This window comes from Candidatus Villigracilis affinis (assembly GCF_016705895.1).
Lineage (GTDB): Bacteria > Chloroflexota > Anaerolineae > Anaerolineales > Villigracilaceae > Villigracilis > Villigracilis affinis.
The window spans coordinates 57,672-114,231 of sequence record NZ_JADJKT010000008.1 but is presented as its reverse complement, the minus strand read 5'-3'; the positions used below and the strand labels follow the sequence as shown (position 1 = coordinate 114,231).

Here is a 56,560-nt window from a genome sequence, read left to right as displayed (position 1 = left end):
AATGAAATCGACCTGCTCGTCGCTTTCGGGTGAGCGGGGATGATTGTTGTGGTTGGGTCGGGTCTTGAATAAGCTGTCCACTTGTGCAACGGCCTGCTCGTTTGTGATGCCGTGCCGTACAAGATAACAGCCAACGACCAACCCGGTGCGCCCGACCCCGCCCCAGCAATGGATATAAACACAGCGGCCATTGTTGATGGCTTCGTCGATATCGTTGAGAATATCCGTCATCGTATTCGCAGATGGGATTCCGTAATCGCGAATGGGATGGCGTTGATATGAAATGATGGTTCCATAGATCCGCGCCTCTTCCCGCAAAATGGGTTCGTAGTGGACAAGTTCGTGTGATTGGGTGAGATCGATGAAGGTGTTCACGCCCGCTTCAAGAAAGGCGTCTATGCGGAGGCGTGCTGTTTCGGGGTTGTAACTGCCTGGGTATTCACCCGCTAGGAGGCGGCCTTCTTCGACCCAATAGCATTCAGAGATGGGAAGTTTTTTCATTTGATACACTCATTTATTTGATGCACAGGTGCTTTCCAATATGGATTGTCGCAGTTCAACCAGTTCGGGATATTCATAGAAAAACAATATTTTTTTGTCCTTGATCGAATTTTCTTTTGGCTTGGAACTGAACACAAAGTAGGTGAAGGATTCAGCAATATCTTCTGCGGGGTGGGTGGTGGAGTAATCATCCAGGAATTGATCTGGGTGGGTCAGGTAAAAATTGTACAGGCCGTTGTAGTATGGCATGAGGTCGTCTGCGTATTGGAGCCCGTCTATTTTCTCCCACTCCGGGTTGATATCCTCCCAAAAGCGGAGATAAAAGGCATTGATGTAAGAGTTTGGCAGGCTGCATCCAGTCCCAGTGAAATAATGGGGGCAGGTTGCTGTTTTGCTTTCGATCAGGGAGGTGTTGAATGGGTCGTTATAGATTTCTTCGTCAACGCTCACTTGTGAAGCGTTGAGGGTCAGCAGGTGTGCGTATTCATGGATCAATGTGAAGAGAAGCGCATCCTTGTTTTCGAGGTCGGCAATGTCGACTTCGATCACCCATTGGGATGGGTCCGCTGCGATTTGGTCCACTGCGGCCAGTGTGTTTTCGGTGCCGTCGGTGAAGATGTTGTATTGTGTAACCATTTGACGGTCTTTGGCGGGAATCAGATTTGCGAAGATCTGCCAGGCTTCCAGCTGCAACGCCTTATCTTTTTGCTCGTCAGCCAAATCGGCTGGTATCTGGTCAAAAACTGGATTTTCGATCTCATCCCCATCCACTGAATATTTGACCAGATAATACGAGGTTGGTTCAATGTAGTTTGGATCATCCTCCATGTTGTACACGTCGCCTTTTGAGCTTTCGATGACCTCAGCCATTGTGTTGGCGCAAGAGACATTGACTGTCTCTAAAGGCTGGGTTCTCGAAATATATTTTCCCAACATAATTCCCAGTAAAACGAATGAAAAAACAACAATTAAAACAACGATCACTGCCATCTCTGAGTTCTTTTTCATATCTACCTTTAGTTTTTGTATACGATGAGCGGCGGTGTTGTCTTTGAAGATGAATGTCGGAATAGCCTGTTGAAAATAGTTTACTCCAACTCGATTGAATCTGGCGAACGGAGGATAGGTGATGGGGTGATACGCTGTGTGGGTTCGGTAGAGAGGAATGTTTCGGGCGTGGTTTGTGGGTCTGGAAATAAAGTCTGACAGGCGATGGACGACAGGATTAATAACAAAACAGCCACGAATGAATTTTTCATGGTTTTCTCACTTATGGATTTTGATTTCAACTGTGAATTTCCCGTACCTTCGATGGGAAGCTTTTTGTTTTCAGCTCAATATCAATTTTTCGAGATCACTTCCCAACTGTCCCTCAGGAAGTTGCCGAGGGTTTTGTCTGGTTCGCCTTGAGCGGGGAGTACGTCACCATCAGGTTCGACGTACATCCAGGTTTTGCCTGCGCCTGTGGGGATTGCATCGTCTACGGTTTCGATGGAGACTGGGTTGGATGCGGAATACGGCACGGGCAAATCCCAGCGCAGGGTGAGGCGGAGGGAACTGGCGGTATCCTGCAGCTCAAGCATTTCGTCAAGCAGGCTGCCATCGTCTGCGCTGAGGGAGATGTTTTGCACATCAAGATAGGCAATTTTCTGCAGGATGTCTTTGGCTTCCTTGACGTTTTCTTTATTGAGGGTGAGGTGTACAGTGAGGAAAAGATCTTGGGGGACGATGATTTCGATGGCTTTCCATGATTTTGGTTCATTGGGTTGGAGGATGAGCATGACGTGGTCGAGGCCTGTCTGCAGGAGCAGTTCGAGGTAATCTTTTTCGGCGAGTTTAAGGCCGTCTGTGAGCAGGCCGCAGACTTGTCCGTTCTTTTCGGCGTGGGCGATGAGTTGGGGGAGGTCTTCGCGCAGGGTGGGCTCGCCGCCTGTGAAGATGATGTGTGGAATGCCTGCCTGCCAGGCTTTGTCGAGAATGGTTTGCCATTCTTCGGTTGTGAGTTCGCGGTCGACGCGTTTGGTGGGGGCGTACTTGGCGTGTGTGGATTCGGGCAGACGATAGGTGAGGGCGCAATCCAACCTGAGGGTGGATTCTGTTGAATGAGGCTGAACCCGCTCAAAGTTAAGAAAGGATGCGGGGTCTAGGTCGGGTGTCGAGATCAGGGTCTGGATCTGATCTGCAAAGTTGTTAAAATCCGTCAGTGCGGTTTTTCGATTCACCTGATAACGGGCAGCGATTTGTTTTGCGGCTTCATCGGGGGAAGTCCCCTTGATGAAGTGATAGGCATATTCAGCAGCGGTGGGATTGAGTTGCAGCACCGTGGCTGCGTTGAGGATAAGCAGGCCCGAGCCGTCTTTTTGCAGGCGCAGGTGCAGGCGATAGGGTTTCTCGTCTTGCGTGGCTTGCATATGATGGGTTCCCGCGGGCAAGGGTTCGGTTTTGGTGAAGAACTTTTGAATGAAGTTCATGTCAACTCCTGTTCTGTGAACTTATTTTCCGATTTTGAGAATGCCCATATCGGCAAGGAAAAGATACGTGTAGCCGATGAGCATAATCATCCAGCCGAGCATTTCAATGCGTCCCCAAACGCTTTCGAGTGAAAGCGAGAAATTATCCCGGATGGTTTGGACGATGTTTTCGAGATTGTCCAGTTTGGTTTTGACGTTTTCCTTCCAATCCTTGAGGTAGAACTCGCCTTGGATGGCTTCGTAAAGTTTGGCGGTGTACCAATCACCGATGAGGAGCAGGTTTTGTTCGGCGCGTTCGAAATCGAGCATGACTTCGAGCTTGTGTTCTGCGATCTGGCGGATGACGCCGCGGGTGGGACGCAGTCCACGCTTTTTTTCAAAGAATGTTTCGCTGATCTTGTCGAGCATGTTTTCAATGGATTGGTCGAGCATGCGATAGCGCAGCAGTTGATAATTGCCTATTTTCAACAGGGCGATATCGGATTGATAATCTTCGTTGGGGGCGATGATGATGGCGCCTTCCCAGTCGATGAGGGTGAGTTCCACGGCGGAGTAGTGCGTGCGGGAGATCAGGATCTCGTCGATCTCGCTTTTGTCGAACACTTCGCGTTGTGAGCGGATGAATTTGGTCAGTGCGAGGGCATTCTTGTCGATCCATTTATCGGGCGTGGGTTTGGCGTCATTGACGAGCAGAATTGTGTATTCTTCGTAGAGTCCGTTTTGACGATATTGGGTCGGGATGAATTTGCTTTCGAGCGCACTCTGAATTTTGGCGCGTTCCTGCAAAACAGAAACGGCAAACGGATCTTTTAATTCAAAGTGACATTCAACCATTTGCACGCGCCAATCGTAGCGCTGACGAAAGACTTGCACAGCATGTCCTTCGATGAGGACGGTTTCCTCGCCGAGAGTCACAAGGTCAATGTCAATGGGTTCGAAATAAGGCGCATCTTTTAGCCCCTTGAATCGTTCGGGGGCAGGAGCTTTGCCGTCGTCGGCGTCGGGGAAGGCGATCAGGTAGCAGATTTCCATAGGTAATAAGAGTAAGCGATAAGAAGTGAGAATTGAAAGGGGTGATTAGGAACGGATAAAGTGGGGCATTTCAAATGGAATCTCAAGGGAGAGTTCCACAAAGCCAGCGTAAGTACCATCTTTATACCACGGGGATTGGAAGATCATCTTCTTGATCCCGTTCTTTTCGATGGTGTAGACGTTCTTTTCGCGGGCCGACATCAATCGCTCAAGTTTACTTCGAGATGGGTCGTTGTGACAATCTAACACGTTCGACCCGACGAGTTTATAACCACCGTCCTTTTCAAAGGTTTTGGCGGCTTTGTCGTTCATTTCGAGAATGATGCCTTCTTCATCACAGACGGTGATGGCGGCGGGAAATTCTTTGATCCAGACGTGTTCGTTCATGGAACTCCGGAGAAGACAGTAGACAGTGATTAGTAGGCAGCGAGGACGGGGAGGTTGACTCCGAATTGTTCGCGGTGATTCTCGAATTGAAGCGGACATCCGCCGCCGCATTCGGCGACGAGGGAGCAGGTTTCACATTTGAATGGCAGATTCTGTCTTTCGCGTAATTGCACTGAGAGTTTGTGATTCCAGATCGAATCCCATGAGTCGGTGAGCATATTGCCGAGCGGATGATAATAGGATTGGCAGGGCAGCACGTTTCCATTGGATTCAATGCACATGCTATACAGCGCGGCAGTGCAGCCCTTGACGCCAAGGTTTTGAGCAGTGGGGTCGAATTGGCAGTACTGTGTTGGCGTGTACCAGATGAGTTTTTGTCCATGCTCGGCGGTTTTTTGAATGGCAATATCTAAAATGGGCTGCAATTCACTTTCGAGCAAGCCCGTGCCAACGGTCAAGCCCTGACCCGAGTAGATGAGCGCATTGAGTCCAATGGTAGGGACTCCCAGATCCGCGAGAAAATCCAGTGTGGCAGGAATCGTGTGGACGTTGCTGCGGAGCATGGTGGTGTTGGTCATTACGTAAAGATCGGAGGCGAGTACATTATTTAGGCCTGCGATGGTTTGCCTGAATGCGCCTTTTGCGCGCATCATTTCATCGTGAATTTCGGGCACGCTGGATTCAACGGTGATCTGCACATGGTCCAGGCCTGCGTTGACCAGCTTCTTGACATAATCCATGTCCATGAGGCGGCGCGCGTTCGTGTTCAAACCTGTGATCTGGCCGTTGCTTTCTGCGTGGTGGATCAGCTCTGGAAGATCGTTTCGCAGGGATGCTTCGCCGCCCGTGAAGACGATGTGCGGCACACCCAAGTCCCAAAGCTGGTCGATGATCTTGAACCATTGCTGGGTGGTGAGTTCGGGGAAGTTGCGTTCGCGGGCGTTGTAGCAGTGGGCGCAATCATTGTTGCAGCGATACGTGACGGCCAGGTCCATACGATAGGGTGCGGTAGGACGCGCGCTGAAGGGCATGGTCGTATCGAGGTCAAGTTCGTGGACGGGACAAGCCCCATCAGGGCGAATCATTTCTTCAAATTGAAAGAGGAAGTCGGAGAGGTCATTTCTGGCTTTTCTCTTTGAAACGGAATATCGCGAGGTAAGCGCCAGAATTCTATCTTCTTCTGTTTTGCCTTCCAGAATCATCCATGCCATGAACGTTGCGGTTGGATTTAAGTGCATCACGCTGCTGGCGTTGACGATGAGAGTCCCCGTTCCGTCGGGGTCGATGCGCAAATGGATGCGCGATCTTTCCATCTCATTTTCGTGGACGTAGTGATAGAGCCCCGATGATGGAATGCTGACGTTGGACGATGGTTGAAAGATGTTTTTTATGCTATTGAGTAAAGTCATATTTACCTCTAAGTACTAAAAATAGGCGCAAAAAAACTATCGTCCGCCGCCCGCACAGGCACAGGCACAGCCTGCACATGCACACGCGCATGCACAGGAACGTCCGCCGCCGCCGCGCCCGCCTCTGCCGCCGCTTGATGAGCTTTTCGGCAGTGGGTTGGTTGCGCCAGTGACGCGTTCAGTAAAGGTTTGGACATTGCCTAATACTTTCTGTGAGAAGGTTTGTACGCCCGTAACCATGGATGCCGCAAAGTCTGCTCCGGGCAGTGCCTGTCCGCTTGATGAAGGTCGAGGGGCAGATGATGATACGGGAGCAGAACCAGTTGATGGGCGATAGGTTGGGTCATAACGTCCCCACCACATCGGTACATAGACAGGCCCGTGATAGACGCGGCGCGCGCGGTCGTCATAATCTTTATCGAGCATGGTCCATTCAAGAGTTTCGTCGAGTTTCTGACTCTTGACCTCGGGTGTGTCTGCTCCTTCCACTTGCGCCCAGGCTTTTTCCATGATCGAGCGGTAGTAATCCACGGTTTCTTTTCGGCTGAATCCGCGTATTTTTTCTGAAACGGTTTTCACCAGTGACACGGTCATATCCTGCAGGGCGCGCTGGCGTTTTGTTTTTTCAGTTTCTGCGAAAGCCTTGAGAAAATAATCTTCATATGGATGCAAATTGGCAGGCTTTTCAGCGGTGAAAGAAAGATTGAGCGGGTCGCGGGTTTCCACCTGGGCCGCACCTTTTTTGATCACGCCGAACAGGATCATGGTCATAACCTTGTCGAGCGGCTGTTCCATCAGGATGGCGGCTTCCACAGCGGTGAGTCCACGTTTGATGCCGTGGCCTTCGATGGCGACGCGCGGCGGAAGATATTGCATCTTGCGGCGCCGACCTGCAATGGCTGAGATCGCAGGCGCACCAACAAATATGAAGAGGAAGAATCCGCCGCAAAGCAGGCTGAAGATGGTGTCTTCGCTGATCAGTGGCTCTGGCGGCGGAACATAAATGGCTTCCGCAGGAACGTATGTGCGTGGGAACGAAGCGCCGAATGAATAATAATCAGCGGCGCTGGCGGCAGGAGCGTACCATGTGTACGTGACACGGTTTTCAGAATCGTAGGCTGCCTGTGGCGTATCGGGAAATCCGCTCGGTGCTCCATGCCAGCGAGGTTCTTCGGAATTCATATTCGGCGGCAGGTGATAGGTCATCGTGAAATCGGTCGTGCCTGAAACGAATTCCGAGCCGAACCAGGTCGGCGCAAAGATCGCGCTCGTGTAGGTGTCGTCGCTTGAATCGATGTAGAGCACGTTTGAGATATTCGGGACAAAAACATGCACAATGCCCTTTTGCCCAGGCTGAATGGTCTGCGCGCCCATCACGACCGCAAAGCCCGACCCCGAGCCTTGATAATCGGAAGTCGAAGCATTGACGCGTACATCGTTCACTTCGGCGAGCACTGTGGACGTGCTGAAATTGTTGTTGGGCATGCCCACATCCACGAAGTCGATCGGGTGTGAGCCAGCCAGGTTGTTAAAATACCAGGTGTAGTCTATGCTCATGGTGCCATCTGAATTCCAGTAGACATGCACCACTTCCTTGTTGACTTCAAAGTAATACGGCGCGTCCTGCGCGGAAACGTTTGAGAACATGCCAAGAGCAAGGATCAAAATGAATGAAATGATCAGGAATCTTTTCTTCATCTCGTTTCTCCAGTTGTCAATCGCAATATGGGAAATGTAAATTGAATTACCACTTCGGTTCTTCCGTCAATTGATAGGTCGTGCCGCAAAATGGGCATTCCACAGTCGGTGCGCCTGCGATCATTTTGACATTGTCCGCTTTCAACGCGCCGCCGCAGTTGTTGCATTTCATTTGCTCGACTTTGGTTTGGGATGGCAGATCGATCTTGTAGGTGATGTTGTCCCCGCTTCCCGCCGCACCCTTTTGCCTGCTTGCAAAAACAATGAGCCCGATGCCCCCCGCAAGAAAGAATGCTCCCGTGCAGGCGAATCCGATTCCAAAAGTAAGCCATGTTCTGCTCCCCTGTGCAGATGTGGATCCGATTACATTTAGCAAGCCATAACCAAAAAGGCAAAGGCCGATCAATAACAATAGCCCCGCTCCAATATACAGAAAGGTTTTGTTCGCCATAAAGTCACATCTCCTAGGTTGATCTACGAAAAGTTTAGCATTTTCGTCTCAATTCGGCATGTGACTTTCGTCTGGAAATTTTCCTGTTTTAGTCCAATTAGTTTTTAATGCAATATCACAATCCCATTTCCGTCTATTTTGAGTTGTTTTGCGCAGTTTCTGCACGAGAGGGATGAGTCGGTTCTTGAAAAGATGTCGGCCTGTCCACATTGTGGACAGCGCAATACATCTTTCAGGGATTTTTTTCCTGCAGAGATCAACGTGCCTGGTTTGTGTGCGAAAACGCGATTGAACACACGCCACCACGGGGTGATCTCCACGTTTTCAAAGCCTGCATTTTGAAGCAGCGACGTGAGTATTTCGGCGCTGACGACGACAATGCCCCTGCCTGATTCTTCTGTGCCGCGTGAAGTGAGCAGGATTCCGCCCGGGCGCAGGACGCGCGCCAATTCCTTTACGGCGGCTTGTTTCTCGCCGATCAACTCCAGTGCTTCAACGCAGGCTACAACATCAAAGGTTTCGTCGGGAAAGGGAAGTGGGAATGCATCGTATTGCATCAGTTCGACGCGCTCAAGGTGGGTCGAGAGTTTTTTTGCGGCTTGCTTCAACATGCCATGTGAAATATCGACGGCGATCATATGCCCTGCAAACTCGGGCTGATTTGTCAAAGCAAAGGGCAGGCGGCCCGTGCCGGTTGCTACATCAAGAATAAAAGGATCGGGAATATTTGAAAGTTTTGCGAGCAATGGCTTTGCCAGCATTTCTTCATCGTGCAATTGGCCGTCCTTTTTATCGTGGTCGTATTTTTCCGCCCAGCGATCGTACAGCCACGCCTGCAAGCGCGGACCAATGTGGATGCCTTCGTAGCGATAGATTTCCCTGTCAAGCAAAAATAAGATGACGATCACAACTGCGATAATGACGATCCATGTAATCATGTGGCCTCCTGATTGACCGCGTTATTGTCTGTGCGCCGAATGGCAGGCGTGAAATAGCCGAGGATAAAAATGATCGCGCCCGCGATACCTGCCAATAATAGAGTCATCGATAAATGAATTCCGTTTTGTGTGCCCGTGAGTTTGGCCATACCAAGTTCGGCGAGCCAGCCCGAGCCTGCCATGCCGATCAGGTAGGGGATCTGTGTGAGCAATTGCCGCGCGGAGAAAACACGTCCCTGCAGGTTTGCATCCACAGTGGATTGCCAGATGGCGGTGTTGCTGCCTTCGACGAATGGCTCGAAGAAGGAGAAGAAGAAACTGGCGATGGCCCAAACGAGCACGCTTCCAGCCAGACCAAATAAGCTGATTCCGATCAAGCAGGCGCCTACACCCCCGAGCAGGATTCCATTTACCCGTTGTTTGGGTCCGCCCCAAACGCTGAGCAGGCCGCCGCCGATCAATCCGCCGATGGCGCCGATGGATAAGATCGTGGCGAGGGATCTCTCATCGTTTGCGGTGTGACTGAGGATCGTTGGAGCCAGCAAGGTTGCGCCGATGGCGATAAAGAAATTTGCCGCAATGAATAATATTGTCAACGCGCGCAGGTTTGGGTTGGAGAAGATGTAACGGAAGCCGAAGGAAACCTCGCGGGTGAATCCTGCCTGGGTTGTGGGAGCAGTTTCGAGGTCGGCGCGAGGCGGGAATTTTATCCACAATAAAGTGCTGAATGCGATCAGAAAAGTAAGCAGGTCGATCGTCATGATTCCGCTCATGCCGATGGCGGGGAGCAGGGCGGCGGCGATCATCGGCGCGAAGATGCTGGAGGATGCCTGGGCGAGGCCGATCATGCCTTGCGTGCGGGCGTAATCTTCCCTGGGGACGAGTACGGTTGTGGCGGCAATGTAGGCGGGGTATTGAAATGCGGTGAAAAAGCCAGCGAACAAGCTGAGCGAATAAATATGCCACAGGGCCAGGTTGTCTGTGCGGTATAAAAGAAGGACAATGAGTGTGGCGGCGGCACTTCCAAAGTCACTCAGGATCAGGGTGGTCTTATGCTGCCATTTGTCGACGAAGGTGCCTGCGATGGGCATGAAGAGAATGGACGGCAGGAACGCCAATGTGCTGACAATTGCCAGCGAAGACGCCTGACCTGTCTTTTGCCAGACCCAAATGGTGAATGCGAACCAGGTCATGGCGCTGCCAAGCAGTGATACCATTTGTCCAAGCCAGATCGTGGTAAATGCGCGCATTCCTGTGAGGCGGGGCGTTTTCATATGATTCCAATCTTACAGGAAAAGAAACAGTTTTAGAATGAGTTTGCTCATCAGATTTGTAAGGACAACCATTCCTGTTCGCGTTTATTATTGGCGTATTCGTTATAAGGGATTTGCCCCAAGGTATAAAACTTTTTATGAAAGGTGAAACCATGAAGCGAGAGATTGAACTTCATTTTGAATACGAAAACATGAAAAAGCAAGAGGCTGATCTGTTGCGGCACGAATTGGAATTGCGCAGGAGAACCCTGCTGGACCGGGCTGCGCTGGCTCAAGCCCCGGGGTATAGCCTTGAAGAACATGAATGGCTGGAACGGTCTTTTCCCGTCCTCTCCATCCTCGCGCCTGTAATGTCTACTAATGAAGGGAAGATCGAGTTCCCAGGCGACCCGATGTGTTTATATTCTGCGCTGAGTTATGCAGTGGATCAGGCGGTCAAGACGCGCAAAATGGGGATTTGTGAGGAAGCACCGTATAACGACCTGTGTCCGCAATGGGGGGCGCTGCCGTCGGCGGATTATCGCGCCACGGTGGATGTGAACGGGATCCGCGAATATCAGGGTGCGTTGTTGAATACCGACCAGACGGTTTTCGATCCGCGTGTGTGGAACGAAGCGGTGAAAAAATACTTTGTGAACAAGGTCCTGCTGGTGATGCGCCCGAAGGTGGTATTGATCAGCTCGGTCTCCCCCGCGCATCGGTATGCCATTGATATCGCGCGCGTGGTGCGCAAACATCTGCCAGACAGCCTGATCGTTCTGGGCGGCCGTCATGTGGATGAGACACTTCATTTTGACCCGACCCAAAGACGAATCGTGCTGGAGCCAAGCAGTGCCATTGTCAAAATTCAGGATGGGGCAATCGAGCCTGTTTTCGATTTCCTGGTCAGCGGAGATGGATATTACGCGCTGGATCTTTTGATGAAAGCAATTTCCCTTTCGATGGACCTGAACTCGAAGAGCACGAAAGTGCGCTCTGTGATCAAAACACTCTCCGATATTGCACCTTTGTTTGACCCAATCCCAGGCCACTCCGTTATCGTCGCTTTGGATGGGAAAAAGTCAGCGCATGCGTGGGTGATCAATTCAGGCGTTAAACTGGATCTTTCAGTATTGCCTTCGCCCTATCAGGCGTTTGCCATTCGTGCCCTGTTTCCCATTTTTCAACGCAATGAGCGGGTGCTGCGAACCGCGCATTTCATGGTGACCAATGCCTGTACGTATCACTGTTATTTTTGTTCCGAAGGTGTGACCGTTGTAGGTACATTCCGCTCCTATAATTCGGATGGGATTCAGCGGGCGCTGGAAAAAGTGATCGAATATATTTCGTACGGGGCGGAGGCTCTGTTTTTCGATGATTCGATCTTTTGGGGCGGGAATTTCGGTAATGTGATCCATTTTTGCAGGGAGCTGATCCATCTGCGCGAATTGGCGAAGAAATCGTCGACAAAAATGATCAACCTCTTTGGGCGTGAGGTGGAAGCGCAAAAGGTCGTGGACCTGATGTGGGGGGCGCAGTTCACGGTGGATCTGCTGGCTTCGAGGAGAATCCCCGAAGAAGCCATGCTTGCCTTGCATGAAATGAAGAAGGCAGGGTGTTGTTACATTTACATGGGAATCGAGAGCATGTCGGCGCCTGTGATCGATAAAGTCCACAAGAATATCAACCGCAAACAGGCGTGGGATGATCGCGTGCGTACGGCGCTGGGCATGGCACGCTCCGCGGGGATTACGGTAGGGTCTTCTGTGCTTTTCGGTTTGGATGGGGAAACGATGGAGACCATCGAGGAGACCATCTCCAAAGTGGAGGAACTGCTGATGGAGGATATCCTCTCGATCGCCAGCCCGAATATCCTGACCTATCATCCCAATACGGCTATTACCGCCCTGCATGAGATGAAGGACAAAATAGATTATCACTCGATCGGAATCGAGAATCGCCCGCCGTATGTTTATTTTGAAGAGGCGTTCCCAGCCGTGGTGTCGCGGAACCTTTCTGAAGAGCAGATCTGGTTCATTCACGAGCAGGCAACTCGCAGGTGGGGCGTGAAGCGGAATCTCAATCCGATGCCTGAAGTGATCCTGCGCGAAGGGGACTAGGTCAGCTTTGCGGTTTCAGGCGGGCGGTTAAGTCGCGCAGTTGTGAGAACGTGATCGGCTTAATGAGCACAAGGTCGGCATGTCCACGGGTGGCTTCACCCATCTGTGCGTCGGCGGTGGTGACTACCACACGGGTTTTGGCAAGCCGATCATCGGCGCGGATCTGTGTCAGAAGAATGTCTCCGGAGATGTGCGGGATGTGCATATCCAGCGTGATGACAGTTGGCACAATTTCCTTTAGCCGTTCCTGAGCGAGAAGTCCATCGCGAATGATCTCGATCGTAAATCCAGCCGCAGTCAACGCCTGACCAAAAATTTCGGACAGGTCCTCGTCGTCTTCAATGATCAATGCAAGATGATCGCTCATGAGTTACTCCTTTTCGGTTTCTGTGATTGATTCAATTTCCAATGGCATGATCAGAGGCAGTGTAATGGTAAAGATGCTGCCTCCGCCAACTTTGCTATCGACGGTGATCTTCCCCTTCATTAATTCGACCAGTTGTTTGACGATCGAAAGTCCCAGCCCCACACCGCCGTGCTGACGGGTGGCTGCGGCTTTCACCTGGCGGAAGGACTCGAAGATGTAATCCTTCGCTTCTTCTGGAATACCCTCGCCTGTATCCACGGTCTGGATCTGCCAGTTCTGTTCGTCCAATCGTGATAACTTGACACGGATGCTGCCCTTGTCTGTGAATTTGACCGCATTGTTCGAAAGATTGACCATGATCTGTTGCAGGCGCTGTGGATCGCCCATGAGAACAGGCGGTAAGGATGGATCGATTTCAGTGATGAATTCGAGACCCTTGTCTGCCGTGATCTTGTCCATCACGCTGCGAAGGTTATCCAGCAGATCCACGGGATTGCAGGAAACCATTTGTATTTTCAGTTTACCCGCTTCGATCTGGACCTCATCCAACAGGTCGCTGACGATGTGAAGCAGGCGGCTGGAATTGGCCATGATGCGCTCGGAGATGTTCTTTTGCTTCTCCGTCACAGAGCCGTAGACGCCTTCCTTCAATATTTCGGCGTATCCCAGGATGGCATTCAATGGCGTACGTAATTCGTGTGAAACAATACCGATGAAGGTGTTTTTCATCTTCTCGAGTTCCACTTCATGGGTGACATCCCGGAACACAGCCACTGTACCAATGCCTTTGCCTTCGGTATCGCGCACCTGGGCAAAACTTGTGGAAAGGGTCTTGTTGCCCCAGTCAATGCGGATGCCGCTCCCGGCGGCCTGCGGATTTTCGAGCATGCCCAGCAAGGTTCCGCGGGTGGCTGGCGAAAGCAGGTCGCTTTGAATGAAGTCAGTAATCGTTCGGTTGATGATCCCCTGTGCAGGGACATCGGCCAGTTTTCCGAGGGCGGGATTTGCCAGGATCGCTGTATTGAATTCATCGAACACGATCACACCGTCTGCGATTGAATCGAGAATGGCGCGGTTGCGTCCAGCCAGAATGAGTTCACGCGAAAGGGTCGTGGCAAGTTCTTTGGTCTTTTCTTCAACCACTTTATCGAGATTGAGATTGATGGAACGCAATTCCAGAAGGGCTTGTTCGAGATTTCGCGATGAAAGCCAGGCGATCAATGCGACCAGAAAATAGCCTGCAATGGCGGGGGAGTTCGGTTCTTCTTTTATCGATATGGCAAGGACTGAGATGATTGCGCTGCTTACGATCCCAAAGATAAAACTGGAAGCTGGTGTCAGCAGTACACTTGCCATGATGATGGGGATGGTGAAAATGAAGAGACTGCGCCCATTGGATACGTCATGTGCACTGTCACTAAAGATCATGATGCCAGTGATCAGGGTCAGAAATAATGTCGCGGCAATCCTTCCGGGCAGGATTCTGTTCAGGAAAAATATAACAGCCATGCCCAACAGTAATGCGATGCCCCCGTAAACCACCAAATATGCGCCTTCTTGTGCGCTTTGGCCCAGGATCGAAAAGATCATGACAACGATCAGAATGAAGGTAATGACTCCCAACCCGAGCAGCAGAATATTCAACAGCTTTTTTCTGCGGGCATCATCGGGGTCTGTCGTTGAAATGGAAATTAATCTATCGATCATTTTCATGCCTTTTCTAAAAATGGCTTGATCTACAATGCCAATGCAGTCATGATACTGGACTGGATGATCAACTCTGGATAATATAACGTCTTTGCAATCCACATCCATGGATAGGGCGGTTTGGCATTCTCCGAAAGCCACATGGATGCCATTTCAATGCGCCCCTCGGGGACAGGGTTTCCGTTCCTGCGCCAGATCTTGAGCGCCTGCAAGCAAAAGGCGGTTTCCTCAGCAGTAGGAAAGCCGAAGTAGCCCCATGCGCCATTTGCACTTTGATTCTTCAGGATCCAGTCAATGGCGCCTTGGCAGAGTTGAAGATCGTATTCGAGACATTCGATGACCACGTGCGATGTAATGTAGTATGGCGAAACATGCCATTTATCGAACCAGTAGCCGCCTTCGTTGCGGGTTTCGCGCAGGAAGTTGAGGATCTTCTGGATGCTGGGGTGGTCACGGTCGAAGCCTGCAAGTTTGAGCGCGCCAAGGATGTGAATATTCACGCCAACAGACGGGCTGGCTTCATGCTGTACACAGCGGAAATATTTTTCCTCTTCGTAGCTGAGGATCGATTCGATATCCGCTTCACGGCCGAAGCGCAGCAGCACCCGCTGTGTAACGCTCGTATCGTCGCTGTCATACATGGCGCAGTCGGAGGCAAAACCAATTCCCGTTTTAGGCACCCAGCGCTGCGAAAGGTAATCCATGTGCGATTCGATCAGGGCTGTTTCCTCGGGTTTGAAATTGTCCAAAAGCGAGAGATTCCACAAGACCCAGCAGCGTTCGAAAATATCGAACGGGGCGAAATTCGGCACGCCGCCATCTTTCGAAATGCTCTTGAGGTAGTTGAGCGCTTTTTCATCACCCGGCTTGAGATAACGCGCAAAGTAGGCGGTGGAGGATGGGCTGCAGCCCACGGAGCCGTTCGGCTCCTGCAAGTGGTCGATATCGAGCAGGTTGGTCGAATCAGTGCCGGCCATTTCGGCAGAAAAAACCGCGGTGATGTGACGGTTGATCTTTAATCCCGCCAGCTTGGCCATTTTGATCTCCCGTAATTTTTTCAGGCGGCCCAGAATGCGATCCCCCTGTTGTTTGATGATTCCCAGTTTTTCGGCTTCAGCAACGAGGGTTGGAGCGATCAATTCAAATCCGACGGTGGGTCCGCTGGGTGCGGAAGAAAGCCCTTGCGTGGCATTGTCGGTGATTTGCTCCAGCGCCAGCAGCCCGTTTTCGATCTGCTTTTTATCGCGCGCACGCCTGCCTTGGTGTGTAAGGGCGATCATCGCCGAAAGTGTGGAGACGACCCTGTCGTGATAGTAGTAGACATTTCTTGCTCCCCAGCTTCCATCGTGTAATTGATTTTCGCCGATCCATTCCAGGGCGTGGGAGCTCATGTCGTGGTCAATATCGCCGAGCCGCGCAACCCAGGCTGTATCGTAGGCGGTGTTCGACATCGTCCCCAAAGACATATCTCTGAGCAATTCAATCATTGTGCGCATCGTTGGACTCCGTTAAGTTATTTCCTGATCTCTGTATTTGCATACCAGATTCCGCCGCGCATCTCACCGACCCCGTAGGTTGCCTCGCGGTTGACTTCGTAGAACTTGCGCATCGCTTCGAAATCTTTTTGCGGCATGGTGAAATAGTCGGGGTCCTGCACGGGACGCAGATAAAGATAATCGTACAGGATGTTTCGCAGCTGGCGTTCATTCATATAAAGGGATGGAGATGCGGTGAAATATAAACTTTCCTCGCCCCAGCCCAGCATGGGATAATCGAACACGTTGAACTTTTCGAAGCCGATGAAGATATCGGCCTTTTCGATATATTCGCCGTAATAGGTTTCGATCATTTCCTCCCGTGTCGGGATCCTGCCTGTCTTTTGAAAGAATCTCACCGAAAGCTCTGCAATGCTTGAAGTAGCATCTTCAGCGCAGACGCCGTAGAACAACCTGCGCTGTTTGTGATGCGCGGTCTGTTGAGTCGCTTTGTCAAAGATCCCGCTGACATAGGCATAGGGAGTCGGCTCGAATTGTTTGCGATATTCGCCATAAAAATGGACTCGGATATCGTACTCTTCATAAAATTCGTGGAAGGCGGGGTGCTCAGCCAGCAGGGTCATGCCTGTGCCGATCTCGCGCATGTATTCTTCGCCGCGGTTGAATATCTCTCCGCCAAAAACGGGGGCGATGATCGTGTCGAGGCCGTAATCGAAGACCAGTTTATAGGTTGCGATATAGGCCTGCGCGGTGATATCCACATAGGCTTGTGCGGGGTTTTCATGGTCGCTGCGCCCGTGCTCGAGCAGGAACCAGCGGCGCGTGCCATTGAATGGGAACACAATGGACTTCGGGCCTTTGGCGCGCACGGCTTTTGCCACTTCTTCGGCGGGGAGGTTCAGGAATTCTTCGAGGGATGGGATGTTTGGATTCATGTTTTCTCGTATTTTCCATCTGCTTTTGGTTTCAACAGCTGGAGATTATCTCAATGACCTGATCAATGTGCGAATGATAAGACTTGTACTGGATACGACGATGTAATTATTCTCCTCCAGTTTGAAACCCAAACTTTTCTTTACATCGTACGCGCCGCTTCCCCAGCGCATGGCGGCGACATGTTTTTGGAAGGCGTCTTCCAGGCTTGCGTAGGTCAGCATCAGATACACGTAGGGGATGTGATCTGCCAGCCCCAGCGCAGTGGTCAGTTGGGTCTGGTTATCTTCAAACAGCGCGCCGCAGCCGACCAATATTCCGTTCTGTCTGGCTTCGAGCCAGGTGCCTTGCGCCATTTCAAGATTTTCGAGCAGGTTTTTCATCCACGGGTTGGGCGAATTTTTGTAGTGCCGTTCCACGTTATGGATGAGTTTGAGCGCGGCGTTCACATCTGTGACTTTGGAATGTTTCTCGATCGTGATGCCAAGTTTTTCCGCTTCGCGCAATGTGCGCTTGTAATGCTGGCGGTCTTTTTTATCACCGTCTTCCAGATAGGCTTCGAGGCTGTCCCAGCGGTTTTGCATGATCGTGCCCGGGTCGGAGAGTTGAACGGGCGTAAATTCACCCTGCCAGTTCGCGCTTTCCTCTTGGTCAAGAAAATCGAACACCAGCGCAAGATAATGACTTTGCCTGTTGATATTCAACGCGGCTTCGCTGAGCGCGTTGAGCGTTTCGTCATGCAGGGGGCCATTGGGCAGGATCAATCCACTGGCGTTGGAGAGGGGTGAGCGGCAGATGAGCAAGGGGCGTCGGCGCAGAGTCGACTCGGTGATGGTGCGGCCAATTCCGGGGGCGAGAGGAAGCGGTTCACTGCTTATCCTCCACAATGCGGCGCGGCCGACCAATTCATCCTTATGATAAGCCAGCAGGTAGGTCGGTCGGCAATCGTTCATGATGCGTTCGCCGAACCGATACCAGCGGTGACTTTGAAACGGCCGCCCCGCTGAAAGGTTATCCCATATCTGTTCACTTATCTCGTTGATACTTTGCGCTGTCTGAATGGTAAGGTTCGGTGTGATGCTGGTCACTCTGCAATTTTACTGCCTGTTTAGATAACTTCGTCATTTTGCATGCGAAATCTGCGCTAACAAATATGTAAAGTTGTGAAAATATTCCCGCCAATGCGGCGATGAAATCGGGAAGTTTTGCACTCGCCAGCGTGTCACTTGTCCTACAAGTTATTTTGGGTTGGATTTATACTTGGAGAAGGAAAAAATTACCGCGAAGAACGCAAAGATGAAATATTTTCCTGGCGTTTTTTTGCGGTTCAAAAAAGGAATTTAATATGACCCTCAACGAACAATACAACAAATGGAAAGAAAACACGCTCAAGAAGTCTTTGGAAAAGTTCAAGGAGCGGAAAGAGCGCTTCGAATATTCATCGGGACTTGAAGTGCCGCGCCTCTCGCTTCCGCCCGAAGCTGATTCTGCTTACGAAGAGAAATTAGGCTTCCCCGGAGAATATCCCTACACCCGCGGAGTCCAGCCGACGATGTATCGTTCGCGCTTTTGGACGATGCGTCAGTATGCGGGCTTCTCGACGGCGGAGGAATCCAATAAGCGTTATCGCTATTTGCTGGCACAAGGTCAAACGGGGCTGAGTGTCGCTTTCGACCTCCCAACTCAAATTGGGTATGATGCGGATGATCCGATCGCGCAGGGAGAGGTCGGGAAGGTGGGCGTGTCCATTTCTTCCATCCACGACATGATGCAGTTGTACGATCAGATCCCGCTCGATAAAGTTTCGACTTCGATGACCATCAACGCGCCCGCGGGCGTTTTGCTGGCGATGTATATTGCGGTGGCGAAGCGCCAGGGCGCGGACATGCGCCAACTGCGCGGCACGATCCAGAATGATATTCTCAAAGAGTACGTGGCGCGTGGGACGTATATCTTCCCGCCTGCGCCTTCGATGCGGCTCATCACCGATATCTTTTCATTCTGCGCAAAAGAAGTTCCGTATTGGAACACGATCTCGATCTCGGGCTATCACATCCGCGAGGCTGGCTCCACCGCCGTGCAGGAAGTGGCGTTCACGCTGGCGGATGGCATTGCCTATGTGGAAGCCGCGCTCAAAGCTGGCTTGGACGTGGACGCCTTCGCGGGTCAGCTTTCGTTCTTCTTCAACGCGCACAACAACCTGCTCGAAGAAGTCGCCAAGTTCCGCGCCGCGCGCCGCATGTGGGCACGGATCATGCGCGAACGCTTCAAGGCAAAGAAGCCATCCAGTTGGCAATTGCGTTTCCACACACAGACCGCAGGCTCCACGCTCACCGCGCAGCAGCCTGAAAATAATGTGGTGCGTGTGACGCTGCAAGCGCTTTCCGCCGTCCTCGGCGGGACGCAAAGTTTGCATACCAATTCAATGGACGAAGCCCTCTGGCTCCCCACTGAGAAATCTGTCCGCGTGGCGCTGCGGACCCAGCAGATCATCGCCTACGAATCAGGCGTCGCGGACTCGATCGATCCGCTGGCGGGTTCGTATCTGATCGAACACCTGACCGACGAGATCGAAAAAGGCGCGCTCGATTACATCGCCAAGATCGACGAGATGGGCGGCGCGCTGCAATCCATTGAACGCGGATTTATGCAAAACGAAATTCAAAACGCCGCCTATGCCGCGCAGCAGGAGATCGAACGCAAAGAGCAGATCGTGGTGGGCGTCAATCAATTCAACGTGGACGAAGTTCTCACGTTGGAACGTTTGCAGGTTGACCCGTCGATTGAGTTGGGACAGCGCGAGAAGTTGAAGAAGTTGAGAGAGAATAGAGATCAGAGAGTAGTGGAGCAGTTACTAGGGAAGTTGGTAGGACGCGGCCAAAGGCACAGAGAATTTGATGCCGTTGTTCATTGAGTGCGTGGAGAATGACATCACGCTCGGCGAGATCTGCAATACGCTGAGAGGCGTGTGGGGCGAGTACGTGGCGGAAGGGTTTTAGATGAATCCCACCGCCGTGATCGTTATTAATTTAGCCCTGCTTTTTTACTCCATCGGAGTCTGGAGTGAACGCAATTCAGGCTCAAAAGTCTGGCATACCGTTTTCTTTTGGCTTGGACTGGTGTGTGATACGTGGGGAATGGCATGATGTGAGACTATGTGGGTGGAATGAGCTACGACATTCACGGATTTGCAGGCCTGCGTGCCATTATCCTAATGCTTGTCCATGCAGTCTGGGCGACTTTCGTACTCATCAAGAAAGATGAAAAAATGATCGTAAGTTTTCACAAGTTTAGCATCTTTGTCTGGCTGATCTGGTTAATTCCTTATTTTAGCCCGATGGTCTTTCAAATGCTGGAAGCAGCGAAGTAGTATTGCATAATCGATGTTTGTCCGCGGCAGGAATGGCGGGAGGGCAGCCCCCTCCGCCCTAGCGGGCACCTACCACTCGCATTCGCTCGGGTACGCGTCCCCCAAATGGGACAACGAAACATATACAATTTTCATAATAAATTTTCATGTCCCATTTGGGGGAGGAACGCTACTTCTTTTCAAGCGGCCACGTAAGCTGGAACTCGATCTCTTCCGAAGAAGCGCTGCGCTCATGTTCGATGTTGATGATGGCAGCAGCGGGGATGGAAATCCGCTCGCCTGCTACTTGGATTTGAAACTTCTGTCCCTGCTCGATACAGTCCGCCAGACGCCGCAGTTTTTTGACAAACTGCTTTACGGGGTAATTCTTCTCAATGTCACGTTTACGTTTTTTCTTTTGTGCTGCCATTTGTAAACTCCTTTTTAGTAACTAATTTCCATATCCACATTGGGTGCAGAGCGATTCATTGAGGGGCAATTTCGAACCGCAACTGTCACAAGTCAATATCTGCTGGATGGTTGTTCCGCAGCTGTGACAAAACTTTGCGCCTTGAACAGTCTGCGTGGAACACCTGCGGCAAACAATACTGGATAAAAACACCACAGGGTTTGCAGTCACCTGCGGACGGTATGCAGGTCCCTGGGGATACGACCTGGTTGGGTATTGACGGCGCTTGTCATCATCGTCGTCATCGTGATCGTCATCTTTAAGGTCTTTGTCATGAAAGACTCCGCCGCTTTTTTGATATTTGCGCTTGCCAATTTCAAACAACTCTTCTAGAAAGTCCATTTTGAGTAATCTCCTGTTCTTATTGAAAGTTACAACAACCTGCTTGAATGATTCTGTCCACGCGCTGTTTTATTTCCGCGTTACCTTTTTGGATTTGGGAGGCGAATCGTTGACAATTTTAAAACCGTCATCGCTGCCCACCAAAACTTTTCGGCGGTTGGCACTGCTTCCCATTGCACGCTCGTGCGGATAGGAAAGTCGGTCAATTTCCAGACCATTTGCGTCAAACAAAATTGCTGTATCGCCATGGTTGTTCCAAACCTGACCAATCGTCCACAATAATTTTTTCAAGGCGCCCCACTCTTCTTGTGTTGCTTTTGATTCCAACTGCCCGCTCTGAACTTTTACGATCATGCCAGGCTCCAGCATTAAATCGCCTGTAAATGGATAAAACGCATGCCCACGCAGGCTGGCAAGCACCCAACCAGACATGGGTTGAGTAACAGTTCCACGATTGACGATGCTGACGTATTCGTGCAAGCCGTCATTTTTAACTTCTTTGATTTTTATTTTCGCGCCTTTCAACTGACCCATACGGACAACTTGTGAAGTTCGTTCTGGCATTTTTTCTCCTTTAAAAATAAAAAAAGACCACCGCCAGGAAGGCGATGGTCTTGCGTTTTCTTTCAAACAGCCGGGAAATCTCTTTCCGTCTTGACGGCTGTTCTTCCCGAAAAAGTCGGGCGCTACTCCCCATCGGAGTAATTACATTCTAAAGCATAAACTAGCGCCATTCGATTAGAGTACGTTAAGAATTTGTGCGCGGCTATTGTGCTTCAAGACTGTTTGTTTGAATTAGATTTCATCACAACTTTTACATTTTCTCATCATGCATAATACTCGTGTGGTCTGCATCTGCGGCAGGAATGGCGGGAGGAGCCCCTCCGCCTTTGCACTCTTCCCCAAATGGGAACGGAAGCCAGCATTTGGAGCAACCTCGCGTATGATGCCGAGCGAAGCAAGTATTTTGAGTCACTGGGGTATAAAGTAGTCCGCTTTTGGAATAATCAGGTGGAGAATGATATCAATGGGGTCATTCGGGCGATTGAATTTGCTTTGAATGATGAGCATTAGTCACCTTTGATACTTGATAAACCTGATGGCAGTTTGGTTTTAGGATAAAATACCCGCCTTATGGAATCTTCAAAAAGACTAAAAATATTCTTAAGCTGCATCGCTCTTGGCCCATTATTAGGCTTCCTGTTGACCAGTCTCTGGTTCGCGGGTGGAAACACATTTTGGAAGCAAATCGATTATTTCCCCTTTCCTGTTGAAAAGATACTGAATTTACAGCCGTATGGCAACGAGTTTTGGGTGGCGACAGTAGATGATGACATCTACCATGTTTTGTACCCATGTGTGGGAGCCGAAACCTGCTGGGAAAAAGTGGATACCGTTCCTGACGTGGCGCCGAGCGATGAATATGTAATTAGCGATAACACATGCGCGAACGATTATTTTGCCTACCCCTTGTCACATCCGATCAAGACCTGCATTTCTTCCACGACATTTGCGAAAGCTTCACAGAAAGACTCGGTAACTACAATTGAGAATTCCTGGAGGGTCGCACTCGCCCTGACGGATGACGATCGATTATGGATCTGGCAAAAACCCTGGGATTTTCCAGACAGGGTCCTCGCCTATAAGGTCTTTTTTACTTTTATTGGCTTGTCCATGGGGTTGATCATTGACACACTATTGGTTCGGAAGATTAGGTGACCGTTCTGCGGGCAGATGGTAAGGAGACGAATTTAGTGATTATATTGTTGAAGTAAATTAAGTCCGTAATCCCTCCAACATTAAACCAACTGACAGCCGCTCCAGGGCGGCTGTCAGTTTTTGTTTGTAACCCGAACTATTTCGATAAGGCGTTTAATTTCTATTTCTCAAAGATGAACGATACAAGCCTTGGCGGTTTGTGGCTGTCTTCCGCATGCCAGTATTCGTTGAAGTGGATAAGTTTGAAGTTGTTTTTCAGGGCAGTGTTGATAAATTCTGAGATGTGATGCACGAATACATCCACCTCGATGGTTTCATCACCGCGCTCGAATCTGGCCTTGGTACCCTGATACTGCTTGAAGGGATGCAGTTCGTTGATGAGGAATTTTCCGCCAGAGCGTAGAACACGTGCGGCTTCAGAGAATATGTGGGCAAGATCGGGGATATGCTCCAAAACCAGATTGCAGGAGATCAGATCGTAAGCCTTATCTTCGCAGGGCCATTGCTTTGTCAGATCCGCCATCGAAAAACGGACATTGTCGGCCCGTACCTTTTCTTTGGCTTTCTCGATCATGCCCTGGGAAAAATCCAATGCGTGAACGTTTCTGCCGATCTGGACGAAGAACTGGGTGTTCTTGCCAGTTCCGCATCCAAGCTCAAGGATGTGATCAAATTGTTGGTCCGCGAGCAGATTGCGGGTGAGTGTTGAATCAAGGTCGCGGGTCAGGTTTGTATTCGTATCGTAAATTCCCGACCATTCGTTGTATGCATCTTGAATGCCCATTTTCTTATTCCTCTAAATTTACGAAGTCGTTCACCACATGGCGAACGACTTCGTTGTTAATTTTTTGTTGGTCTGTTTTTCTAGTTTGAGCTTTTGGTTAACGCCGCTTCCATGATCTGCTGCACGCGAGCGGCGATACTGGATGGGTCTGGATGCAGCCCTTCCACGAGCAGGGCGCTATCGTAGATCTGCTCGATGATGATGTTTTGCAATTCAGAGCCTGCTTCTTGTTTGAGAAGGCTTTTGAGGATGTTATGCGATGGATTTAATTCCAGCACCTTTTTCGGGATCTCATATTCCTTGCCGAGATATTTGTAAACGCGCTGCATATCTGCGTTCGTGCTGCTGTCTGCATCGGCCAGGCGCGCAACCGATTGATATAAACGGGTGCTGGCACGCACATCGGTCACGCGTTCGCCGAGCACCTGCTTGAAGCGTTCGATCAATGAGTTGAAATCTGCGTCGGGGATCTTTTCTGCCTCGGCTTCGTCTTTCGGCTTTTGGGTTGTATCCACTTCGGCTTGTGCCACATTCTTCAGATCAAAATCCTTGTACTTACGCAAGCCCATGAGCATGAAAGAATCCATTGGGTCGGTGAGCAAAAGAACTTCAGTGCCTTGCGAATGGAAGTAATCCAAATGCGGACTGCGCAGCACAGATTTGGGATCTTCGCCGACGATGTAGAAAATTTCCTTCTGCCCATCTTTCATGCGCGAAACATATTCTTCGAGCGAGGACCATGCTTCAGGGTTCAGATTGGTCTTGAAACGCAGAAGCGAATTAATGGTTTCGGCGTCTGCGGGGTTGGCGGCGATACCCTGTTTCAGATACACGCCAAATTCCTGCCAGAACGTCTGATATTTTTCGGCGTTGTTTTTGCAAGCAGTTCCAATTCGCGCATGACCTGGTTTGTTAGAACCTTTTTCAGCTTCGGCATCAGCCCACTTGACTGAACAGTTTCACGGGAGACATTGAGCGGCAAGTCCTCCGAGTCCACCACGCCTTGCACGAAGCGCAGATATTCGGGCAGCAGATCCTTGTTGTAGTCGTCGATCAAAATATTGCGCGAATACAATTTCAGGCCGTCTTCTTTTCGTAACGCAAAAATTCCACGCTCGGCTTTTGCGGGGATGAACAAAAGCGCATACAGTTGCACGGGCGCATCGGTGACCATGTGTGTGTGCAGCAGCGCATCTTCAAAATCGAGAGTGGTCTGACGGTAGAACTCTTTGTATTGCTCCTCTTTGATCTCCTGCCGCGAAGTGCGCCAGAGCGAGGTTTGTTTATTGACCGCTTCGCTGCTCTCGCCCATATAAATGGGGAAGCCGATATAATCCGAATGTTTATGGATGATGTTCTTCAGACGGAATTCCTCGGCGAATTCAGAGGCATCCTCCTTGAGCTTGATCTCGATCTTCGTTCCTCTCTCGCTCATGTCTGATCCGCTGATCTGATAGTTGTCCTCACCCGTGGCATACCAACTCACCGCTTCAGCTTCTGGATTAAACGATCTTGATGTGACCCGCACCCAATCGGCCACCATGAACACGGAATAAAACCCAACCCCAAATTGACCGATGACTTGCGCGAAATCAACCTTTTGATCTTTGGTGGCATCCAGGAATTTGCGCGCGCCAGATTGGGCGATGGTTCCAAGGTTCTCGATCATTTCGTCCCTGGTCATGCCGATGCCTGTATCCTGAATCGTGAGCATGTGCGCGTCCTTATCCACTTTGATGCGGACATGCAATTCGGCGTTTGAATCCAGCACATTGTGATTGGTGACCATTTCGAAGCGCAGACGGTTAAGTGCATCGGACGCATTCGAGAGTAGTTCGCGCAAAAAAGACCTCGCGATCTTTGTACAACGAGTGAATGAGGATGTTCAGTAGTTGTTTTGTCTCGGCTTTGAATGTAAATTGTTGAGGTGTTTCATTTGTCATGGTTGCCTCCTGGGTAAATTGTTTCCAAATTTTATATCGCCCATGTGAATGTGACGGTAAGAGTTTTGTTAGAAAAACGTCAATGGCGAAGCGCGGTACGTCTTTATAACAAGAGAGATGAATGATGAAAAAACTCCTGCCTGTGTGTATTGTACTGTTGATTTCGATAATGGCATGTAATTTGCCTGTGACGACTCCCACTCCAGCCCCTGACCTGTTCCAGACGATGCAAGCCAGTACGCCCATGCCGACCATTCCCGTTAATTCAACGCTGCCTGCCATCGCCCCGACGGGCGAGCCGACTGGGAAGATTGCCTTCACCTGCCAGGTGTTCAAAGAGATCAACCGTGAACAGATCTGCATCGTGAATGCGGATGGTACAGGCTACCGCCGATTAACCCCTGAAGATTCCATGCGCCACTTTTACCCGTCCATCTCACCGGATGGGGGAAGCGTGATGTATTCCGCGCTTAACGAGCAAAGTAAACACTACGAGATCTATGAGCTGGTGCTTGCGACAGACGAGATCAAAGTGCTGACCTATTCCCTCGGTGACCTGAACGCGCCTGAAATATCGCCTGATGGAAAATCGATCATCTTCACACGTTTCTTCGATGATCCCGAGCATCCCACGACCTGGCTGATGGATCGCGATGGCAGCAATCCACGACAGGTGTCCGATGTCAGCGCGTGGGACCCGACCTGGTCGCCGAATGGGGCGCAGGTTTTATTCGCATCCTACGCGGAAGGTCTGAGTCAGCTTTTTGTCATCAATGTGGATGGAACGGGGCTGCGTCAGGTCAGCAATTTGCCAGCCTTGCGCGGTCGCAGCGACTGGTCGCCCATGGATTTGGTTGTCACGTATTCGGGAAAACCGTGGGAGCGAGAACTTTTTGCCATGAACCCCGATGGCTCCGCGCTGCGCCAGATTTCTCCTGCAGGTGGAAATTCTCAAGGCCCATCCTTTTCGCCAGACGGTCAATGGGTGGCGTTTACCGCCTACTTTGACAGATACGAGGTACACGGTTGTGAGATCTACATCGTACGAGTCGACGGCACTGACTTGCGCCGCCTGACCGATAACGAGTACTGCGATTACCAGCCGCGGTGGGGGCCGTAAAGCGGCACTTTCCTCGAGCAAAAAGACATCCTTGACGCTGTAATTTCGACACGTATAATCGCCCTCATGATTTCTGGACTTGATGGCATGCGGGCAATTGCCTTTCTTTGGTTCTTGGCCTCATACGGATATTCTGAGTTTGGCTGGGTGGGATTGCAGTTATTTTTTGTACTTTCGGGTTTTCTCATCACGGGCATCCTGTTGAGAATGAAGAATTCCCTTGGCAAGCGCGAATATTTCACCAAGTTTTATGGCAGACGTTTCCTGCGCATTTTTCCGTTATATTATTTCTATCTTTTCCTTTTGTTTGGGGTCAATTTCATGGCTCCCAACATGGGTTTCAGCCGCTGATCAACGAGTTTGGCGGAAAGTTTTGGACACAGTTCTGGCCTTCGGTTTTTATATCTACGACTTTTTCATACGACTATTGCCTTTGAACATTCCCGTTTTTTACCCATTTATGGTCGTTATCTGTTGAAGAACAGTTTATATCTTGTGGCCGTTGATTTTGTTTCTAACGCCCAAGACACAATTGAAAAGCTTTACCGAGCAATCATTTTGGCCCGCTGATGCGCGGCCTTATTTATTTGATTTACACCTACTTTCGCGCCCCTTTTGATCGATATGCCCGATGTTGCCTCTACGCCATGCCTTTTTCGCATATCGATGCCTTTGCCTTTGGGGCGTACGCTTCCCAGTTTGAGATACCCCGTCCGCGTTTGCAGCTTATCCTGGCTGCGATCCTTGTACCTGCAATCGGACTTGCGACTCAATATCTGGTCGAAGGCCGTGGGAACACGCTCGGGCAGGAGTTCCTGTGGTTGACCATAGAATATCTGGGGATATTCATTGCTGAATATCTTTTATGGTCACTATTTACAATGTCGCAAAATGGGATTTGGAACACCCTTGATATTGCACCTTGCGATATCTGGGCAAGATTTCATACGGACTGTATGTCTATCACACGGGTGTGATTTGGTTCATTCTGAAATTTAGCAACACCATTGATGCGGGTGCGCCCAGCCTTTATTATTTTTCGCTTGTGGTGACGATCCTTGTTGCGAGCTTGAGCTATTTCCTGTTCGAGAAACCCATCAATGACTTCAAGGATAAATTTTTCCCGCTATCATCGCATTCCTGATGAAAAGTGTTCCGCCTAGTACGAGATCATGTCACCCACGTATTCTTCATTAACCCAGATGGTATATCGCCCCGGGGTGTACACACCGAGCGTGAGATTCCCTTCGAATTGCTGGAAAACATCTTCACAATTTGAGCCTGGGTCCACGACGCTGTAGATCTCGATGAAGACTTGATATGTCTCATTGGGTGGATTAACTTTACACGCAACTCATGACACGCACTTGGCATGGATCCGAGCATATTCAAGTCCACACGCACGGGTGAAAGGTCAGATCGTTCTGAAAGGTTGATGGATGTGATAATGACACCCGCTTGCTGCCTGCCCAGGTCTTCAGGTTTGGGCGCATATGGATTGTCCTCCTGGGAAATGGCAAAGGGTGAACCTGCCGTGGGTGTTGGATCAAGCCCAGGCGGAGTCAGACACGCGCTTAACGTCATACAAAGGATGATTGCGTAGATATATCTCATTCTTCCTTCAAAGCCCTTTCAACTGCTGCTATCGCATGGATTTTGGTGGTGGGGAAGAGCGGCACGCTGCTATCGTTTTGTTTGACGAGCAATTCGATCTCGGTGCAGCCGAGGATGATGCCTTGTGCCCCTTGTGCGACCAGCGTTTGCATGATGCGCTTGTATTCTTCACGCGATGCATCGACGATCTTCCCCTGCACCAGTTCATCATAGATCACACGGTGGATGATCTCCCGATCTGCTTCGTTTGGCACGAGAACATCCAGCCCAAAGTTTTCGATCAAGCGGCCTTTGTAGAAGTCATGTTCCATCGTAAAACGTGTGCCAAGAAGACCGATTCTTTTTATCCCCGCCGCTACAATGTTTTCTGCGGTTGCATCTGCGATATGCAAGAAGGGAATTTTCACGTTGGCAATGATTTGGTCGGCGAGTTTGTGCATGGTGTTGGTGCAGAGCACAATAAAACCCGCGCCGCCGCGTTCGAGGTCTTGCGCGCATTTCACCAGGATTTGCCCCGCTTCATCCCAGCGATCTTCATGCTGCAGCTTTTCGATCTCAGCGAAATCCACGGTCACCATCAGGCTTTTTGCAGAATGCAATCCACCCAGTTTTTCCTTCGCCGTTTCATTGATAATGCGATAATACTCGATGGATGATTCCCAGCTCATCCCGCCGATCAATCCGATAGTTTTCATGATTCCTCCCGCTTCAATTTGACTTGCTCAAATAAGTGCGGTGCGATGACGTAGATCCCGCTTCCACTCACGGCGACAGTTGAATCTGCCAATTTGATTTCTCCTGTGCTGACGATTTTTCTCTCGCCGACCTCGGTGATGCGTGCCTCAGCGAACAGCGGCTGATGGAGCGGGAGCGGCTTGCGGTAGTTGATATTGATGTTTGCAGCCACTACCTTGTGTCCCGCTGCCCAAACCACCAGCCCCATGACTTCATCTAATATCGCCGCAGATGCTCCGCCGTGGGTATGCCCAGGCGGACCTTGATGCGCTTCATTCAACGTGAATTCGGAAGTGAGGATGCCATCGTCGTCTACAAACATGGTGATGCCAATGCCGTGCGGGTTTTCGTTTCCGCATACAAAGCACCAGCCGTGATAGGGAATTTGTCTTTTCATGGTTCTATTTAACCACAAAGGGGAAGCCGTGGTGGTATTTCAGGCAAAAACCTGTTTTGTGCTAGAATCCACGAATGATGATCCATGTCAAGCTGATCGCCAATTACCGTGATGCCCTGCCGCCCGAAGCGAAGCATGGTGTAGTGGAATTGGACGTCCCCGATGGGACGACGGTCTATGAAGCCATCTCCCGCTTTGACATCCCTCTCAATGATGAGAGCGTGATCGTATTGAACGGCCTGACCGTGGATATGAACACGCCGCTTAAAGAAGGTGATATGGTCACCGCATTTTCTGCGATCGCTGGCGGATAAATATTTAAACACGAAGGACACAAAGTACACGAAGGAAAAGACTTTAGGCTTTTGACCTTTTTCATCCTTCATCATTCATCCTTTTCTCAACAGGAGTTTCCTATGTACGGCTGGCACCTCAGAATATTACGTGTAAACCTCACTACTCATAAAGTCACCACCGAAGATGTTGACCCGAAGATCGCGCGCGATTATCTCGGCGGGCGCGGATGGGCGATCCATTATCTGTATAAAGAAATGGATCCGATGGCAGATCCGCTCTCCCCTGAGAACATCCTGATCTTCGCCACCGGCCCGCTGACCGCAACTCCCGCGCCGACTGGGAACCGCTACATGGTCGTCACCAAGTCTCCGCTGACGGGTGCGCTGGCGCACTCCAATTCGGGCGGCGAATTCCCAACGTGGATGAAGCGCACGGGATTCGATATGTACATCTTTGAGGGGAAGTCGCCCGAGCCTGTGTATCTGTTTGTGAACGAGGACCAGATCGAGGTTAGGTCCGCGGCGCATGTTTGGGGGAAGGATGTGCATGAGACCACGGATATCCTAAAGGCAGAAACATCCGAAGAAGCGAGAGTCGCATGTATTGGACAGGCAGGTGAGAACCTTGCATTGATGGCAGCGATCATGAATGATAAACATCGCGCAGCGGCTCGTTCTGGTGTTGGCGCGGTGATGGGTTCAAAGAATCTCAAAGCCGTTGTGGCGATGGGAAATAAAAACCCGCCGCTGTACAACCCGGAAGGAATGCGCGCGTTGAGCGTGGACACATCCAAGAATGTGGGTGCGGATGTGAAGAAGGGCTCGAACATGCGCATTTACGGAACGTCGTATGTGCCGCAAGTGACCAACACGCTGGGCATTTTGCCGACGCGTAATTTCCTGCAGGGCACCTTTGAAGGTGTGAATAACATTGATGGTGACGCGCTCAAGAATCAATATTTGATCCGCCATACCCCTTGTTATCGCTGCCCGCTTTCCTGTGGACGCCTCACCGAAGTACCTGATGGCCCGTACAAAGGCAAAGGTGAAGGTCCTGAGTACGAGACGATTTCGTCGCTGGGAACAGGCTGCGGTGTGAGCAACCTCGCCGCGCTGGTGAAGGCGAATTATCTGTGCAATGAATACGGCATGGACACCATCACCACCGGCATGACGATTGCCGCCGCGATGGAAATGTATGAGAAGGGATATATCTCTGAAGAGATCATCGGCATGCCGCTGAAGTTTGGCGACCACGATGCAATGATCGAAATGATCAAGAAGATGGCGTATCGTGAAGGCTTTGGAAATGACCTCGCGCAGGGCAGTTATCGCCTCGCGGAAAAATATGGTCATCCCGAAATTGCAGTCACCACACGCAAGCAGGAATTCCCCGGCTACGATCCGCGCGGCTCGCAGGGCATGGGCTTGCTGTATGCAACATCGAACAAGGGCGCGTCACACATGGAAGGTGATGTGGCATACGAAGAAGTCTTTGGCGTGCCTGTCAAAGAGAATCCGCTCACAACCGAAGGCAAGCCGGAACTCGTCCGTCACTTTGAAAATTCATTCGCACTGATGGATAGCTCGGGCTTTGTGCGTCTTTGTTGCCATTCGTTACGCCTTCTCTAAAGATCGCATGATCCTGCCCCTGCGCGTCACCGAAATGATGAACCTCTCCACAGGCGCAGAATACACTCCCGAAGAAGTGATGATCGCTGCTGACCGCGTTTATACCCTTGAGCGCATGTTCCTCATGAAAGCAGGCTCTACGGAAGATACACTTCCGCACCGCATGTTGCACGAGCCGCTTCCTGATGGCCCCGCCAAAGGCAAGGTCGTGGAACTCGATAAGATGCTGCCCGAGTTTTACAAACTCCGCGGCTGGGATGAGAAGGGTGTTCCCACCAAAGAGAAATTGGAAGAGTTGGGATTGCCATTGAATTAGTTCGTAGACCCTAAAGGTTTCTAACCTTTAGGGTCTTTTTTATCAAAAAAACTCTACATTACAAGCGGAGGGAACACATCATGGCAAAAGTCTTCATTTCATATTCGCGCAAGGACATTGACTTTGCGAAGAAGCTCACCAGCGAGTTGCAAAAGACTGACCTCGATTTTTGGGTGGACTGGGAAGGCATCCCGCCGACTGTGGATTGGTGGCGGGAAGTGGAGAAAGGTATTGAGGAAGCGGATGTCTTTATCTTCCTGATCAGCCCTGATTCGGCTGTCTCAAAAGTGTGCGGACAGGAAATTGACCACGCAGTAAAAAACGGCAAGCGACTGATTCCGCTGGTGGTGCGTGATATCAAAGAGGACGAAGCGCCGAAGCAGCTTGGACATTTGAACTGGATCTCCTTCCGTGAGAGCGATGACTTTGGCACATCGCTCAAGAAACTACTGGAAGGCATCCATACGGATTACGAATGGGTGCAGAGTCACCGCCGCTTGCAGGTCAAGGCGTTGGAGTGGGAGCGGAATAACAAGGAAAATAGTTTCCTCCTGCGCGGCAAGGATTTGCAGGATGCCGAATTTCAGCTCGCGACGAATACATCGAAAGAGCCATACCCCACCGACTTGCAGCGGGAATATGTGTTCAAGAGCCGCCAGTCTTGGGATAGGCAGCGACGGACTATCACAATGATTTCCATTGTCAGTGCAGTGGTGATGACGGCGCTGGTGGTGTTGACATTGACGCAACTCAACACTGCACGTGCTCAGACGCTGGGAGCCAAAGCACAAGCCGCGTTAGCGGAAGAGAACTACAACGTAGCTATGCTGTACGCATATCAATCCAGTCAAATCCATGAAAACGACACAGCAAAAACTGTCTTGGGTCAACTACCTTATAAGAATTTTGCATTGGGGAAGGCACTACATGGGCATCTGAGTTGGGTTACAAGCGTTGCGTGGTCGGCAGATGGGCGTTTAGCGTCAGGTTCTTGGGATGGTTCAGTCATCATTTGGGATGTCAAAACAGGAAGCCCTATTCAAACTTTGAGAGAAGAATACACTGCGAACACCATTCCTGATGTTTTGCCTAGTGTTACAAGCGTGGCATGGTCTTCAGAGGGACAGCTTGCTACTGGGCTAGACGATGGAAGAATCATTATTTGGAATCTCGGCACAAATAAACCATTGCAAATTTTACATTACTACTCTACTTATGTATCAAGCGTGGCATGGTCGCCGGATGGTCAGCTAGCCTCTGGGTCCAACGATGACACTGTAATTATCTGGAATCTAGAGACTGGTAAACCTGCTCAAATTCTACATGGTCATACAAATGAAATTACCAGTGTCGCTTGGTCGCCTGATGGGAAATTAGCGTCTGGATCGTGGGATAAACTTGTAATTATTTGGGACTTAAAAGCAAGTAAGCCTGCTCAAACCCTAAAAGGTCACACACAGGTTGTAAATAGTGTAGGTTGGTCGTCTGTTGGACAGCTGGCTTCGGGTTCCGGTGATAACACTGTGATTATTTGGAATCTTGAAAATAATCAGCCAGCCAAGACCTTTAAAAATGATAGTTTCGTTTATAGTATGGCTTGGTCTTTGGATGGAAAAATATCTTTAGGCTCACGGGACGGGGTAATAAAAATTTGGGATCCTGTTACGGGTAAATCTGACCAAGCCCTAAAAGGGCACACCAACTCGATCGTGAGTTTGGCGGGGTCTCCAGATGGAAACTTGGCTTCTGGTTCACGGGATAGCACAGTAATTATTTGGGATTTGAGTATTCAGCAGTTTTCTCAGACGCTGAATGGGTTAACAGCCTATCTTGATAGTCCCAAAATGTTCAGGGATGGACGTTTGGCTTCAGGGTCGGATGATGGCACAGTAATCATCTGGGACACTCAAACAGGCAAACCAGCGCAAATTCTGAAGGGGCATACAGATGCTGTAACAAGTGTAGATTGGTCTACCGATGGACGTTTGGTGTCAGGCTCAGCTGATAGAACTATAATTATCTGGGATTTGAAAACAGGTCAACCTGCGCAAACTTTAAAAGGGCATACAGATGGAGTTATAAGTGTTTCTTGGTCTCCAGATGGAAAACTAGCCTCGGGGTCATGGGATGATACAGTAGTTATCTGGGATTTGAAAACTGGAAAGCCAAGTCGAATATTAACAGGATATGCAGGTGCTGTTTTTAGTGTGGATTGGTCGTTTGATGGGCAATTAGCCTCTGGTTCATCTGATGGAACAGTGATTGTCTGGGATCAAAAAACAGGCAATCCTGTCCGAATGCTTAATGGGCATACAGATGCTGTAACAAGCGTAGATTGGGCACCAGATGGAAGGTTAGCTTCTGGCTCTAATGATCAAACAGTAATTATTTGGAATTTAGAAACAGGCCAGCCTGTGCAGGTTTTAAAAGGGCATACAGATTATGTAGTCAGTGTAGATTGGTCATCTGATGGACGACTGGCTTCTGGTTCGCACGACAACACAATTGTCATTTGGGATCTGAAAACAAGCCAACCTTCTCAAATATTAAAAGGGCACAAAGACTTCATAAAGAGCGTGTTTTGGTCACCTGATGGGCGGCTGATTTCCAGTTCGACTGATAATACAATCAAGATTACCAGAGCAGACCTGCTTGGCGGAGATATATGTAGTAACCTATTTCGGAATATGACTATTGACGAGTGGCTAGACACGCAAGGTATTCTTTATGTTTACCAGCCTGCTTGCCCTGATTTATATAATCCAAGTGATTACAGCGTGAGCAGTTGGCTGGATATGGCAGAAAACGGTTTGATTAGTTTGGGGTTTCCTAAACCAGTTGTCACGGTGGTTAGGAAACTTTCTTATTTTCTGGCGATGACTTCAATCATAGGTGCTTTGTTGGTGGATCCGAGCTCTTCAAACTTTGAGGGTATTCTTGAAATCGTAAAAAGACTACTCACCACATGGGATGGGCGGGCGATGATGTTGTTCAGTACACTAGTGTTATTGGGGATCGTGTACTTGGTGGTGAAATATGTCTATAAATTTTTCGTTTGGCTTTGGTACAAGGTGCGAGGTCGCAGGGCAATGGCGACATAATCGTAATTTCCATATCAGGCAGTCTGTCCCAACCTGCCGATTGAGCCGTGATTGCCAGTTCCTGCCTGCTGGGATATGATTCCCGTCATGAATCATCCTGTGAGTGAAAACGAATCTCCAGCCAACCTCCTCTGCAAAGCCTGTGGACTGTGCTGCTCGGGCCATCTTTTTTCCTGGGTGCGGCTCAATGCTCCTGAACTGGACCCCGTGCAATCCCTCGGTGTGACTGTGATCCGCGATGACCCGCGTCAGCGCGGATTTACGCAGCCCTGTCCGCTTTGGGATGGGGTTTGCACGGTCTACACCTCGCCGCACTATCCGCGCAGCTGCAAGACGTATAGATGCAAAGTATTCAAACAGCTACTGGATGAGGATATTTCGTTCCCCGATGCAATGACGGTCGTTCAAGATACCCTGAGCCTGATCCGCGAAATTGAGCCGCTTCTCCCCGCATCAACGGCGGTCAGCTTTCGTGAGCGGGTGATCGCTTACAAAGAAGAGTTGGAAGCAAATAAAGGCGGGCACACAACAGCAGAACAGGAATTTTTGAGCAAGACCGCGGTGCTGCTGGTCCGCTATGAAGATTTGTTTGGGGTGGATGATTTTATTGATTATGATGCATGACGCTCTATTTTTGCTTGAAGCCATGGACTATAATCTCATGAGTTCGTAATTCACTATGGGGTTTGGTAATTTCCCCTTCGGAGCCAACAATGGACAAGGTCAAGGCGCTTCAAAAGCTTTTAAACGGAAAAGCGACGAAAAAGGAAATCGAAATGCTCAAGCAGGCGCTTGCCAGCGGGGAAATTTCGATCGGTGGGGATGTAAACCGTTCGGTGGTTATCATTGGGAGTGGAAATAAAGTTGAGCTGACAGCAGAAGCGCTGGGTATTCTCAAGCCTGAAACGAAAAGTGAAGAGCCCGTGGAGGGCGAACCGCCGTATATGGGGCTGCGCTATTTTGATACGACAGATGCGAATCTGTTCTATGGGCGAGATACGTTGACTCGTGAACTTGTGGGGCGGCTTGAAAAAGAATCGTTTCTTGCGATTGTAGGGGCATCGGGGAGCGGAAAGTCGTCCATTGTGCGAGCGGGAATTGTCCCTGCGTGGAAGGCTGGGATCGATGAAGCAGGCAAGGGGTCGTCGGGAAGTGTGCATGTGCTCACGCCGACGGCGCATCCGCTGGAAAGTCTCGCCGCGAGCCTGACGCGCGAATCAGAATCTGTAACTGCGACATCCATGTTAATGGATGATATGCAAAAAGATTCTCGCAGTTTACGGCTGTATGTCCGCAAACTCGTGAGCAGTTTAGGGAATACGAATATGCTATTAATTGTTGATCAATTTGAAGAAGCTTTTACGCTGTGCAAGGATTATCTTGAACGTAAGTCGTTTATTGAGAATTTACTGTCACTTGCGGAAGAAGATGGGGTGGCCCGCGTAGTGTTGACCATCCGTGCGGATTTTTATCATTACTGCTTTGAACATGAAGGTTTGCGCCTGGCTTTGGAGAAACACCAGGCGAATGTTGGTGCTATGAATTCTGAAGAATTGCGCGAGGCGATTGTTCAGCCTGCTGAAAAGAATGGGTGGGCATTTGAACCGGCGTTGGTGGATTTAATTTTGAGAGATGTTGGCATGGAACCCGGTGCGTTGCCATTGCTTTCCCATGCTCTTCTTGAAACATGGAAACGAAGACATGGGCGTATGTTGACGTTGGCGGGCTATGCCGATGCAGGCGGAGTAAAGAAGGCTATCACCCAAACTGCCGAAAGGATATATGATCATTTAACTCCTGCGGAACAATTTATTGCACGTGGAATATTTTTACGCCTGACTGAGCTGGGAGATGGAGAACAAGATACCCGCCGTCGAGTCAAGATGGATGAACTCGCTCGCATTGTTGATAATCCTGATACCATCTCAAAAGTACTCAAAACTCTTACCGATGCGCGTTTAGTCACAACAGAACATGACGGCGTTGATGTGGCTCATGAAGCTTTGATCCGCGAGTGGAAAACCCTGCGTAATTGGCTGGACGAAGATCGTGAGAATTTGAGGCTGCACCGTCACCTGACCGAAAGGTCACAAGAATGGGAGCACCGCAGGCGAGATCCAAGCGAACTGTACAGTGCGGCACGGTTGAACCGAATACAAGGATGGGTGAAGGAAAATAAACATCAACTCAGCCCACTGGAGAGTGAGTTCTTAAAGGCGAGCCAAAATACAAGAACGCGAAGACGTCTGCAGTGGGGTGTTATAGCTTTCGTAGGTATCATGCTATTAGTGACCATCTCTCTGGCAATGACCGGTAAACTCAATCGCTTGATTTATCAGCCTGTGGACATGGAAGATTATTGGGTAACCATCTCTACTGGGGAGTTTCAGATGGGGAGTGAAAATGGTCGGGATTCGGAGAAGCCTATACATACTGTGTCTGTAGAGGCCTTTGAAATAGCTCGCTATGAAGTTACAAATCGTCAGTATATTCAATGTGTGCTGGCTGGTGTTTGTGGAGCGCCGACAAATCTGACCTATGACATTCAAAAGAACGAGCTGTATCCAGTGACGGATATCAATTGGTATGATGCGCGAACTTTCTGTGAATGGCTAGATGGAAGATTGCCAACCGAAGCCGAGTGGGAAAAAGCAGCTCACGCTGGTATGAAAAGAAGAGCCAACCACAATACTGTAGGAATCATCTGGGAATGGGTTAATAGTTCATTTGATCCATACCCATATGATGCGGGTGATGGCCGTGAGAGTTCGACCCTTTCTGATGATCGGGTGTTGAGGGGAGGGTTGTGGGCGGACGGTAGCGGCAGTGGACAGAACACAAATCGGCTCGGAATTACTCCGGGAACCGCCATCGATAGCATCGGCTTCCGCTGCGCCCGCGATATTCCGTGAGTGCGCTTACCTACGAACGAGATAACCTGATCCTGCTACATACTCACGGATGGCAATGGGCTGGTTTTATCCTTATTTTTTATCCCACCAATTCAAAATCCGTATCGCCCTAAGTGTATTCCACCTGCTGGGTTGACCAGCTTTTTCAAGGTCAAAATATTTTAATCCAGACATGCCGCTGTTCATCGGCCAGGTGCCGTCTTTCTTTTGTTTGCTTTTCAATAATTCAATGGCATCAGACATGCGCTCATCACGCGGAGCATCGCAACTGCGGAAATAATCCAGCGCGCGGATAAAGTCATATTTCCAGCGCGGCGGGAAGGGCATGGTGGTCATTTTCGCATCGAAGACCTTGCCTGTGCGGTGTGATTTGTACAGCCGATGCATGAGCAGGAATTCATGTCCACGCGCGCGGACTTTGCCAACGATTTTTTTCTTTTCGGGAAAAAGACATTCGTATTCGAACAATCCTTCCAGCGCGGAGATCGTAGTGTGAAATGACGAGTGAGTTGCACCCTTACGCGATTCGCAATTCCAGCCGCCGTCGGGCATTTGCTCTCCGATCACGTATGAAGCGATGTCGTGAATGCGTTTATCAGGGGAACGGAAATAAGTCAGCAGGGCGAGGATCATGCTGGTGACGCAGGTTTCGCTGTATTTCCATGAGTATGAAAAGAAATTGATGCCCCCGTCTGTGTAATAGCCTTCATCGAGAAATATCTTGCAGGCCCGTTTTGCCTGCGGATGATTCGGCGAAAGGCCAAGCAGGCGCAGGGTTAGCATCGTGTACGTGGTGGATATCCATTTAGGGCCATAGAGTCCGCCAGCCCAGGTTCCGCTGGGATCTTGCAGGGCAAGCAATCGCGCGCCCCAGCCTTCCTTTGCGATTCTTTTTTGCTCGGCTTCATATTTTTTTGGAGATGCGTGTAATAGATCGCGCTGTACCTGCCAGCGGATGGATGGGTCGCCTTCGAGTAGCCAGGAAATGATTTCAGGGTTCATAGGACAAAAGGGTTTTCAGGTCGGCACTTGCAAAGTATTTTCGATAGGCGGCGGTTTCGTTGAGTATGCCTTTCAATGCAACGAACAATTCCGCTTGCAGATACGGATTCTTCTCCTGCTTTTCAGCAGACAGGACGATCTGGTCTTCGTCAAATTCCACCGAGAGTTGACCTCCCGCCGACATCCACTCCAGACCGATTTGAATGGCACTTTCACGGGTCGCCATTGCCGCGGCCAGTTCGCGTACGGTCACTTTACCGCGGCGTTGATTGAGCGTGAATTTGCACAGACCTGCAAGGTGGGTCAGAAATTCCTCTGGCTTTTCTTCGGCGGGTGGAATGGCAAACACGTAAACGATTTTCGGCTTGACGATGCCCAACGCCTTGCGCAAATCAGCGGGGGAGGCGGGTGTGGTGTAGATCGAGAGTTCATCGGCGGGGCGCAGTTCGAAGCGCGGCATGCCAACGGCTCTGTCAGCCCCTTCAGCCCAGATCAATGTGGATGGTTGCAAATTGAGCAGGGATGGCTGCAAGCGCATGTCTCGGATCTCAACTTTGGATTTTCGCGCTTCGATGGGTTTTTCTTCCACCACGCGAAACTCTTCGAACTGTAACGTGACCTGCTTCTGCCCACGGAATGTGGAGGCGCGCAGGGAATAGGCAACGTCAAATTTATTATCAGTGGGCGGCATTTCCTCACCCGCGCCGCCCCACCACAAAATGCTTTGTGTTTTTCCTGTTTCATCTTCGATGGTCAGGCGCAGATGTTCTTTGGTTTTGCCGATGGTTGAAACGGATTTCAAGGTCACGCCGCGTGTTGCCAAAGTCAACGCTGGATTCCCTGCGCCAAACGGGGCGAGCATTTCCAATGCGTCGGCGAGAGAAATGTTGATTTCTGCCAGATCAAGCCAGGCGTCGAGTTGAAGCGTTGGTTCGTCAAAGACGATCTCTCCCAGTTGCCTCTCAATCGCTTTGCCGAGTCCCCGCCGAAAGTCTGCAAGTTTATCCAATGGCATCGAAAGGCCCGCCGCCATCGGATGACCGCCGAAACCGAGCAGCAGGTCTTTTTGCGTGGCAATGGCTTCGGTGATGTGCAGGCCTTCCACCGAGCGGGCCGAGCCGCGCACGATGCCGTCTTCTGTTTCGGTCAGGAGCAATGCAGGTTTGTGATAACGATCCACAAGACGATTGGCCACGATGCCCACCACGCCGCCAGGCCAGCCAGGATGCGACAACACAATGGCAGGCTCGGTCAGCAGGTCGGGGGCTTCGCGCAATTTTGCTTCCGCCGCTTCGTACACCTGACTCGTCAACAAGCGCCGTTGTGCGTTGAGACCTTCGATCTGTGCGGCCAGCACGCGCGCGCGCGGCGGGTCTTGCGTGAGCAGCAATTCAACTGCAGGGTTGGCATCGCCCAAACGCCCCAACGCATTCAAGCGCGGAGCAAACGTAAAGCCGATGGTTTCTTCGGTCAGCGTTTCGAGTGCGGTGCCCGAAAGTTCGGCAATGACCTTCAACCCCAAACGATTTGTTTTTCGTAAGGCCTCAATTCCTTTTTGTGCAAGTGCGCGCGTTTCACCTTTAAGCAACGCTACATCTGCGATGAGGCCGAGGGCTACAAGGTCAAGCAGATTGGCGAGTTCAGATGGATGATTTTCAGCAAGGAACGCTTCGGCAAGTTTGTATGCCACGCCCACGCCCGCGAGATTTTTCAGCGGATGATTCTCTGGCAGCAGTTTCGGGTTGATGATCGCTTTTGCATTTGGTAATGTCTCACCCAGATCGTGATGGTCGGTCACGACCACATCCACGCCGCGCGAGTTGGCATACTCAATCGCTTCATGCGCGGTGATGCCCGTATCGCAAGTGAGCAGCAACTTCGCGCCGTTATCGAGGATCGGCTTGAGGCTTTCGATGTGCACGCCGTGGCTTTCCTTGCCGCGGATCGGAATGTAATAGATCACATTCGCTTTCAAAATTTGCAGGGTTTGCACCAGCAGGGCGGTGGAGGTCTGCCCATCCACATCAAAATCACCCCACACACAAATCAAGTCGTTTTTGCGTATAGCCACTGAAATCGCTTCGACTGCTTTTTCGATATCTGGAAAGGCCGCAGGTGGAGTCGCATTGGGATGAAGAAACGCTTCCGCTTCTACGGGAGAACTGATCCCGCGTCGGAGCAAAGTCTGCGCGACGAGCGGGGGCAGGCCCAAAGCATGGAGCGAATCGGTGTTGACAGGTTGTGGGTCAAGCCAGCGTGATGTCATGGTGAAGTGATTTTATCGCTTGTCATGATTTTGTGTGCCTTTTTCAATTTGCAAGCAGCCCCTTACTTGTGGCGCATGTCGGTTTTTTCATCATGCGTTATCATTCTGATACATCTCTTTCACGATGAGAGGAAATGAAAATGAAAATCGCAATTATCGGCGCGGGAAACATCGGCGGCACACTCGGAAGAAAATGGGCACTGGCTGGGCATGAAGTCCGTTTTGGGGTACGAAACCCCGTCGACTCAAAGTTTGACTCGTTGCGCGCGGTAGGGAAAGTCGCATCGGTTGTTGAAGCGCTTGACGGGACCGATGTCGTTCTACTGTCCATGCCTGGCGGCGCGGTGGCAGATTTTGCCGAGCAGCACGGTGCAAGTTTGGCGGGGAAAATCGTGATCGACTCGACCAACAGCATCCGCAACACTTATATGAACAGCCTGACCGTCTTGAAGGAAAAGGCACCCGAAGCAAAATTGATTCGGGCATTCAACGCTTTGGGATGGGAGAATTTCGAAGTGCCACTGATCAACGGTGTGCAGATTGACCTGTTCTACTGCGGTCACGTTGATTCGCGTACGGTGACCGACCAACTGATCGCGGATATTGGTCTGCGCCCGATCTACATCGGCGACCTCGACCTCGCCGCCGTGCTGGATGGCATGACCCGCATGTGGTTTGCCCTTGCACTCGCCCAAGGCCGCGGACGCAGAATCGCATTCAAATTATTGGAGGAGTAATGGCATCTGTTGGTTATTCTGGAATCCCGCTGGCAAAGAAACTCGGCCTCAAGCCTTCGCTGACGCTTTTGACGATCAATGCGCCGAAGGAATATCGCTCTTGGCTGGGCGAATTATCTGGCGAGGTGTCTCTGGTGGAGAAGGCGAAGGAACCGTATGAAGCGGTGCATGTCTTTGCTTCGGAAAGTGCATTTTTGAACGCGACACTTTCCAAATTGCGCAGGGAACTGAAACAGGATGGTTTCGTGTGGGTCTCCTGGCCGAAGAAATCATCCAAAGTGCCGACGGATATTACCGAAGATGTCATCCGCGAGATCGCGCTGCCTCTCGGGTTTGTGGATATCAAGGTGTGTGCGGTGAGTGAAATATGGTCGGGGTTGAAGCTGATGATTCGAAAATCAGAAAGAAAGTGACTCTCTCACGAAAATCATGGCTTTCGACGACGCGTTTAGTCTCCTTTTCCCAACCCTGCCTCTCGTGCGCGGACGATCGCTTGCGAGCGGTCTGCGACCTGCAATTTGGTGAGGATGCTTGAAACATAGTTTTGCACGGTCTTGATGCTCAGCGATAACTTGTTCGAGATCGTCAAGTTATTATGTCCCTGCGCGATCAGATCCTAAAATTTCCAGCTCACGTTCGGTCAACTCGGCGAATTCGTCGGGTTGATTTTTTTTGGATAAGGCAGACGGTGACGATGAAAAATATTGCATCATGCGCTGGGCAATGGCGGGACTGAAGATCGCCTCGCCTCTTTCCACGGCGACGATTGCTCTGACAACCTCATCTTTATCCGCATCTTTGAGCAGGTACCCGCGCGCGCCTGCGCGCATCGCGGCGAAGACAGAGTCATCATCATCGAACATGGTGATGACCAGCACGCCAATGTTCGGATGCGCTTCGTGGATTCGCCGTGTGGCGTCGATGCCGTTCATGCCAGGCATTTTCAAGTCCATGAGAATGACGTTCGGCTTGAAGTCTTTGGCTTGAGCAATGGCTTCTTCGCCATCGTTGGCTTCTCCGACAACTTCAATTTCGTGGACAGAACCCAACAACGCGCGGACGCCTTCACGGTAAAAGACATGGTCGTCTGCAATTAATACTTTGATCGGCATGGTCTATTCCTTTCCAATCGGCAGCCGTGCGCTGACACGCGTTCCGCCCGTTGGAATATTTTCAATGACACATTCGCCGCCGAGTTCAGCGGCTCGTTCGTGCATGGACGTGCGCCCAACTCCTGCGCGGCTTTCTGCGGATAAGCCTTTTCCATTATCCGATATTTCCAGCAACAAGGATCTATTCTCGATCTTTATCTTTATCTGGCAGGCGCTGGCTTCGGCATGTTTGATAATGTTCGTGAATGATTCCAGCGCAATGCGATAAGCAGCGACTTCCACAGCGGCGGGCAGGGACGGGAGCGGCTCGGTCACATCGAAGGTGATGGTCATGCCGTTGGGTCCGCTGTATTGAGCTACATATTCACGGATGGCAGAGACCAGTCCGAACTCATCCAGCACGGGCGGACGAAGGGCGTAGACCAATCTGCGGATTTCAGAAACCGTTTCCTTGACTTGTCCTTTGAGCTCTTTGAGAAGCTGCACACTTTTCTCGGGGTCGCTTTTGACGAACTCGGAGGCTGTGTCAATACGCTGGGAGAGACTGGCGAGCGTGGGACCGACTCCATCGTGCAGGTCGCGGCGCAGGCGGCGGCGTTCTTCTTCCTGTGCGGTGACGAGTCTTTCGCGGGATTTTTGCAGGTCATTGTTCAGGCGCACGGTGTAGGCAGCGACACCTGCCTGTTGGGCGATGATGTTGATGAGTTTCATATCTGCTGTGGAGAAGGATTCGCCAGCGGCGCGCGGGGCGAGGATCAACTCTCCGACGCGTTCGGTCTGATATGTCAGAGGGAGATGAATCAGTTCGGACGGAGGCAGTTGTCGGGTGGATGCGAAGCGCGGCTCTTCATCCAATAAAGAAATGGCAGCGTACGGGAGGCGCAGGGTTTGGGCGAGAGTTTCGACAATCGTCTGCAAAACGGAATCAGGCGCGAGCGCGGAGTCGAGGCGTTGGCTGAGTCGGATGAGAACTGTGGCGGGATCATCGCGTTCGCCATACATGAGTCGATTCACGGCGCGTTGTAATCGCTGGCGCAGCGGTTCAAAAAGAATGGCGACGACTCCAGTGGCAATGAAAGAGATGACGAGGTTGGTTTCGTTGCTGCGGAAGTACAACGCAAACACGCCGACGGTGAGAACATAAAAAAGAATGGTGAGGAAACTGAGCGCGCCATAGACGAGGGTGCGGTTGATGATGGGGTCGATATCCCACAGGCGGGAGCGCGTGATGGCGATGCCGATGGAAATGGGAATGAACAAGATGGAAAGCATCATGCCTGTGATCGAGATCAAGCCGTAGGTTGTGCCTTCTTCCATTGAGATGCCGAAGGAGGCGGGCAGCGTGACGATGAAGAAACCGATGATGGCGGCAGAGATGCCATACACCACCCATTTGGTTTGTTGACGAAGGACAGGGTTGGACATGCTGCGATAGCGATGCACAGGCACATACACCATGATGACCATTGTGATCAGTGAAAGAGTTGCACCGACTGTCCAGTTGTTTTGCGGGTTGAGCTTGCTTTCAGGGAAAAAATTTTCGATCACCAACAAACCAAGCATGACCACGGCAACGGGTTTTGTCCAGCGCGGGGTGAAGCGCCCATCGGGGAAGATCAGGAAGAAGATCAACAGACTGCTCGACATCAACAGGTTTGCAATCGCACGCGGCAAGCGCCAGAAATCAGGCTGATCTGCAACCCGTTCGGCAAGGGGCCAAAAAGTTGTGCCGAGCATAACGAGAAAGAAAGCAGTGAAGACAGCGATGCGTTCATTGGGACGTTTGAAAATGATGATGCCCGCAATGACAAGATGAACGAGCATGTAGATGGAGCGAAGCCCCGTCAGGTAGTTGGCGTAGACGCGGAGGCTGATTCCATGGTCGGCAAGGTTTTTTTGCAGGTTGAGAGGCGCATCAAGCAATTCACTGTACGAAAGATTAACTTCATAAATGAAGAACGCCAGCGCCAGCAATGTGACCAAAATCCATAGAACCTGCGCGGCGCGCTGCCAGCGGGCGGGAAGTTGCGGGGCGGAAAGATCTGCGATCATGTCGCGGAGCATACTTTATTTTATTCCCAAAGTGATGGGAATGTACTCCCGTTTGCCTTGGGAAAATTTCCTGCGCGGTTGGTGAGCCTGCCCAGATGTCAGCGGGAAGGAGGAGTTGTATCCTGTGGACATCATCAAACAAAAGGAGACACAACTATGGAATTCTTATCCGACTTTCTCTCATGGGCCTGGGCGCGTCATCACAACGTTTTGAGCTGGTACATCCGCCCGATGTTCATCCTGCCCTTCATCTTTTTTGCATACAAACGCAACTGGCAGGGACTCGTCGTCACGGTCATTGCCCTGTTCACCAGCATGTTCTGGTTCCCTGCACCCGCAACCGTTGACCCCGCCGTGGAACAGTTCCTGCAATCCGAAAAGGATTACATCCTCGGCGATTGGACTCTTTCAAAAGTTTTGGCTTCACTCACCGTGCCCGCGTTTTTCTACTTCCTCGCATTGGCATTTTGGAAACGATCCTGGTGGTGGGGTGTGGCGGTTATCAATCTCGCCGCGCTAGGCAAGGTTGCATGGAGCGTTATCTCGGGCGGCGAATCAGGTTGGGCGGTACTCGTCCCTGCTGTGATCGGGATGCTGGTCTGCGATGCGGCGGTGTATTTTGGAGTGACGTTTATTAACAAGCGGCAAACCTTATCTGCCACAGAAGCAAAATAAAAAAATAGTAGTCGAAGGTCAGTTGACTCCGTTTGGATCGGTCGCTATCCTTTGAGTAGAATAACCCGAATCCATATTTAATTTCTTATCACTGAAAAAAGCGAGGAAAAATGTTTATCAATATATTCTTTTTGTTGGTTATGGTGGCAGTTTCGGTTTTATTCGGCTGGCTGGCCCGGCGATCCTGGAAAACCGGGAATGTCGTTTCAAAATGGGCTGGCACCATCCTGAGCGGCTTGCTCTCGGTTCTCGTTGGCCTGCTAAGCATATTGACTGTGATCGGTCTGGTCAAAGCCTATGCCCCACGCACCGCACCCATCCCCGACTTGAACGTGGCCGCGACCCCGGAACAAATTCAACGCGGCGAACATATCGCCAACACATTCTGCACTTCCTGTCACTCGCTCAACAAGGCATTACCCCTGACTGGCGGCGTTGATCTTGGTCTAGACATCCCAATACCCCTTGGTAATTTTGTTTCACCCAATCTAACCCCGGCTGGTCCACTACAGGATTGGTCAGATGGTGAGATTTTCCGTGCCATGCGCAATGGCGTTGGCCGCGATGGGAACTGGCTTTTCGTTATGTCGAATGTCAGAGGGCGCAACTTAAGCGACGAAGATTTACAGGCCGTAATCGCCTACCTGCGCAATCAACCGCCTGCCGCCAATGAGACTCTCGATCCGCCTGACCGGCTTAGTCTATTGGGACTCATCATGCTGGGAGCAGGCATGCTGCCAGCAGGGCAGCCACCAGTTACAGACGTGATCGCTGCGCCTCTTAAAGGCCCGACAATTGAGTACGGTGAATACATCCTGAGCTACCAGGATTGCAGAGATTGCCATGGCGAGAATCTACTTGGAGGCACAGACCAGTTGGCTCCCATTGGTCCAAACCTGAAACTGGTGAAAGGCTGGACGCAGGAACAGTTCATCGTCACACTGCGCACGGGTATTGATCCATTGGGCCATGAAATTGATCCAGCAAGAATGCCATGGAAATCCATTGGGCGCATGGATGATGAAGAACTGACAGCAATCTACCTTTACCTGTCGGGCTTGCCGTAGAAGAGGTATGACCCATAAATGTTTTGGTTCCTGAGGTCGCATGAGCTTGGGAACCAAAAACAAAAAAGAGACTCGAAAATGGGATTCTTATCTGATCTTCTTTCATGGGCGCGTCATCCTAACGTTTTGAGTGGGTATCTCCGCCCAATGTTTATCCTACCCTTCATCTACTTTGCCAACAAGTACAATCGGTAGGGACTCGTCGTCACGATATACTGCTGTAGTGTGCAGATAATAGGAGTATCAAATGACCGCAAAGAAAATTATTATCATCGGCGGCGGGATCGGCGGACTTTGTACCGCCATTGCCCTGCAGCAGAATGGATTTGACGTCCACGTATATGAGAAGGTGAAGAAGCTTGGTGAAGTAGGAGCGGGGCTGACACTTTGGTCAAATGCCATCAAAACCTTGCGTGCTCTCGGGGTGGCAGATCAAGTCATTCACGCAGGCTCGAAGGTAAATCGCTCCTATATTCGCGCCGCGAATGGTGACATTCTCCAGGATGCGCACATGGATGAAATGAAAGCGCAATACGGTGAACCTGTAGTTGCCATCCATCGTGCTGCGTTACATGATATTTTGATCAACGCATTGAAGCCAAACACACTGACTCTTGATGTTGGATTCGTAAAGTTCGAACAGGATGAAAACAAAGTCTCCGTTCATTTTGACAACGGCAAAACCGACTCGGCAGACCTGCTCATCGGCGCAGACGGCATTCATTCCGCGGTGAGGAAGCAGATGTTCCCCGAGATCCAATTGCGCTATTCGGGCTATACCGCATGGCGCGGCGTGGTCGAAACAGAGAACGAGGCTGCTTTAGGTCTCACCTCTGAGTCTTGGGGTGTGGGCGCTCGCTTTGGCATCGTCCGTGTGGACAAAAGCCGCGTCTACTGGTTCGCCACATCCAATCAGCCTGCTGGGGAGAAATCTACGAGCGACCAGCGTAAGGCAAGCCTTTTGAGAGCATTCAAAGATTGGCATGACCCGATTTACCATCTATTGGATTTGACTCCCGCAGACATGATCTTGCAAAACGATATCTACGACATCTCACCTTTCGCCTCCTGGACTCAGGGACGGGTGACCCTGCTCGGCGATGCCGCCCACCCGACGACTCCCAACATGGGACAGGGTGCGTGCATGGCAATTGAATCTGCTTACGTGCTGAGTCGCTCTTTGAAAGAGGATGCAGATCACAGGTCCGCTTTGAGGCGATATGAGGGCGAGCGTCATGCCCGCACCGCGTGGATCACAAATACGTCGTGGATGATCGGCAAAGGCGGTCAGGTTGGGAATCCGCTGTTGTGCAGGCTGCGGAATTTTTTGGTGAAGATCACACCTGCGGGGGCGATGCAAAAAAATCTCCAGCGTGCGGCGGGTTTTGATACGATGAAAGATAGTTGGAAATAAAAATCGGGTCACGTTTCAGGCGTGACCCGATTTTTCAATTAACTTGAACTCTCATGTAAGCGATCAGGCCGACGATGGTGAGCGCGACCCCCGCAATGCCAAGCGGACCAGGAATTGTGCCGCTTAGAAAAATGATTTCGCCGATCAAAGAGAAAACCACTTCCATGGATTGAGTCGCGTCGACGGCGGCGATCTCGTAGGGTTGATGACAGAGATGACGGGCGTAAAGAAAAAGGGTTGTGGCAATGACGCCCGATAATAATGCGACGAGCGCCGTGCTGAGAAGCTGTCCGCTGGTGGGGGCAGGGGGAGAAGTGAACAGGATCAGCGCAATCCAAAACGGAATCGAGCCGAGGGTCAAAAGCAGTACGCGGGCGAAGCCGTTATCCAGAATCGGATTTTCGATCTTTGGGATTCTCGAACTGTGACCCGTGCGTGCCTCCCAAACCAGTTGATTGCCGATGGGGTAGGCGAAGGCGGCGATCAAAACGGGCAGCGCGCTGAAAAGCACTTCGCGCAAGCTGGTCAGCGCGGCATGTTCGATGTTGACGAGGATGATGCCCACGAAAATGATGCCCGTGAAAATCAAGCCTTTGGTGGGCACTTTGCGCCCGAAGAAGATCAGCACGATGGGCGTGGCGAGGATGGTGGTCTGCCATGTCGTGGCAACGACCCAGCCTGCCGCGTATTGCGAGCTAAAGGTGATGAGCGAGTAAAAAACGCCGAAGCCGATGCTGCCTGAAAGAATCCAAAAGAGCCAGTGTTTTAGAAAAATATTTTTGACTTCAATCAGTGCTTTTTTGCCCTGTGTGACGAGCAACAGCAGAACCAGAAAGACCAGCATGAATCCGAAGCGCAGACTTGACGTCCACACCCAGTGGCCGCCTTGCAGGCTCATGGCGCGGTTGAGGACGAAGGTGCTGCTGAAGAATAAAGCGGCAAGGCTGCCGATTGCGATTAGTCGTGTCATTTGATTTTCACCAATAATCGCAGGGGCGACCCATTGGGTCGCCCCTGCATTAATTTACAACGGCTCGAACCTTGCGGTGAAATGCCTGAGCAATTCGGGCGCGAAGGTGAATTTGTATCCGCGCACTTTGTCGGCGCGGGATTTGATTCGCGCGGCGCAATCCGCTACATAGTCCATGTGGCTTTGCGTGTACGTGCGGCGCGGAATGGCGAGGCGCAGCAATTCCAGCTTGGGGTAGATCATCTTGCCCGAATCAGGGTCGGGGTAGGCGAACATCACCGAGCCGATCTCCACGCCGCGGATCGCGCCTTCGCGATACAGCTCCACGGCCAATGCCTGCCCGGGGAATTCACTCTGTGGAATGTTCGGGAAGACATGCGCCGCATCGAGATACACGGCGTGCCCGCCTGCGGGTTGAATGGTGGGGATGCCCGCTTCGTTGATCCGCGCTGCGAGGTAGGCGGTTTGCGAAAGCCGCGAGGCAAGATAGGATTCGTCCAAGCCTTCGTACAGACCAACCGCCATCGCTTCGAGGTCGCGCCCCGCGAGTCCGCCGTAGGTGGGGAAGCCTTCGCGCAGGATCAATTCATTGCGAACGTTGCCAAATAATTTTTCATCGTTCAAACATAACAGCCCGCCGATATTGACGATCGCATCTTTCTTCGCGCTCATCGTCATGCCGTCGGCCAGCGCGTACATCTCGCGCGCAATATCGATCACGGATTTATTTTCGTAGCCTTTTTCGCGCAGTTTGATGAAATAGGCGTTCTCGGCATAACGCGCGGAATCGATGAAGAAGGGGATGTGATGCTCGCGATAGACAGCGGCGATCGCCTTGAGATTTTCCATCGAAACGGGCTGACCGCCTCCTGCGTTGTTTGTAACGGTCACCATTCCGAAGGGAATGTTCGCCACCCCGACCTTTTGAATGAAGGCGCGCAGTTTGCCGATATCCATATTGCCCTTGAAGGGATGCGGATTCGCGGGGTCGAAGGCTTCGTCGATGACGAGATTGGTCGGGCGTCCGCCGCGCGCGCGGATGTTGGCATCGGTGGTGTCGAAGTGCATATTCGAAGGGACGTAATTCCCTGGCTTCACCAGACAGGCCGAAAGAATATTTTCCGCCGCGCGCCCCTGATGGGTGGGGACAAAAAACTTGAACCCGAAGATATCTTCCACTGCCGCTTTGAGGCGTTGATAGGAGCGTGCGCCCGCATACGACTCGTCGCCGCGCATGATGGCCGCCCACTGCTCCTGACTCATTGCGCCAGTGCCTGAGTCGGTCAGCAGGTCAATGAAGATGTCTTCCGCTTTCATCGAGAACAGGTTGTAGCCTGCCTCCCTCAATGCGGCTTCGCGCGATTCAGATGAGATCAGGCGGATGGATTCAACTACTTTGATACGATACGGTTCGGGGGGGTAGGGATGTGTCATTTGGTCTCCTGAGATTTGAGTATTCGTCAAATTTTGGGTAGCGAGCCTGACGCGCATCGCGCGTCATTCGGTCTCCAATGACGTGGCAATTCTACAACACATTTCAGCGGACGCCTCGAAAGAAACAAAAAACTCGGAGTCGATTGCTCCGAGTTTTGTTGCCATTTGGCTTATCGCCAGGCGGCTGGACATTTACATAAGAAGTCTTTTATAGGCTTTGTTTTTTCTTTGCTTTGATATCGTAGAGCGCTTTATCTGCCGCGCGGATCAGTTCTTCGATGCTGTTACAGGTTGGATAGGTGGCAATGCCAGCAGAAAAACTTACCTGAAGTTGACTGCCTTCGTGAACGATATGGATAGCCTTTGCCCGTTCGCTCCATTCCTGAAGGCGGACAGCGGCTATTTGCTCATTTGCGTTGTGCAAAATGACCAGGAATTCATCCCCGCCAAAGCGGCAAACAATATCTTCAGTGCGCGTCTGGTCTTTGAGCAATTTGGAAAGAGACTTCAAGGCTGCATCGCCAACGACATGACCATGTTTGTCGTTCAGGGTTTTCAGGTTGTCCATATCCAGCATCACCACACTGAAGGGCTGGCTTCCCCGACTTGCGCGGGCAAATTCCTGCTTGAGGGCTTCCTCCATAAAGCGGCGGTTGTACAACCCCGTGAGCGGATCCTGGATCGCCTGCTCATGCAAAATGGCTTGCAGTTTTTCGATCTCCCCCAGCTGCAGGCGCAGCTGATCGTTCATATCGTGGAGTTGGTCTGCGACGCGCCTGCGTTCGGTGATATCTCGGGTGACCGCAATGAATGCCACGGGGATGCCAAATTCATTCTTGATCAAGGCCGCGCTCAGTTCAGCGGGGAAAGTGCTGCCGTCTTTGCGCTGGAGGTCGAATTCAATGTTTTTGATGATCCCATCGGCGCGGGTTAAGTTCATATACTTTGTCGCTTTGGGGACTTCGCTCAAGGGAAAAAAGCCAAAGGCGCTTTTCCCGATAAATTCTTCGGTGCTGTCATATCCATGCAGGGCGGCGGTCTGTTTGTTGGCGAAAATATAATTACCGAGCAGGTCTGTCACGGCGACCGAATCAGGGGAGGTTTCCATCACGGCATGATAAATTAAACTGCTGATCTGCCTGCCTTCGGCATCTTTCCCTTTTTCGTGTGCCGTGTCTCCCCGTGAAAAGATAAAGCCAAATGCCAGCACCCCCGCCAGCCAAAGGACCACGTGGGTGATAATTTCGCTTTTTAGCCATATATCCCCAATGAAGTAGCTGATAATCACCACGAACGTCCAGGCAATGGTGACCTGAATGGATACTGTCCGCCCAAAGATCTTGTTGAGATTTGGCGTCTTCATGGCTGTGTCCTCGATTTTGGCGGAAAATTCATCATTCCTCATTATTTTGCATTGCTTTTTCAATCTCCGCCAGCGTTTCCTGCGCTGATCGCAAACTGGGATGACGCTGGTGCGTGAAAATCTCGACAGCGCGGCGGGTTACAACTGTCCTTGAGAGGTTTTTAATCCTGACAGGGAAGGTTTTCAAAAATGTACTGATATTTTAGTGAAAATGTGCTGACATCTTTGGAAAAATGTGCTGACATTTTTGGAAAGACTTCGAAATGTCTTTGCCAAGACTTATCGAAGTTTTCCGAAGAGACAGTCACCTCACAAGTGACTGTCTCTTGCTTTCTTTCTTGACCTCCGCCAGCGTTTGCTGTTATGGCAAACCGTCCACGAATAACCGACTTCCAATCGTGGACGGTCTTCGTGCGATCTTTACTTCTTTATCGCATTATCCCGCCCAATTCTTTGAACAGGCTTCATGTCCTTGCCAGGGAAAACCCGCCGATAGTCCAATCTTCTGCGCCCAAAGTTGAACAATAGCGCGACAGGCGCGCCTGTGGCTTTCAAATAATTGATGACCTGTGCCAGTTCGTCATTGGTCAGTTGATGACTGAACGCTTTGACTTCTACAACCACTTGCTGATTTGGAAATAAATCCAAGTAGAAGGTCGCGACCCGTTCGCCTTCGAAATCGACAAAGACTTCGTGTTGGCGGTTCGGTTCAATGCCTGCATGGTTGAGTTTGACTTCCATGGCTTTCTCGTACACTTCCTCTTTGAAGCCATGACCAATTTCATTGTGGACTTCCATTGCAAGACCGATCAGTTTGTAGGTTAGGTCATTTCCCGTTGAGTCAACTACAAGGGGCATAGTTTCTCCGTTGATTGGTTTTATTTTGAAAACACCGTCCACGAATACTCGAATATGTCGACTTCCATTCGTGAATTCATTTTCGGATGGATGTTTCTTTCTTCAGCCAAACCGTCCACGAATATCACACGAATGCACGAATGTCCGACTCCCGTTCGTGACTTCACCTACGGACGGTTCTTTCTCCCACAAAACCCGTCCACGAATTTTCACGAATAAACGAATACGCATTCCGTGAACATTTGCGCCCACTTCGTTGCAGCGTTCGTGGTTGGCTTCCTTTCGATCTCCCAGCTCCCTGGCAACCCGTCCACGAATATCACACGAATACTGAATCGCCGACCTCCCATTCGTGATTCGTGGTTGGTCTTATTCGTGGATGGCTCTTTCGATCTCCGCCAGCGTTTCCTGCGCTGACTGCAAATCGGGATGACGCAGGCGCGTGTAAATCTCGACGGCGCGGCGGGACATGGATAAGGCTTCATCCAAATTATGGTTTTGTTTGAGCAGGGCTTTGGCGAGGCGGTGACAATCGCTGGCAATCAACTCCTGCCGCCCGACTTTTTCTGCCAGCGCGAGGGCTTCGCGGGCGAGGGACTCGGCTTCTGCCCACTGCTCGCGGTCGAGGGCGAGTTCTGCCAGGTTGCCTGTGTAAATGGCAATGCCTTCATCGTTTTTGATTATCTTTGCAATGCGCAGGGCTTCGCGGTAGTCGCGCTCGGCGGCGGGGTAGTCTTTGTTGCGTTTTCCGCGCTTGCTAGAAGTTCAGCGCAATGGCGACATCATCGCTTTCGGGGAGATGGAGCGGAAGATTTCCACGCTTCGCGGTAGGCGGCGATGGCGGCGGGGTAATCTTTGTTCAGTTCGTGACCGAGTCCGCGCAGTTGGATGGCAATTGCTTTGTTGCGCGGTGTGCTATCCTGCCAGTGTTCGGCGGCGCGGGCGGCGCACGCCAGCACTTCGGCGGGTTGGTTGCGGAGGTAGTAAACACATCCTACCCGATACGCTCGCCAGCCCGCTTTCTCTTTATCATCAGCGGCGAGGGCGCATTCTTCGGCTTGTTCGGAAAGCCAAAGCCAATCATCCCATTTGCCCGTGAAATTGAAGAAATGTAAAGTTGGTCGCACACCGTTTGCAGGCGGTCATTGTCGCCTGTCAGCAGGCGCGGCAGGGCGGCGGAGATGAAGTCCCATTCGGCGTCCAGCGTGGGGAATTTTTCGTAGTCTTTGCTTCTCCGCCGTATTGCATGGCGAGGGCGTAGGCGCGGTTGGTGAGGGCGTCGCCTGTCTGGGTCACGGCTTCGGGGCGGCGCGTGCGGATGAATTTCGCTGTCAGCGGGGGTAAAAAGTAGGTTTGGGCAGACAGGTCAGAGGTCAGGATGGAGCGGTCGGTCAGGTCTTCCAGCGCGGTCTCGGCGGCGCGTTCGGGCAGGTCGGTCATGTCCGCGATCCACTTGAGTTTGGCGGGCAGGCTGAAATACGTCAGCGCGGCGAGGACTTTCGTCTCGTCGGCGGTGAAGGTCTCCAGCAGGTCGCCGAAGATGTATTCGAGCGGGTCGTTGCCTTTTGGGGCTTTGTCAATGAAGGCGCAGGCTTCGGCGATGGTGCGGCACTGCGAGCCTGCGCGCCCCAACTGCCCCGCGATCCAGCGGATGAAGAGCGGGTTGCCCTGCGTGATCTCGTACAGGTCTTCGCGCTCTTTTTGGGAGGCGCGGGCGAGGCGCGGATATTTGGCGGCGAGTTCGGCGATGAGTTGCAGGGCTTCGTCGCGGGCGAGGCGGTCGAGGCGCACGATGCGCGCGTCCACGTCGGTGCGGCGGCGGGAGGTGACGATGGCTTTGTTGCCTTCGGGCAGGCGCGAGAGGAATTGGAACAGGCGCGTGCGCTCTTCTTCTGGCAGGGTTTCCAAATTGTCGAAGATGATCAGCGCCTTCTTGCCCGCCAGCGCGAGGCGCAGTTCGTTGGGACGCTCATCGGGCGCGAGTTTTTCGAGTCCGTCTGCGCCCAATTCCTTGCCCAGTTCGTCCAGCATGGCGAGGTAGGTCGGGCGGGTGAAGTCGGTCAGTTTGGCTTCGCCTTCGGCGGTCAGTTCGCGCACTTTGGCGGTGATGAAGATTTTGCGCTCGAAGAGTTCCGCTGGCGCGTCATGCGCGGCTTTGATAGCGAGGGCGGTCTTGCCGATGCCGCCAGGTCCGTCAATGAGTGCGCCCCAGGTGCGGGACTCTGGGGAAAGGGCGGAGCGATGATTTTTAGTTCTTTGCACGTCCGAAGAAGTAATGCTTGATTGGGGAGCGTGTTGCCTGGTAGATTGGGAATTGGGAGGTTGGGAATTGCGGAGGAGTAGTGGTAAATGTTGACGATTTGGGCACTTGTGACTTTTTGACATGATTTTGTGTTGAATCTTCTTGTTTGGCTCAACGTCTTTTTTGAATACATCCATCCAGCCCTTGACGCTTGTTCTCAGCCTTGAAGAAATCAAGATGATGAATTCCTGCTGTGCTGAATACTCCGCCATCTTTGGGCGGTTCAAACCGGACGACAATAGCGGTGATAACTCAAGAACGAGACCTAAAATGGGCATTTTGATATGGCACGAGTTTTTGTTGGTGATGGCGTAATCCTTGGGTCGAACCGTCCACGAATTTTCACGAATGCACGAATTCCACCAAGGCTTCGCATCCGTGGTCGCCATTCTTGATTTTGTGATGGTTTTTCATCATGCGCGGCTTTGCGGTGTTCGATCAAGTCAATGTAGGTGGAACTGAGGAAGACTTTCATGGTTTTGTCCCTTGTTTGTCGGAGATCGTCTCTCGCGTGATTCTACAACAGATTGCCCAAGTATAGTTTGTCAAAAAGAAAGAACCCAGAGATGATTACTCTGAGTTCTTGTTAGATATGCCGTGTCGCTCTGAGGGAGCGTTCTTCGCGACCGAAGAGTCTCGCATTTTGGGCGTAGAGATCCTCACCGCACTCCCGAAAGAGCATCGGGACGATGTGGCGCGCGGCGCAAGTGTCGCTTCGCTCAGGATGACGTTTTTGAGACAAGTTCCAGTTTAGAAAGATGCGATGGCTGTTTTCAGATCATCGTACTCTTCGATGTACATATCGAACCCCGTGGTGACAAAAACAGCCTTTGTGTCGGCTGAAAGATTGACCAGTTTCAAGTATGGAGATTTATAGGAGCCGTCGATGATGCCTTGCTTCATCTCGTTTTCGCTCAGGTTGGTGTCGGGATGAATGGCATTTAATTCCTTGAAGATCTGGCTTAGAACACGGAATCCCGCGCTGCTTACATAGGGCGAATGTTCCAGATCGACAAGAATATGACGGGAGCCGTTTTGGATCAGTTCTTCAGCCGTTTTTTGAAACTTGGTAAAGGATGACGAATCAAGATTCCCGTCAATGTGGATGATCGTCACTGGCACGCGGCTGTTTTGGGTAGTTACCTTAATCTCCATGATATTCTCCTTAAAGTAATTTGATTAAGACGATTTTTCATTAGACCTCTTGCGAAAGTTAAGTTTTTACCACGGAGACACTGAGTCACGGAGTTTTTAATTGGTTTTCCTCTGTGTCTTCGTGTCTCAGTGTTTCAAAAGGTTTTTCACACAATTGTATTGTGACTTATGCAAGAAGTCTATTATACATTTTTGAAGATAAATGTTTCTGATTCTTTAGGATGGTACTCTATTGCTCAAGGTGGCGTCCCCGCCGCCGAGGACGGCGGCTTGAGCGGGGAGTCTTGAGTAGGGAGTTTTTTTGTCACTTCTTTTTGCGTGCCTGATATGGATTCACGATGCTTTTCTTTTGATCGCCAGCAAGGTGATGTCGTCGAATTGCTCCGCTTCACCGATGAACTGTTTCAGGTCCACTTCGATTTCGTTCAATAGCTGGGTCGGGCTGGAATGATTCATCAGCAATTCCCGCAGACGCTCATTGCCAAAGAATTCACCGTCGATATTCTGTGTGTCTGGAATGCCGTCGGTGAAGGCCACGAGCAGGTCATCGCTGGCGAGGGTCGTTTCCTTGACGGTGAATTTGGCCTGTGCGATCGCCCCAATGGCGGGACCTGTACGGGTCAATGTGGTGTGAACTTTGCCGTCTTTGCCAACGATCAAC

General features: G+C 51.0%; 55 protein-coding genes and 2 pseudogenes (2 of these 57 only partly in view). 20 read left to right on the top strand and 37 right to left on the bottom strand.

The genetic code is table 11. The annotated features are described in order from the left end of the window. From IPI86_RS06025 to IPI86_RS05975, 11 genes are all read right to left on the bottom strand, one after another. Positions 1-501, bottom strand: partial view of a protein-tyrosine phosphatase family protein gene (locus IPI86_RS06025; RefSeq protein ID WP_345297092.1) — the 5' portion only. Its footprint begins 63 nt before the window's first position; the window shows 501 of its 564 coding nt (coding positions 1-501); it begins with the start codon at positions 499-501; the stop codon falls past the left edge of the window. A 9-nt stretch (positions 502-510) separates the two neighbouring features. After that, entirely contained in the window at positions 511-1,509 is a 999-nt protein-coding gene (locus IPI86_RS06020; RefSeq protein WP_345297091.1) for a hypothetical protein, read from the bottom strand. Positions 1,510-1,589: 80 nt separating this feature from the next. Beyond that, positions 1,590-1,760, bottom strand: coding sequence for a hypothetical protein (locus IPI86_RS06015; protein ID WP_345297090.1), 171 nt, complete (start codon positions 1,758-1,760; stop codon positions 1,590-1,592). 81 nt (positions 1,761-1,841) lie between these two features. Next, the gene (locus IPI86_RS06010; RefSeq protein WP_345297089.1) at positions 1,842-2,972 is read right to left on the bottom strand and encodes a radical SAM protein; all 1,131 of its coding nucleotides are present in this window, start codon (positions 2,970-2,972) and stop codon (positions 1,842-1,844) included. Between the two features lie 21 nt (positions 2,973-2,993). Continuing rightward, entirely contained in the window at positions 2,994-4,004 is a 1,011-nt protein-coding gene (locus IPI86_RS06005; RefSeq protein WP_345297088.1) for a hypothetical protein, read from the bottom strand. 45 nt (positions 4,005-4,049) lie between these two features. Further along, a complete protein-coding gene (locus IPI86_RS06000; RefSeq protein WP_345297087.1) occupies positions 4,050-4,391 on the bottom strand; it encodes a diguanylate cyclase in 342 nt (113 codons plus the stop codon). A gap of 29 nt (positions 4,392-4,420) precedes the next feature. Then, the gene (locus IPI86_RS05995; RefSeq protein ID WP_345297086.1) at positions 4,421-5,800 is read right to left on the bottom strand and encodes a PqqD family peptide modification chaperone; all 1,380 of its coding nucleotides are present in this window, start codon (positions 5,798-5,800) and stop codon (positions 4,421-4,423) included. Between the two features lie 36 nt (positions 5,801-5,836). Then, complete coding sequence (locus tag IPI86_RS05990) at positions 5,837-7,498, bottom strand: hypothetical protein (RefSeq protein ID WP_345297085.1); 1,662 nt, start codon at positions 7,496-7,498, stop codon at positions 5,837-5,839. Positions 7,499-7,544: 46 nt separating this feature from the next. After that, positions 7,545-7,949 carry a hypothetical protein gene (locus IPI86_RS05985; protein WP_345297084.1) on the bottom strand — a complete coding sequence of 135 codons (405 nt, stop codon included), beginning with the start codon at positions 7,947-7,949 and terminating at the stop codon, positions 7,545-7,547. A gap of 104 nt (positions 7,950-8,053) precedes the next feature. Further along, positions 8,054-8,887: a class I SAM-dependent methyltransferase gene (locus tag IPI86_RS05980; RefSeq protein WP_345297083.1), complete on the bottom strand. Its 834-nt coding sequence runs from the start codon at positions 8,885-8,887 to the stop codon at positions 8,054-8,056. Beyond that, positions 8,884-10,161, bottom strand: coding sequence for an MFS transporter (locus tag IPI86_RS05975; RefSeq protein WP_345297082.1), 1,278 nt, complete (start codon positions 10,159-10,161; stop codon positions 8,884-8,886). Before IPI86_RS05975 ends, IPI86_RS05980 begins: the two co-directional genes overlap by 4 nt. Before the next feature lie 152 nt (positions 10,162-10,313). On the opposite strand from IPI86_RS05975, the gene IPI86_RS05970 reads away from it, so the two are divergent. Continuing rightward, positions 10,314-12,260 (top strand): radical SAM protein, encoded by a 1,947-nt coding sequence (locus tag IPI86_RS05970; RefSeq protein ID WP_345297081.1) that lies wholly within the window; start codon positions 10,314-10,316, stop codon positions 12,258-12,260. Between the two features lies 1 nt (position 12,261). Here the strand turns inward: IPI86_RS05970 and IPI86_RS05965 are convergent, their stop codons facing one another. From IPI86_RS05965 to IPI86_RS05945, 5 genes are read right to left on the bottom strand one after another with little or no spacing between them, the layout of a single operon-like run. Next, positions 12,262-12,627, bottom strand: a complete 366-nt coding sequence (locus IPI86_RS05965) for a response regulator (RefSeq protein WP_345297080.1) — start codon at positions 12,625-12,627, stop codon at positions 12,262-12,264. A gap of 3 nt (positions 12,628-12,630) precedes the next feature. Further along, on the bottom strand, positions 12,631-14,334 hold the full coding sequence (locus IPI86_RS05960; protein ID WP_345297079.1) for an ATP-binding protein: 1,704 nt from the start codon (positions 14,332-14,334) through the stop codon (positions 12,631-12,633). Positions 14,335-14,363: 29 nt separating this feature from the next. Then, positions 14,364-15,830, bottom strand: coding sequence for a cyclase (locus IPI86_RS05955; protein ID WP_345297078.1), 1,467 nt, complete (start codon positions 15,828-15,830; stop codon positions 14,364-14,366). A 17-nt stretch (positions 15,831-15,847) separates the two neighbouring features. Then, a complete protein-coding gene (locus tag IPI86_RS05950; RefSeq protein WP_345297077.1) occupies positions 15,848-16,765 on the bottom strand; it encodes a diterpene synthase in 918 nt (305 codons plus the stop codon). A 45-nt stretch (positions 16,766-16,810) separates the two neighbouring features. Beyond that, on the bottom strand, positions 16,811-17,851 hold the full coding sequence (locus IPI86_RS05945; RefSeq protein WP_345297076.1) for a hypothetical protein: 1,041 nt from the start codon (positions 17,849-17,851) through the stop codon (positions 16,811-16,813). Positions 17,852-18,108: 257 nt separating this feature from the next. Here IPI86_RS05945 and IPI86_RS05940 point away from each other — a divergent pair. The 3 genes and pseudogenes from IPI86_RS05940 to IPI86_RS05930 all read left to right on the top strand — a co-directional run bounded on the left by IPI86_RS05940 (position 18,109) and on the right by IPI86_RS05930 (position 20,133). Beyond that, positions 18,109-19,762 (top strand): annotated as a pseudogene (locus tag IPI86_RS05940) (methylmalonyl-CoA mutase family protein). Continuing rightward, positions 19,763-19,909, top strand: coding sequence for a hypothetical protein (locus IPI86_RS05935; RefSeq protein ID WP_345297075.1), 147 nt, complete (start codon positions 19,763-19,765; stop codon positions 19,907-19,909). 20 nt (positions 19,910-19,929) lie between these two features. After that, positions 19,930-20,133, top strand: coding sequence for an HsmA family protein (locus tag IPI86_RS05930; RefSeq protein ID WP_345297074.1), 204 nt, complete (start codon positions 19,930-19,932; stop codon positions 20,131-20,133). 169 nt (positions 20,134-20,302) lie between these two features. Here the strand turns inward: IPI86_RS05930 and IPI86_RS05925 are convergent, their stop codons facing one another. From IPI86_RS05925 to IPI86_RS05915, 3 genes are all read right to left on the bottom strand, one after another. Continuing rightward, positions 20,303-20,542 (bottom strand): amphi-Trp domain-containing protein, encoded by a 240-nt coding sequence (locus IPI86_RS05925; protein WP_345297073.1) that lies wholly within the window; start codon positions 20,540-20,542, stop codon positions 20,303-20,305. 21 nt (positions 20,543-20,563) lie between these two features. Then, positions 20,564-20,923, bottom strand: a complete 360-nt coding sequence (locus tag IPI86_RS05920) for a zinc ribbon domain-containing protein (RefSeq protein WP_345297072.1) — start codon at positions 20,921-20,923, stop codon at positions 20,564-20,566. Between the two features lie 69 nt (positions 20,924-20,992). Continuing rightward, on the bottom strand, positions 20,993-21,553 hold the full coding sequence (locus IPI86_RS05915) for a lamin tail domain-containing protein (protein ID WP_345297071.1): 561 nt from the start codon (positions 21,551-21,553) through the stop codon (positions 20,993-20,995). 504 nt (positions 21,554-22,057) lie between these two features. On the opposite strand from IPI86_RS05915, the gene IPI86_RS05910 reads away from it, so the two are divergent. Next, complete coding sequence (locus IPI86_RS05910; protein ID WP_345297070.1) at positions 22,058-22,642, top strand: hypothetical protein; 585 nt, start codon at positions 22,058-22,060, stop codon at positions 22,640-22,642. Between the two features lie 160 nt (positions 22,643-22,802). On the opposite strand, the gene IPI86_RS05905 is transcribed toward IPI86_RS05910, so the two are convergent. The 3 genes from IPI86_RS05905 to htpG all read right to left on the bottom strand — a co-directional run bounded on the left by IPI86_RS05905 (position 22,803) and on the right by htpG (position 25,269). Continuing rightward, positions 22,803-23,426 (bottom strand): class I SAM-dependent methyltransferase, encoded by a 624-nt coding sequence (locus tag IPI86_RS05905; RefSeq protein WP_345297069.1) that lies wholly within the window; start codon positions 23,424-23,426, stop codon positions 22,803-22,805. A gap of 80 nt (positions 23,427-23,506) precedes the next feature. After that, positions 23,507-24,259 carry a hypothetical protein gene (locus tag IPI86_RS05900; protein WP_345297068.1) on the bottom strand — a complete coding sequence of 251 codons (753 nt, stop codon included), beginning with the start codon at positions 24,257-24,259 and terminating at the stop codon, positions 23,507-23,509. Further along, positions 24,250-25,269 (bottom strand): molecular chaperone HtpG, encoded by a 1,020-nt coding sequence (gene htpG / locus IPI86_RS05895; RefSeq protein WP_345297067.1) that lies wholly within the window; start codon positions 25,267-25,269, stop codon positions 24,250-24,252. The genes IPI86_RS05900 and htpG overlap by 10 nt, the downstream gene beginning before the upstream one ends. 221 nt (positions 25,270-25,490) lie before the next feature. On the opposite strand from htpG, the gene IPI86_RS05890 reads away from it, so the two are divergent. From IPI86_RS05890 to IPI86_RS05880, 3 genes are all read left to right on the top strand, one after another. Continuing rightward, a complete protein-coding gene (locus IPI86_RS05890; protein WP_345297066.1) occupies positions 25,491-26,489 on the top strand; it encodes a hypothetical protein in 999 nt (332 codons plus the stop codon). Positions 26,490-26,576: 87 nt separating this feature from the next. Next, on the top strand, positions 26,577-26,840 hold the full coding sequence (locus IPI86_RS05885) for a hypothetical protein (protein WP_345297065.1): 264 nt from the start codon (positions 26,577-26,579) through the stop codon (positions 26,838-26,840). 571 nt (positions 26,841-27,411) lie between these two features. Continuing rightward, positions 27,412-27,633, top strand: coding sequence for a hypothetical protein (locus IPI86_RS05880; RefSeq protein WP_345297064.1), 222 nt, complete (start codon positions 27,412-27,414; stop codon positions 27,631-27,633). Between the two features lie 466 nt (positions 27,634-28,099). On the opposite strand, the gene IPI86_RS05875 is transcribed toward IPI86_RS05880, so the two are convergent. Then, positions 28,100-28,798, bottom strand: coding sequence for an aspartate/glutamate racemase family protein (locus IPI86_RS05875; RefSeq protein WP_345297063.1), 699 nt, complete (start codon positions 28,796-28,798; stop codon positions 28,100-28,102). Continuing rightward, positions 28,795-29,235, bottom strand: coding sequence for a PaaI family thioesterase (locus IPI86_RS05870; RefSeq protein WP_345297062.1), 441 nt, complete (start codon positions 29,233-29,235; stop codon positions 28,795-28,797). Before IPI86_RS05870 ends, IPI86_RS05875 begins: the two co-directional genes overlap by 4 nt. 74 nt (positions 29,236-29,309) lie before the next feature. On the opposite strand from IPI86_RS05870, the gene IPI86_RS05865 reads away from it, so the two are divergent. From IPI86_RS05865 to IPI86_RS05840, 6 genes are all read left to right on the top strand, one after another. Beyond that, a complete protein-coding gene (locus IPI86_RS05865) occupies positions 29,310-29,549 on the top strand; it encodes a MoaD/ThiS family protein (protein WP_345297061.1) in 240 nt (79 codons plus the stop codon). Positions 29,550-29,651: 102 nt separating this feature from the next. Then, on the top strand, positions 29,652-31,163 hold the full coding sequence (locus tag IPI86_RS05860) for an aldehyde ferredoxin oxidoreductase family protein (protein WP_345297060.1): 1,512 nt from the start codon (positions 29,652-29,654) through the stop codon (positions 31,161-31,163). Beyond that, entirely contained in the window at positions 31,126-31,479 is a 354-nt protein-coding gene (locus IPI86_RS05855) for an aldehyde ferredoxin oxidoreductase C-terminal domain-containing protein (RefSeq protein WP_345297059.1), read from the top strand. The genes IPI86_RS05860 and IPI86_RS05855 overlap by 38 nt, the downstream gene beginning before the upstream one ends. 80 nt (positions 31,480-31,559) lie before the next feature. Beyond that, positions 31,560-34,580, top strand: a complete 3,021-nt coding sequence (locus IPI86_RS05850; RefSeq protein ID WP_345297058.1) for a TIR domain-containing protein — start codon at positions 31,560-31,562, stop codon at positions 34,578-34,580. Positions 34,581-34,667: 87 nt separating this feature from the next. After that, positions 34,668-35,204, top strand: a complete 537-nt coding sequence (locus IPI86_RS05845; protein WP_345297057.1) for a hypothetical protein — start codon at positions 34,668-34,670, stop codon at positions 35,202-35,204. An 89-nt stretch (positions 35,205-35,293) separates the two neighbouring features. Beyond that, positions 35,294-37,492: an SUMF1/EgtB/PvdO family nonheme iron enzyme gene (locus IPI86_RS05840; protein WP_345297056.1), complete on the top strand. Its 2,199-nt coding sequence runs from the start codon at positions 35,294-35,296 to the stop codon at positions 37,490-37,492. 72 nt (positions 37,493-37,564) lie between these two features. Here the strand turns inward: IPI86_RS05840 and IPI86_RS05835 are convergent, their stop codons facing one another. Together IPI86_RS05835 and recJ are read right to left on the bottom strand one after the other, a co-directional pair. Further along, positions 37,565-38,494, bottom strand: coding sequence for a hypothetical protein (locus tag IPI86_RS05835; protein ID WP_345297055.1), 930 nt, complete (start codon positions 38,492-38,494; stop codon positions 37,565-37,567). Continuing rightward, complete coding sequence (recJ, locus tag IPI86_RS05830; protein WP_345297054.1) at positions 38,484-40,760, bottom strand: single-stranded-DNA-specific exonuclease RecJ; 2,277 nt, start codon at positions 40,758-40,760, stop codon at positions 38,484-38,486. The genes IPI86_RS05835 and recJ overlap by 11 nt, the downstream gene beginning before the upstream one ends. A gap of 140 nt (positions 40,761-40,900) precedes the next feature. On the opposite strand from recJ, the gene IPI86_RS05825 reads away from it, so the two are divergent. Next, the gene (locus IPI86_RS05825; RefSeq protein ID WP_345297053.1) at positions 40,901-41,497 is read left to right on the top strand and encodes an NAD(P)-binding domain-containing protein; all 597 of its coding nucleotides are present in this window, start codon (positions 40,901-40,903) and stop codon (positions 41,495-41,497) included. Further along, on the top strand, positions 41,497-41,910 hold the full coding sequence (locus IPI86_RS05820; protein ID WP_345297052.1) for a DUF3052 family protein: 414 nt from the start codon (positions 41,497-41,499) through the stop codon (positions 41,908-41,910). Before IPI86_RS05825 ends, IPI86_RS05820 begins: the two co-directional genes overlap by 1 nt. Positions 41,911-41,945: 35 nt before the next feature. Here the strand turns inward: IPI86_RS05820 and IPI86_RS05815 are convergent. Then, positions 41,946-42,609 (bottom strand): annotated as a pseudogene (locus IPI86_RS05815) (response regulator transcription factor). Positions 42,610-42,612: 3 nt separating this feature from the next. After that, positions 42,613-44,673 (bottom strand): sensor histidine kinase, encoded by a 2,061-nt coding sequence (locus tag IPI86_RS05810; protein ID WP_345297051.1) that lies wholly within the window; start codon positions 44,671-44,673, stop codon positions 42,613-42,615. A 144-nt stretch (positions 44,674-44,817) separates the two neighbouring features. Between IPI86_RS05810 and IPI86_RS05805 the strand changes: the two genes are divergently transcribed. The 3 genes from IPI86_RS05805 to IPI86_RS05795 all read left to right on the top strand — a co-directional run bounded on the left by IPI86_RS05805 (position 44,818) and on the right by IPI86_RS05795 (position 47,817). After that, positions 44,818-45,336, top strand: a complete 519-nt coding sequence (locus IPI86_RS05805; RefSeq protein ID WP_345297050.1) for a hypothetical protein — start codon at positions 44,818-44,820, stop codon at positions 45,334-45,336. A 110-nt stretch (positions 45,337-45,446) separates the two neighbouring features. Then, positions 45,447-46,403, top strand: a complete 957-nt coding sequence (locus tag IPI86_RS05800; protein ID WP_345297049.1) for a c-type cytochrome — start codon at positions 45,447-45,449, stop codon at positions 46,401-46,403. Positions 46,404-46,650: 247 nt separating this feature from the next. Then, positions 46,651-47,817 carry an FAD-dependent monooxygenase gene (locus tag IPI86_RS05795; RefSeq protein ID WP_345297048.1) on the top strand — a complete coding sequence of 389 codons (1,167 nt, stop codon included), beginning with the start codon at positions 46,651-46,653 and terminating at the stop codon, positions 47,815-47,817. 34 nt (positions 47,818-47,851) lie between these two features. On the opposite strand, the gene IPI86_RS05790 is transcribed toward IPI86_RS05795, so the two are convergent. The 7 genes from IPI86_RS05790 to IPI86_RS05760 all read right to left on the bottom strand — a co-directional run bounded on the left by IPI86_RS05790 (position 47,852) and on the right by IPI86_RS05760 (position 54,704). After that, entirely contained in the window at positions 47,852-48,787 is a 936-nt protein-coding gene (locus IPI86_RS05790; protein WP_345297047.1) for a multidrug resistance efflux transporter family protein, read from the bottom strand. A 54-nt stretch (positions 48,788-48,841) separates the two neighbouring features. Further along, a complete protein-coding gene (locus tag IPI86_RS05785) occupies positions 48,842-50,221 on the bottom strand; it encodes a tryptophanase (RefSeq protein WP_345297046.1) in 1,380 nt (459 codons plus the stop codon). Between the two features lie 208 nt (positions 50,222-50,429). After that, entirely contained in the window at positions 50,430-51,584 is a 1,155-nt protein-coding gene (locus IPI86_RS05780) for a sensor domain-containing diguanylate cyclase (RefSeq protein ID WP_345297045.1), read from the bottom strand. Positions 51,585-52,004: 420 nt separating this feature from the next. Then, a complete protein-coding gene (locus tag IPI86_RS05775) occupies positions 52,005-52,442 on the bottom strand; it encodes a GxxExxY protein (RefSeq protein ID WP_345297044.1) in 438 nt (145 codons plus the stop codon). A 369-nt stretch (positions 52,443-52,811) separates the two neighbouring features. Then, positions 52,812-52,988, bottom strand: coding sequence for a hypothetical protein (locus tag IPI86_RS05770; protein WP_345297043.1), 177 nt, complete (start codon positions 52,986-52,988; stop codon positions 52,812-52,814). A gap of 236 nt (positions 52,989-53,224) precedes the next feature. Further along, entirely contained in the window at positions 53,225-53,569 is a 345-nt protein-coding gene (locus IPI86_RS05765; protein WP_345297042.1) for a hypothetical protein, read from the bottom strand. Between the two features lie 28 nt (positions 53,570-53,597). Then, positions 53,598-54,704: an NB-ARC domain-containing protein gene (locus IPI86_RS05760; RefSeq protein ID WP_345297041.1), complete on the bottom strand. Its 1,107-nt coding sequence runs from the start codon at positions 54,702-54,704 to the stop codon at positions 53,598-53,600. A gap of 632 nt (positions 54,705-55,336) precedes the next feature. On the opposite strand from IPI86_RS05760, the gene IPI86_RS05755 reads away from it, so the two are divergent. After that, on the top strand, positions 55,337-55,498 hold the full coding sequence (locus IPI86_RS05755) for a hypothetical protein (RefSeq protein WP_345297040.1): 162 nt from the start codon (positions 55,337-55,339) through the stop codon (positions 55,496-55,498). Here the strand turns inward: IPI86_RS05755 and IPI86_RS05750 are convergent. Then, positions 55,495-55,899, bottom strand: a complete 405-nt coding sequence (locus IPI86_RS05750; RefSeq protein ID WP_345297039.1) for an STAS domain-containing protein — start codon at positions 55,897-55,899, stop codon at positions 55,495-55,497. The genes IPI86_RS05755 and IPI86_RS05750 overlap by 4 nt on opposite strands. A gap of 333 nt (positions 55,900-56,232) precedes the next feature. After that, on the bottom strand, positions 56,233-56,560 hold the 3' end of the coding sequence (locus IPI86_RS05745) for a SpoIIE family protein phosphatase (RefSeq protein WP_345297038.1). Its footprint extends 854 nt past the window's final position; the window shows 328 of its 1,182 coding nt (coding positions 855-1,182); its start codon lies beyond the right edge, outside the window; its stop codon occupies positions 56,233-56,235.

What these genes read in the sequence shown, in the direction of transcription:
- IPI86_RS06020 (WP_345297091.1), bottom strand. Translation starts at nt 1,509, where the DNA reads ATGAAAAAGAACTCAGAGATGGCAGTGATCGTTGTTTTAATTGTTGTT.
- IPI86_RS06015 (WP_345297090.1), bottom strand. Translation starts at nt 1,760, where the DNA reads ATGAAAAATTCATTCGTGGCTGTTTTGTTATTAATCCTGTCGTCCATC.
- IPI86_RS06010 (WP_345297089.1), bottom strand. Translation starts at nt 2,972, where the DNA reads ATGAACTTCATTCAAAAGTTCTTCACCAAAACCGAACCCTTGCCCGCG.
- IPI86_RS06005 (WP_345297088.1), bottom strand. Translation starts at nt 4,004, where the DNA reads ATGGAAATCTGCTACCTGATCGCCTTCCCCGACGCCGACGACGGCAAA.
- IPI86_RS06000 (WP_345297087.1), bottom strand. Translation starts at nt 4,391, where the DNA reads ATGAACGAACACGTCTGGATCAAAGAATTTCCCGCCGCCATCACCGTC.
- IPI86_RS05995 (WP_345297086.1), bottom strand. Translation starts at nt 5,800, where the DNA reads ATGACTTTACTCAATAGCATAAAAAACATCTTTCAACCATCGTCCAAC.
- IPI86_RS05990 (WP_345297085.1), bottom strand. Translation starts at nt 7,498, where the DNA reads ATGAAGAAAAGATTCCTGATCATTTCATTCATTTTGATCCTTGCTCTT.
- IPI86_RS05985 (WP_345297084.1), bottom strand. Translation starts at nt 7,949, where the DNA reads ATGGCGAACAAAACCTTTCTGTATATTGGAGCGGGGCTATTGTTATTG.
- IPI86_RS05980 (WP_345297083.1), bottom strand. Translation starts at nt 8,887, where the DNA reads ATGATTACATGGATCGTCATTATCGCAGTTGTGATCGTCATCTTATTT.
- IPI86_RS05975 (WP_345297082.1), bottom strand. Translation starts at nt 10,161, where the DNA reads ATGAAAACGCCCCGCCTCACAGGAATGCGCGCATTTACCACGATCTGG.
- IPI86_RS05970 (WP_345297081.1), top strand. Translation starts at nt 10,314, where the DNA reads ATGAAGCGAGAGATTGAACTTCATTTTGAATACGAAAACATGAAAAAG.
- IPI86_RS05965 (WP_345297080.1), bottom strand. Translation starts at nt 12,627, where the DNA reads ATGAGCGATCATCTTGCATTGATCATTGAAGACGACGAGGACCTGTCC.
- IPI86_RS05960 (WP_345297079.1), bottom strand. Translation starts at nt 14,334, where the DNA reads ATGATCGATAGATTAATTTCCATTTCAACGACAGACCCCGATGATGCC.
- IPI86_RS05955 (WP_345297078.1), bottom strand. Translation starts at nt 15,830, where the DNA reads ATGCGCACAATGATTGAATTGCTCAGAGATATGTCTTTGGGGACGATG.
- IPI86_RS05950 (WP_345297077.1), bottom strand. Translation starts at nt 16,765, where the DNA reads ATGAATCCAAACATCCCATCCCTCGAAGAATTCCTGAACCTCCCCGCC.
- IPI86_RS05935 (WP_345297075.1), top strand. Translation starts at nt 19,763, where the DNA reads ATGAATCCCACCGCCGTGATCGTTATTAATTTAGCCCTGCTTTTTTAC.
- IPI86_RS05930 (WP_345297074.1), top strand. Translation starts at nt 19,930, where the DNA reads ATGAGCTACGACATTCACGGATTTGCAGGCCTGCGTGCCATTATCCTA.
- IPI86_RS05925 (WP_345297073.1), bottom strand. Translation starts at nt 20,542, where the DNA reads ATGGCAGCACAAAAGAAAAAACGTAAACGTGACATTGAGAAGAATTAC.
- IPI86_RS05920 (WP_345297072.1), bottom strand. Translation starts at nt 20,923, where the DNA reads ATGGACTTTCTAGAAGAGTTGTTTGAAATTGGCAAGCGCAAATATCAA.
- IPI86_RS05910 (WP_345297070.1), top strand. Translation starts at nt 22,058, where the DNA reads ATGGAATCTTCAAAAAGACTAAAAATATTCTTAAGCTGCATCGCTCTT.
- IPI86_RS05905 (WP_345297069.1), bottom strand. Translation starts at nt 23,426, where the DNA reads ATGGGCATTCAAGATGCATACAACGAATGGTCGGGAATTTACGATACG.
- IPI86_RS05890 (WP_345297066.1), top strand. Translation starts at nt 25,491, where the DNA reads ATGATGAAAAAACTCCTGCCTGTGTGTATTGTACTGTTGATTTCGATA.
- IPI86_RS05885 (WP_345297065.1), top strand. Translation starts at nt 26,577, where the DNA reads ATGCGGGCAATTGCCTTTCTTTGGTTCTTGGCCTCATACGGATATTCT.
- IPI86_RS05875 (WP_345297063.1), bottom strand. Translation starts at nt 28,798, where the DNA reads ATGAAAACTATCGGATTGATCGGCGGGATGAGCTGGGAATCATCCATC.
- IPI86_RS05870 (WP_345297062.1), bottom strand. Translation starts at nt 29,235, where the DNA reads ATGAAAAGACAAATTCCCTATCACGGCTGGTGCTTTGTATGCGGAAAC.
- IPI86_RS05865 (WP_345297061.1), top strand. Translation starts at nt 29,310, where the DNA reads ATGATGATCCATGTCAAGCTGATCGCCAATTACCGTGATGCCCTGCCG.
- IPI86_RS05860 (WP_345297060.1), top strand. Translation starts at nt 29,652, where the DNA reads ATGTACGGCTGGCACCTCAGAATATTACGTGTAAACCTCACTACTCAT.
- IPI86_RS05850 (WP_345297058.1), top strand. Translation starts at nt 31,560, where the DNA reads ATGGCAAAAGTCTTCATTTCATATTCGCGCAAGGACATTGACTTTGCG.
- IPI86_RS05845 (WP_345297057.1), top strand. Translation starts at nt 34,668, where the DNA reads ATGAATCATCCTGTGAGTGAAAACGAATCTCCAGCCAACCTCCTCTGC.
- IPI86_RS05840 (WP_345297056.1), top strand. Translation starts at nt 35,294, where the DNA reads ATGGACAAGGTCAAGGCGCTTCAAAAGCTTTTAAACGGAAAAGCGACG.
- IPI86_RS05835 (WP_345297055.1), bottom strand. Translation starts at nt 38,494, where the DNA reads ATGAACCCTGAAATCATTTCCTGGCTACTCGAAGGCGACCCATCCATC.
- recJ (WP_345297054.1), bottom strand. Translation starts at nt 40,760, where the DNA reads ATGACATCACGCTGGCTTGACCCACAACCTGTCAACACCGATTCGCTC.
- IPI86_RS05825 (WP_345297053.1), top strand. Translation starts at nt 40,901, where the DNA reads ATGAAAATCGCAATTATCGGCGCGGGAAACATCGGCGGCACACTCGGA.
- IPI86_RS05820 (WP_345297052.1), top strand. Translation starts at nt 41,497, where the DNA reads ATGGCATCTGTTGGTTATTCTGGAATCCCGCTGGCAAAGAAACTCGGC.
- IPI86_RS05810 (WP_345297051.1), bottom strand. Translation starts at nt 44,673, where the DNA reads ATGCTCCGCGACATGATCGCAGATCTTTCCGCCCCGCAACTTCCCGCC.
- IPI86_RS05805 (WP_345297050.1), top strand. Translation starts at nt 44,818, where the DNA reads ATGGAATTCTTATCCGACTTTCTCTCATGGGCCTGGGCGCGTCATCAC.
- IPI86_RS05800 (WP_345297049.1), top strand. Translation starts at nt 45,447, where the DNA reads ATGTTTATCAATATATTCTTTTTGTTGGTTATGGTGGCAGTTTCGGTT.
- IPI86_RS05795 (WP_345297048.1), top strand. Translation starts at nt 46,651, where the DNA reads ATGACCGCAAAGAAAATTATTATCATCGGCGGCGGGATCGGCGGACTT.
- IPI86_RS05790 (WP_345297047.1), bottom strand. Translation starts at nt 48,787, where the DNA reads ATGACACGACTAATCGCAATCGGCAGCCTTGCCGCTTTATTCTTCAGC.
- IPI86_RS05785 (WP_345297046.1), bottom strand. Translation starts at nt 50,221, where the DNA reads ATGACACATCCCTACCCCCCCGAACCGTATCGTATCAAAGTAGTTGAA.
- IPI86_RS05780 (WP_345297045.1), bottom strand. Translation starts at nt 51,584, where the DNA reads ATGAAGACGCCAAATCTCAACAAGATCTTTGGGCGGACAGTATCCATT.
- IPI86_RS05775 (WP_345297044.1), bottom strand. Translation starts at nt 52,442, where the DNA reads ATGCCCCTTGTAGTTGACTCAACGGGAAATGACCTAACCTACAAACTG.
- IPI86_RS05755 (WP_345297040.1), top strand. Translation starts at nt 55,337, where the DNA reads ATGCCGTGTCGCTCTGAGGGAGCGTTCTTCGCGACCGAAGAGTCTCGC.
- IPI86_RS05750 (WP_345297039.1), bottom strand. Translation starts at nt 55,899, where the DNA reads ATGGAGATTAAGGTAACTACCCAAAACAGCCGCGTGCCAGTGACGATC.